Annotated in this window: 49 protein-coding genes and 4 pseudogenes (1 of these 53 cut by a window edge); 16 read left to right on the forward strand and 37 right to left on the reverse strand. The window is 71.4% G+C overall.

From position 1 onward, the window contains the following. The 3 genes from CIB93_RS14660 to CIB93_RS14670 form a co-directional block, all read right to left on the reverse strand. A partial coding sequence (locus CIB93_RS14660) for a transposase (RefSeq protein ID WP_179500111.1) occupies positions 1–571 on the reverse strand: 571 nt, incomplete at its 3' end. Between the two features lie 122 nt (positions 572–693). Beyond that, positions 694–1878 (reverse strand): winged helix DNA-binding domain-containing protein, encoded by a 1185-nt coding sequence (locus CIB93_RS14665; RefSeq protein WP_096627259.1) that lies wholly within the window; start codon positions 1876–1878, stop codon positions 694–696. Then, positions 1875–2501 (reverse strand): TetR/AcrR family transcriptional regulator, encoded by a 627-nt coding sequence (locus tag CIB93_RS14670; RefSeq protein ID WP_096627339.1) that lies wholly within the window; start codon positions 2499–2501, stop codon positions 1875–1877. Before CIB93_RS14670 ends, CIB93_RS14665 begins: the two co-directional genes overlap by 4 nt. A 344-nt stretch (positions 2502–2845) precedes the next feature. Here CIB93_RS14670 and CIB93_RS14675 point away from each other — a divergent pair, with 344 nt between their 5' ends. The 7 genes from CIB93_RS14675 (at position 2846) to CIB93_RS14705 (ending at position 9247) form a co-directional block, all read left to right on the forward strand. Further along, the gene (locus CIB93_RS14675) at positions 2846–3223 is read left to right on the forward strand and encodes a VOC family protein (RefSeq protein WP_179500112.1); all 378 of its coding nucleotides are present in this window, start codon (positions 2846–2848) and stop codon (positions 3221–3223) included. Between the two features lie 44 nt (positions 3224–3267). Further along, the gene (locus CIB93_RS14680) at positions 3268–3651 is read left to right on the forward strand and encodes a VOC family protein (RefSeq protein WP_096627261.1); all 384 of its coding nucleotides are present in this window, start codon (positions 3268–3270) and stop codon (positions 3649–3651) included. Between the two features lie 675 nt (positions 3652–4326). Then, positions 4327–5781, forward strand: a complete 1455-nt coding sequence (locus CIB93_RS14685; RefSeq protein ID WP_218839780.1) for an MFS transporter — start codon at positions 4327–4329, stop codon at positions 5779–5781. 145 nt (positions 5782–5926) lie between these two features. Further along, positions 5927–6532 (forward strand): response regulator transcription factor, encoded by a 606-nt coding sequence (locus CIB93_RS14690; protein WP_179500113.1) that lies wholly within the window; start codon positions 5927–5929, stop codon positions 6530–6532. Between the two features lie 242 nt (positions 6533–6774). Further along, the gene (gene rpmB / locus CIB93_RS14695; RefSeq protein WP_179500114.1) at positions 6775–6999 is read left to right on the forward strand and encodes a 50S ribosomal protein L28; all 225 of its coding nucleotides are present in this window, start codon (positions 6775–6777) and stop codon (positions 6997–6999) included. 122 nt (positions 7000–7121) lie between these two features. Further along, entirely contained in the window at positions 7122–7337 is a 216-nt protein-coding gene (locus tag CIB93_RS14700) for a hypothetical protein (RefSeq protein WP_143660048.1), read from the forward strand. Between the two features lie 461 nt (positions 7338–7798). Further along, entirely contained in the window at positions 7799–9247 is a 1449-nt protein-coding gene (locus tag CIB93_RS14705; RefSeq protein WP_257002196.1) for an MFS transporter, read from the forward strand. 125 nt (positions 9248–9372) lie between these two features. On the opposite strand, the pseudogene CIB93_RS14710 reads toward CIB93_RS14705, so the two are convergent. After that, a pseudogene (locus CIB93_RS14710) lies at positions 9373–9943 on the reverse strand (IS3 family transposase); the annotation flags it as partial. Positions 9944–10244: 301 nt separating this feature from the next. Between CIB93_RS14710 and CIB93_RS14715 the strand changes: the two are divergent. Next, complete coding sequence (locus tag CIB93_RS14715) at positions 10245–10793, forward strand: hypothetical protein (protein WP_143660049.1); 549 nt, start codon at positions 10245–10247, stop codon at positions 10791–10793. A gap of 40 nt (positions 10794–10833) precedes the next feature. Here CIB93_RS14715 and CIB93_RS14720 read toward each other — a convergent pair whose 3' ends face one another. From CIB93_RS14720 to CIB93_RS14775, 12 genes are all read right to left on the reverse strand, one after another. After that, on the reverse strand, positions 10834–11265 hold the full coding sequence (locus CIB93_RS14720) for a hypothetical protein (protein WP_257002197.1): 432 nt from the start codon (positions 11263–11265) through the stop codon (positions 10834–10836). A gap of 49 nt (positions 11266–11314) precedes the next feature. Beyond that, positions 11315–12124: an oxidoreductase gene (locus CIB93_RS14725; RefSeq protein ID WP_096627266.1), complete on the reverse strand. Its 810-nt coding sequence runs from the start codon at positions 12122–12124 to the stop codon at positions 11315–11317. 70 nt (positions 12125–12194) lie between these two features. Next, complete coding sequence (locus CIB93_RS14730) at positions 12195–13685, reverse strand: FAD-dependent oxidoreductase (RefSeq protein ID WP_096627267.1); 1491 nt, start codon at positions 13683–13685, stop codon at positions 12195–12197. A 63-nt stretch (positions 13686–13748) separates the two neighbouring features. Continuing rightward, positions 13749–14345 (reverse strand): GNAT family N-acetyltransferase, encoded by a 597-nt coding sequence (locus CIB93_RS14735; RefSeq protein ID WP_096627268.1) that lies wholly within the window; start codon positions 14343–14345, stop codon positions 13749–13751. Continuing rightward, positions 14345–17473, reverse strand: coding sequence for an amidohydrolase family protein (locus CIB93_RS14740; protein ID WP_096627269.1), 3129 nt, complete (start codon positions 17471–17473; stop codon positions 14345–14347). The genes CIB93_RS14735 and CIB93_RS14740 overlap by 1 nt, the downstream gene beginning before the upstream one ends. Before the next feature lie 25 nt (positions 17474–17498). Continuing rightward, on the reverse strand, positions 17499–19841 hold the full coding sequence (locus tag CIB93_RS14745) for a HemK family protein methyltransferase (RefSeq protein ID WP_096627270.1): 2343 nt from the start codon (positions 19839–19841) through the stop codon (positions 17499–17501). Positions 19842–19930: 89 nt separating this feature from the next. Further along, a complete protein-coding gene (locus tag CIB93_RS14750; protein WP_257002198.1) occupies positions 19931–21190 on the reverse strand; it encodes an aminotransferase class I/II-fold pyridoxal phosphate-dependent enzyme in 1260 nt (419 codons plus the stop codon). Beyond that, positions 21187–22080, reverse strand: coding sequence for a hypothetical protein (locus CIB93_RS14755; RefSeq protein WP_096627271.1), 894 nt, complete (start codon positions 22078–22080; stop codon positions 21187–21189). The genes CIB93_RS14750 and CIB93_RS14755 overlap by 4 nt, the downstream gene beginning before the upstream one ends. After that, positions 22077–24164: an aminodeoxychorismate synthase component I gene (gene pabB, locus CIB93_RS14760; RefSeq protein ID WP_096627272.1), complete on the reverse strand. Its 2088-nt coding sequence runs from the start codon at positions 24162–24164 to the stop codon at positions 22077–22079. The genes CIB93_RS14755 and pabB overlap by 4 nt, the downstream gene beginning before the upstream one ends. Next, the gene (locus tag CIB93_RS14765; protein WP_179500115.1) at positions 24142–24555 is read right to left on the reverse strand and encodes a chorismate mutase; all 414 of its coding nucleotides are present in this window, start codon (positions 24553–24555) and stop codon (positions 24142–24144) included. Before CIB93_RS14765 ends, pabB begins: the two co-directional genes overlap by 23 nt. Before the next feature lie 131 nt (positions 24556–24686). Next, positions 24687–26228 carry an MFS transporter gene (locus tag CIB93_RS14770; RefSeq protein ID WP_096627273.1) on the reverse strand — a complete coding sequence of 514 codons (1542 nt, stop codon included), beginning with the start codon at positions 26226–26228 and terminating at the stop codon, positions 24687–24689. Further along, positions 26228–27418, reverse strand: a complete 1191-nt coding sequence (locus CIB93_RS14775; protein ID WP_096627274.1) for a 3-deoxy-7-phosphoheptulonate synthase — start codon at positions 27416–27418, stop codon at positions 26228–26230. The genes CIB93_RS14770 and CIB93_RS14775 overlap by 1 nt, the downstream gene beginning before the upstream one ends. 802 nt (positions 27419–28220) lie before the next feature. Between CIB93_RS14775 and CIB93_RS14780 the strand changes: the two are divergent. From CIB93_RS14780 to CIB93_RS14785, 3 genes and pseudogenes are all read left to right on the forward strand, one after another. Further along, a pseudogene (locus CIB93_RS14780) lies at positions 28221–29018 on the forward strand (adenosine deaminase); the annotation flags it as partial. An 87-nt stretch (positions 29019–29105) separates the two neighbouring features. After that, positions 29106–29261 (forward strand): annotated as a pseudogene (locus tag CIB93_RS39615) (MFS transporter); the annotation flags it as partial. A 52-nt stretch (positions 29262–29313) separates the two neighbouring features. Next, positions 29314–29979 (forward strand): TOPRIM nucleotidyl transferase/hydrolase domain-containing protein, encoded by a 666-nt coding sequence (locus CIB93_RS14785; protein WP_096627275.1) that lies wholly within the window; start codon positions 29314–29316, stop codon positions 29977–29979. A 141-nt stretch (positions 29980–30120) separates the two neighbouring features. Here CIB93_RS14785 and CIB93_RS14790 read toward each other — a convergent pair whose 3' ends face one another. From CIB93_RS14790 to CIB93_RS14800, 3 genes are read right to left on the reverse strand one after another with little or no spacing between them, the layout of a single operon-like run. Continuing rightward, positions 30121–32268, reverse strand: coding sequence for an iron ABC transporter permease (locus tag CIB93_RS14790; protein ID WP_096627276.1), 2148 nt, complete (start codon positions 32266–32268; stop codon positions 30121–30123). Between the two features lie 2 nt (positions 32269–32270). After that, entirely contained in the window at positions 32271–33245 is a 975-nt protein-coding gene (locus CIB93_RS14795) for an iron-siderophore ABC transporter substrate-binding protein (RefSeq protein ID WP_096627277.1), read from the reverse strand. An 8-nt stretch (positions 33246–33253) separates the two neighbouring features. After that, complete coding sequence (locus CIB93_RS14800; protein ID WP_179500116.1) at positions 33254–34129, reverse strand: ABC transporter ATP-binding protein; 876 nt, start codon at positions 34127–34129, stop codon at positions 33254–33256. A gap of 382 nt (positions 34130–34511) precedes the next feature. Here CIB93_RS14800 and CIB93_RS14805 point away from each other — a divergent pair, with 382 nt between their 5' ends. Further along, positions 34512–34955, forward strand: coding sequence for a subtilase-type protease inhibitor (locus CIB93_RS14805; RefSeq protein WP_096627345.1), 444 nt, complete (start codon positions 34512–34514; stop codon positions 34953–34955). 219 nt (positions 34956–35174) lie between these two features. Here CIB93_RS14805 and CIB93_RS14810 read toward each other — a convergent pair. The 5 genes and pseudogenes from CIB93_RS14810 to rpmG form a co-directional block, all read right to left on the reverse strand. Next, positions 35175–36779: pseudogene (locus CIB93_RS14810) on the reverse strand (MFS transporter); the annotation flags it as partial. A gap of 112 nt (positions 36780–36891) precedes the next feature. Continuing rightward, positions 36892–37128 (reverse strand): 30S ribosomal protein S18, encoded by a 237-nt coding sequence (rpsR, locus tag CIB93_RS14815; RefSeq protein ID WP_096627279.1) that lies wholly within the window; start codon positions 37126–37128, stop codon positions 36892–36894. 77 nt (positions 37129–37205) lie between these two features. Next, the gene (locus CIB93_RS14820) at positions 37206–38369 is read right to left on the reverse strand and encodes a GTP-binding protein (RefSeq protein WP_096627280.1); all 1164 of its coding nucleotides are present in this window, start codon (positions 38367–38369) and stop codon (positions 37206–37208) included. Then, positions 38366–38620, reverse strand: a complete 255-nt coding sequence (locus tag CIB93_RS14825; RefSeq protein WP_096627281.1) for a type B 50S ribosomal protein L31 — start codon at positions 38618–38620, stop codon at positions 38366–38368. Before CIB93_RS14825 ends, CIB93_RS14820 begins: the two co-directional genes overlap by 4 nt. 62 nt (positions 38621–38682) lie before the next feature. Next, positions 38683–38847 carry a 50S ribosomal protein L33 gene (gene rpmG, locus CIB93_RS14830; protein ID WP_003964410.1) on the reverse strand — a complete coding sequence of 55 codons (165 nt, stop codon included), beginning with the start codon at positions 38845–38847 and terminating at the stop codon, positions 38683–38685. Between the two features lie 70 nt (positions 38848–38917). Between rpmG and rpmB (CIB93_RS14835) the strand changes: the two genes are divergently transcribed. Continuing rightward, positions 38918–39154, forward strand: a complete 237-nt coding sequence (rpmB, locus tag CIB93_RS14835; RefSeq protein WP_096627282.1) for a 50S ribosomal protein L28 — start codon at positions 38918–38920, stop codon at positions 39152–39154. Next, positions 39154–39459, forward strand: coding sequence for a 30S ribosomal protein S14 (rpsN, locus tag CIB93_RS14840; RefSeq protein WP_096627283.1), 306 nt, complete (start codon positions 39154–39156; stop codon positions 39457–39459). The genes rpmB (CIB93_RS14835) and rpsN overlap by 1 nt, the downstream gene beginning before the upstream one ends. 73 nt (positions 39460–39532) lie before the next feature. Here rpsN and CIB93_RS14845 read toward each other — a convergent pair whose 3' ends face one another. The 3 genes from CIB93_RS14845 to CIB93_RS14855 all read right to left on the reverse strand — a co-directional run bounded on the left by CIB93_RS14845 (position 39533) and on the right by CIB93_RS14855 (position 44943). Beyond that, positions 39533–42001, reverse strand: a complete 2469-nt coding sequence (locus CIB93_RS14845; RefSeq protein WP_096627284.1) for a SpoIIE family protein phosphatase — start codon at positions 41999–42001, stop codon at positions 39533–39535. Positions 42002–42274: 273 nt separating this feature from the next. Next, positions 42275–43531 carry a glycoside hydrolase family 26 protein gene (locus CIB93_RS14850; RefSeq protein ID WP_096627285.1) on the reverse strand — a complete coding sequence of 419 codons (1257 nt, stop codon included), beginning with the start codon at positions 43529–43531 and terminating at the stop codon, positions 42275–42277. Positions 43532–43653: 122 nt separating this feature from the next. Further along, positions 43654–44943 (reverse strand): cytochrome P450, encoded by a 1290-nt coding sequence (locus tag CIB93_RS14855; protein WP_096627346.1) that lies wholly within the window; start codon positions 44941–44943, stop codon positions 43654–43656. A gap of 236 nt (positions 44944–45179) precedes the next feature. Between CIB93_RS14855 and CIB93_RS14860 the strand changes: the two genes are divergently transcribed. Further along, positions 45180–45653 (forward strand): tyrosinase family oxidase copper chaperone, encoded by a 474-nt coding sequence (locus CIB93_RS14860; protein WP_096627286.1) that lies wholly within the window; start codon positions 45180–45182, stop codon positions 45651–45653. Positions 45654–45672: 19 nt separating this feature from the next. Continuing rightward, the gene (locus CIB93_RS14865; RefSeq protein WP_096627287.1) at positions 45673–46536 is read left to right on the forward strand and encodes a tyrosinase family protein; all 864 of its coding nucleotides are present in this window, start codon (positions 45673–45675) and stop codon (positions 46534–46536) included. 68 nt (positions 46537–46604) lie between these two features. Here the strand turns inward: CIB93_RS14865 and CIB93_RS14870 are convergent, their stop codons facing one another. From CIB93_RS14870 to CIB93_RS14915, 10 genes are all read right to left on the reverse strand, one after another. Then, complete coding sequence (locus CIB93_RS14870) at positions 46605–46892, reverse strand: chaplin (RefSeq protein ID WP_096627288.1); 288 nt, start codon at positions 46890–46892, stop codon at positions 46605–46607. A 152-nt stretch (positions 46893–47044) separates the two neighbouring features. Continuing rightward, positions 47045–48193 (reverse strand): GNAT family N-acetyltransferase, encoded by a 1149-nt coding sequence (locus tag CIB93_RS14875; RefSeq protein WP_096627289.1) that lies wholly within the window; start codon positions 48191–48193, stop codon positions 47045–47047. Then, a complete protein-coding gene (locus CIB93_RS14880; protein ID WP_096627290.1) occupies positions 48190–48864 on the reverse strand; it encodes a lipopolysaccharide biosynthesis protein in 675 nt (224 codons plus the stop codon). Before CIB93_RS14880 ends, CIB93_RS14875 begins: the two co-directional genes overlap by 4 nt. Further along, a complete protein-coding gene (locus tag CIB93_RS14885) occupies positions 48861–49997 on the reverse strand; it encodes a glycosyltransferase (protein WP_096627291.1) in 1137 nt (378 codons plus the stop codon). The genes CIB93_RS14880 and CIB93_RS14885 overlap by 4 nt, the downstream gene beginning before the upstream one ends. Continuing rightward, the gene (locus CIB93_RS14890) at positions 49994–50806 is read right to left on the reverse strand and encodes a polysaccharide deacetylase family protein (protein ID WP_096627292.1); all 813 of its coding nucleotides are present in this window, start codon (positions 50804–50806) and stop codon (positions 49994–49996) included. Before CIB93_RS14890 ends, CIB93_RS14885 begins: the two co-directional genes overlap by 4 nt. After that, positions 50796–52511, reverse strand: coding sequence for a murein biosynthesis integral membrane protein MurJ (gene murJ, locus CIB93_RS14895; protein WP_096627293.1), 1716 nt, complete (start codon positions 52509–52511; stop codon positions 50796–50798). The genes CIB93_RS14890 and murJ overlap by 11 nt, the downstream gene beginning before the upstream one ends. After that, positions 52508–53887 carry an O-antigen ligase gene (locus CIB93_RS14900; protein WP_096627294.1) on the reverse strand — a complete coding sequence of 460 codons (1380 nt, stop codon included), beginning with the start codon at positions 53885–53887 and terminating at the stop codon, positions 52508–52510. The genes murJ and CIB93_RS14900 overlap by 4 nt, the downstream gene beginning before the upstream one ends. Positions 53888–53889: 2 nt before the next feature. After that, positions 53890–55365 carry a sugar transferase gene (locus CIB93_RS14905; RefSeq protein WP_096627295.1) on the reverse strand — a complete coding sequence of 492 codons (1476 nt, stop codon included), beginning with the start codon at positions 55363–55365 and terminating at the stop codon, positions 53890–53892. Then, positions 55362–56537, reverse strand: coding sequence for a glycosyltransferase (locus tag CIB93_RS14910; protein WP_096627296.1), 1176 nt, complete (start codon positions 56535–56537; stop codon positions 55362–55364). Before CIB93_RS14910 ends, CIB93_RS14905 begins: the two co-directional genes overlap by 4 nt. A gap of 335 nt (positions 56538–56872) precedes the next feature. Beyond that, on the reverse strand, positions 56873–57172 hold the 3' portion of the coding sequence (locus CIB93_RS14915; protein ID WP_096627297.1) for an isochorismatase family protein. Its footprint extends 279 nt past the window's final position; only the last 300 of its 579 coding nucleotides appear in the window; the start codon falls outside the window, past its right edge; the stop codon is at positions 56873–56875.

Genomic DNA, 57172 nt, shown 5'->3' on the forward strand with positions numbered 1-57172 from the left:
TGTCGATGAAGATCACTGGATAGACCGGGTCCAGGGGCCTGTTCTGCCACTCGGCCATGCCCTTGAGGACCTTGTCGGTGATCGTGGAGATCGTCTGCCGCGACACCTCGGCGCCATAGACCTCGGACAGGTGAGCCTGGACCTCGCCGGTCGTCAGCCCCTTCGCGGCGAGAGAGATGACCATCTCGTCGACGCCCGGCAGACGCTTCTGCCGTTTCTTGACGATCTTCGGTTCGAAGGAGCCCTCGCGGTCACGGGGCACGGCTATCTCCACCGGGCCGACATCCGTCAGCACGGTCTTGCCACGGGTTCCGTTGCGGCTGTTGCCGCCGTTCTTCCCCGCCGGGTCGTGCTTGTCATAGCCGAGGTGGTCGGTGATCTCGCCCTCCAGGGCGGACTCAAGGAGCCGCTTGGTCAGCTGCTGCAGCAGCCCACCCTCGCCGGTCAGCTGCAGGCCCTCGGCCTGAGCGCGGCCGACCAACTCATCGATGGGCTGGTCGTCCACCTTCCTCGCCGGCTGCGGCTCAGCGGCCTTGGCGGACTCGGCCTCGGTCACGTTGTCGCTGGTCATCGATGCATCTTCCTTGATCAGGAGTTACACCGATCGTTTTACAGTCCCGTGGGGCTCGGCATCCGTTCGCGAGTCGTCGTGCGCGTCCGCCGCGGGTAGGACACCAGCCTCGCGCCAGGCGATCACGGGGCCAGGCTGAGGCGCCGCTCAAGGGGCGTGCGGTAGTGCGGGGTGAGGCGCAGGTCACCGAGCCACGTGGCGAGGTGCTGAGCTTGGGCTTTCACGGACTGGCGTGCCGCGGGGCCGGGGTCGGTGAGCAGGTGGGTGTTGATACGGCCGCTGCGGTGCTGGGCCCAGGCGCCCACGATGCACCCGTCGGCCCAGATGGTGGGACCGATGTTGCCGTTGCGGTCGTACAGCTCGCCGACGTGGGCGGGGTCGAGGTAGAAGTTGCGCAGTCGCCAGCCCATGGCAGTGGGATCCAGGCCGGGCAGGAGCGCGACCCACGGATCCGGCGTGGTGACCGGCTCCAGATCGTCGGGCAGGAGGTAGCCGGCGCCTTCGTCGAGGCCGACGGGTTCGGCGCCGGTGGCGGCGATGGCTTTGCGGGTGTCGGTGAGAGTCCAGCCGGTCCACCACTTGAGGTCTTCGGCGGTGGCCGGTCCGAACGCGGCCAAGTAGCAGCGGGCCAGCGCCGTGTTCGCATCGGCCGTTTCCCACGTGCTGGCAGCATCTGCGAGCGGCGAGAGAGACCAGCGGAACTGATTGGAGTTGAAGCGTCCGTTGGGGCGGCCACGGCGGATGCGGCCTTCGGCGGCCAGGACGCGCAGGATCCGGGAGGAGACCGCCTGGCGGCTTTCGTAAGCCTTGCCGGGCGAGATGGTCACCTGCTCGCGCAGGGCGGGTACGTCGGCGGCCAGCTGGGCGGCACTCGCCTCGCCGCGGGCAGCGAGTGCCGCCAGAAGGTCGGCTTCGACCGCCGTGTACCGCTCGATCGTCCAGCCGACGCCGTCACGAAGGTAGACGGTGCAGGCAGACCGTTCCTTGGCAGCGATCGCGCGGCTCGTGGACGCCTCGATCACCGGCGCGAGGCCGGCGGGGACGACGAACATGGTGCGGCGCATGCACAGCATCCGCTCCAGCGTCCGCTCCTCGTACAGCGCCTGCTCCATGGCCGCGATGTCGGGGGCGCTGGTGCGGGCGGCGGCGGCCAGGAACACGGTGGACGGGTCGGTGGCGTGCAGGCCGATCAGCGCCTGAGCCACGTCCTGCATCGCCGCGGCATGGCGTGAGGGTACGAGGAGGTGGCGGATACCGAGGCGGGCGCGGCGCTCGTCGGCGCTGACGTGGCGGTGCGCAGCGTTCATGCGTCCGCCTCCGCGTCCGTGCCGGCCGGTGCCGCCGGGGGGAGGGCGGGGTTGGGGGTCAGGATGCGGCGCAGGATCGCTTCGACGTCGTCGCGAGTGGGAGGCCGGCTGTTGGCGAGGCCGCGCAGGGTGATGCCGTTGGTCGCCGCGGCGACGGCGGCGGCGGTGACTGGGTCGGTGTAGCGGGAGCAGGCCCGGATGTTCAGCTCGGTGTACTGGTCGGCGATCGCGCGCAGGGCGGGGCGGCGCAGAGCGGCGAGGTAGAGCTCGAACTCCATGACGTTCCGCCCACGCCCTTCCGCGCTGAAGCTCGTCATCAGCGCGTCAGTGAGCAGGACCGCGAACTGCTCCGGAGTGAGGCCCGGACGCTCGTTTCCCCAGGCTTCGAGATAGGCACCGAAGCGCTCCACAGCCTTCTGCAGGGCGGCGGCGATGAGGTCCTCTCGGGTCGCGAAGTGGTAGGTCGTCGCCCCCAGCGGGACACCGGCCTCCTCGGCGACCGCCCGGTGGGTCAGTCCCTCGATGCCCTTCGCCGCGATCACCCGCTCTGTGGCCGCGACGATCTCCTCGATCCGCCGCTGCGGATCCCGGCGCCGGCGCGGCGCGCCGTCCTGCCCGGCCATCAGCACGCGCCTTCCGGCGAGGCAGCGAAATAGCACGGGGCGACACAGGCGAACACAGGCGTCTCCAGATTCGGGGGCACTCATTCTAGTACGGTCGTACCAGTCAAAGCATATTTCGGGCGCAAGCGATCCCGCCCTCCGCCGCGCGAACCGACAGAAGCGGCTCCGTCGGCGCTTCGTTGGTGCACCGTGACATGGAGTGGTGCAGGGTCGGCCCGGCCTTCTGGACGGGGTACGCGCGGATGGCGATGATTGCTTTGTCCGTTTGCTCCCCCTCTTTCGGTTCGGTACAGTACAAATGTATCGTTTATGTCGGGGAAGAGAACAAGCATTTAGGAGCACCAGTGCAGACCGCCAACTTCACCGCCTGCCTCGCTGTCCGCGACGTCACCGAGACTCTTGACTTCTACGAGGATCTCGGTTTCACCGTCGGCCGCGAGAGCGTCGCCCAGGATCACCCGATCCACCTGATCTTCAACGGCGACGCGATGGCCTTCATGATCCAGCCCGCCGACAGCGTCCGGGAGTTCATCCCGCAGACCGCCCGAGAGCTGGGCGCCTCCGGCTTCTTCTACCTCAACGCCCCCGACTTCGACGGAGCTGTCGCTCGGATCCGCGACAAGGTCGAGGTGCTCAAGGAAGCCTCCGACGGCGGCTTTCGGATGCTCTACTTCCTCGACCCCAACGGCTACGCCATGGCGATCAGCGCCCCCGCTGCCTGACCCGCCCCGCCACCGTCTCGACCTGCACGGCGAAGGAGGACGCCATGAAGGCCAGCGGAATGGCCCCGTGCCTCGGCGTGAAGGACACGGCGGCGTCTGTCGCCTTCTATGAGCAGCTCGGCTTCACCGCCGCACCCGGCAGCGACAACCCGGCCGACGACATCCGCGTGCTCACGTGGAAGGGCGCGTTCGCGTTCATGCTCTACAAAGCCGACAACCTCCGGCAGTGGCTCCCGCAGCTCAAGGACGCCCCCACCGGCGTGTTCGGCATGTTCTACCTGAACGTCCCGGACTTCGACGCCTACACCTCCAAGATCCGCTCCCTGGTCGACGTCATCAAGGAACACAGCGACGACCAGGCGCGCCACTTCTACTTCCAGGACCCCGATGGCTACATCATCGGCGTCGCCGAGGAACAGGAATGGTGATCGGCCCCTGACCCGGGCTCCGGCCGCCACTCCACGAACACATCGCCCGGCCCCGCGCTCCCACGCTGGGCCGGCCCGCCGCCCAAGCCGGTGAGGAACACCCATGTTCACGCTCAACGCATCCGTCAGCTGCACCGCCTGGAACTGCGACGACTCCAAGGCGATGGTCGACTTCTTCCACCGGCGGTCGTGCTGATTGCACGACGTTGGCCTGCAATCAGCACGACCGCATCCGGGTGGCATCCCCTTGCCGTGGCTTGGTTCACGGCCGATCAATCCGCTGCGCAGATGAGGAATTCTCTGGTGGGAGTCCCGAGGCGCAAGTCTCCTCCGGGCTCCAGGGGGTCTGTGACGTAGCCCCGGGGCGGGAGCCTGAGGGGGTAAAACTGGATTGCTGGCCTTGCGGTCAGGTACGTAGTCTCAGGCGGCTCGTGGAGTTGTCTGCTCCGTTCGCACATGTCACGAGGTGATGACCTATCTCCCAGGCTTGAGAACCGCTTGCCGTGAGGCTTGACCCCCTGCTCTGTGCAGCAGCGCGCGGTCGTCTCTCAGCAGCGGTCTGCCCTTCGGCCTGGGCGTTTCCGCACCCGAATCTTCCTGTCGCGCAGCAAGCGGGACGGGCATGCCTGGCCTGCCCCTTTTCCCCTTTCTGTCCGCCAGAACAGGAACTGCGTCGTGTCCGCTGACACCAAAGCCCTCCCCTCCCGCTCCGCCCCCGCCGGCCGCCCTTCCGGTGGTGGTCGCACCGTCATGCTGGTTGTCGTCCTGGTCGCGGAGCTGATGAACGCCCTGGACGGCTCCGTCGTCTACACGGCGCTGCCCTCCATTCAGCACGACACCGGCGCCTCGGGTGCCGCCGTGCAGTGGATCCATGCCGCCTACGCGCTGACCTTCGCCCTCGGGCTGATCACCGGCGGCCGGCTCGGCGATCTCTACGGCCGCAAGCGGCTCTTCCTGCTGGGAACCGGCGTCTTCACCGCGGCGTCCCTGCTCTGCGGTCTGGCCGGCACCCCCGCCCTGCTGATCGCTGCCCGCGTCGTCCAGGGCGGCGCCGCGGCGATCATGGTTCCTCAGGTCCTGGCCACCTTGCACGTCACCTTCGAGGAAGGATCCCGCGCCCGGGCATTCAGCCTCTACGGCACCATCATGTCGCTGGGCAGCGTCGCCGGACCGGTCCTGGGCGGCGTGCTCACCAGCGCCGATGTCTTCGGCCTCGGATGGCGCCCGATCTTCCTGATCAATGTGCCCATCGGCCTGGCGACCGTGCTCCTGGGCCTGCGCTACCTGCCCGAGTCCCGCGACCCCGCCGCCAGGCGCCTGGACCTCGCGGGCATGGTCCTGGTCGGCCTGGGCCTGCTGCTGATCGCCTACCCACTCACCGTCGGCGGCGTACACCAGTGGCCCGCCTGGAGCTTCGTCATGATGGCCGGAGGATTGCTGACCCTGGCGGTTTTCGTGGTCCAGCAACGGGCCAGGACCACACGAGGCCGCGACCCGCTCGTCGTCCTGGCGCTGTTCAAGCACAGGGCGTTCACCGCGGGCCTGTCCGCGCAGCTCGTCTTCGGCCTGCTTTCCGGTGTGTTCTTCCTGGCGTGGACCCTGTTCATGCAGGACGGGCTCGGGCTCTCCCCCCGGCAGGCGGCGACAGGCTTTGTGGCGGCCTCGGTGGGTGAGATGGCCGGTGCCTGGCTGGCGATGGGTCTGGCAGTCCGCCACGGCAGGCGCGCCCCCCAGGCAGGCGCCCTGCTGGCCGCGGCCACCCTGTGCGGATACGCCTTGCTGATCACAGAGCAGAACACCGGCCTTTCACCGGTGTTGACGGTTGTGCCCATGCTGCCGGTCGGCCTCGGCCTCGGCATGATCGGAGCAGCCTTGGCCGACATGACGCTGCGCCAGGTCGACCACGACCACGCCGGCTCCGCATCCGGGCTCTTCAACACCTCGACCCAGCTCGGCATCGCTCTGGGCACAGCCTTGACCGCCGTCGTGTTCTTCGCCTACTCCCCGGCCGGCAGCCACGGCTCCACCGTCACCGCCGCGTTCGCCGGAACCCTCTGGTACGTCATCGCCGCCCTGCTGGCGATGTGGGCTCTCATGCTCTGGCTGCCCAAGCGCCACGCCACCAACTAGAACCAGCCCTTCGGGGCCCGGACGTCAACGTCCGGGCCCCGGGTGCGCCTCAGGGCAGCCGCCCGGACGGCAGGTCTTCGACCACCGGTCCCGGCCGTCCACTCTCACCTGCCGACAAGTCCGCCAACGAGGAACAACCGCCCCCATGATCCGAGTGTTGATCGCCGATGGCCTGCGACTGACGCGCGAAGCGCTGTCTGTCGTGCTCGCGTCCGAACCTGGCATGCACGTGGTCGCGCAGGTACCACGAGGCGACGAGATCGTGCCCCAAGCCCTGCGCACCCGCCCGACGGTGGCTGTGCTCGACGCCCACCTCCCCGGTCTGGACGGGATCTCGGCCGCGGAGCAGCTCAGAGTCGCTCTGCCTCCCTGCCGCATCGTCATCCTGGCCACCCTGGAACGCGCCAGCTCTCTGCGAACTGCCCTGGAAGTGGGGGTTGAAGGGTTCATGAGCAAAGGCGTATCGGTCAAAGAACTGACCGACTCCGTCCGCAAGGTCGCCCGGGGTGACCGCGTCCTTGACCCACGGCTCGTCACTGACGCTCTGCACACCCCCGACAACCCGCTCAGCGAACGTGACAGGGAACTTCTCCGCCTGGCCGCGCACGGCCACACGCCCCCGGAGATCGCCGAGATCCTGCATCTTTCACCCGGAACGGTCCGCAACAACCTGGCCGCCATCAACCGCAAAGTGGGGGCACGCAACCGCATCGAGGCGATACGCGCCGCCTCCGCCCGCGGCTGGATCTGACCGGACCGACCTCCATCACCGCACCTCCCGAGTGCAGTCTGCACGAGAACCCATGCATGTCGCCTTCATGCTATCCCTGCGCCACCCCCTAAACCGTCTATATCCGCTGGTCAGCGTGGTGACAGGGAGAAATTTCGGGTCCGGAACCGGTGCGGGGACCGTCGTGGTCCAGGAACAATCTGAACCCGGCCCGGACTTCAAATGAGCCGTTGCCCCCATGATCTGAGACAGAAGGAGAAATCATGTCCAGCCGGTGTGATGTATGCAGCAAGCAGCCCAGTTTCGGCAAGCGCGTGGCCCGCTCCGGGTCCCGCGCCCAGACCCGGCACGTCCAGGGACGGTCTAGTCGCCGTTTCAACCCGAACATCCAGTCGGTCAGGGCCGTCAAGGACGGAACGCCCCTGCGCATGAACGTGTGCACCTCCTGCATCAAGGCGGGCAAGGTGGACCGTCGCGCCTCCGCGTAAGCATGAGGAAGAACCTGGCGCCCAGGCTCCTCAGCCGTATCCGCGCTGCGGTGCCTGGTGCCCGGCGCCATCCTCCGAGGAACGAATTCCCTTGTGATGACTGCGGATTGCCGACCGCGCCCGTGGACGGCCCTGACGAGTGGTACACCGTTCTCGACGGCGTATGGCAATGCGCGGGCGCCGCCGAGGACAATGTCCTTTGCATCGGTTGCCTCGAAGTTCGCCTGAACCGCCGTCTGGTGCACACCGATTTCATCTCCGCGGCCCTCAATGACCCGGACTACGGCCACCACAGTCAGCGCTTGCTCACTCGTCTGCGACCAACAGCCGAGGACTGATACTCACCTGCACCGACCATCACCCGGCCAAGCGCTTCAGCCTCGATCCCAGGGCAAGACGCGCCTCCGGTTCAGAGGGGCGGTGACCAGTGGCGCACTTGCCCCGGCGAGACGCTGTACCGTCTCCGGCCCGAGCAGCATTATTCCGTTGCATGGATGCCGCTCGCTCATATAGTCTGTTTTGGTTCCTTTGTAGTTCCGTCGGTGCCCGCTCTCGGGTCCGACGCTGTGTTCCGAGGTGATGACGTATCCCCCAGGCCAAGTAAGTAGCCGCTCGTTTCGAGGCGCTTTTCCGGTTGTCCGCAATCGCGGGCTTCTGATGCATGCCTCAACGGCGGTGCTCCCTGATGGCCTGGGTTCGTTGCACTCTGCTTTCCCCTGTCGCGCTGAACGGCGTGCGGGGGCATGCCCCGGCCTGCTCCCGCCCCTTTCCCTTCTGTACGCGAACAGGAATCCCCCTCGTGTCAACCGACACCCATACCACCGGCAGCTCGCGCCCCACCGGGGCCGCCCGTGCTGCCACGATCACCCTGGTCGTGATCCTTATCGCCGAGCTTATGAACGCGCTCGACGGTTCCATCGTCCACACCGCACTGCCCTCCATCCAGGCGGACACCGGCGCCTCCAGCGCCGCTGTGCAGTGGATCCCCGCTGCCTACACCCTCACCTTCGCCCTCGCCCTGATCACCGGCGGGCGCCTGGGTGACCTCTACGGGCGCAAGCGGGTCTTCATCGCCGGTACCGCCCTGTTCACCGTGGCGTCCCTGCTGTGCGGGATCGCGACCGGCCCGGACTTTCTGGTCGCCGCCCGAGCCCTCCAGGGCGCCGGAGCGGCGGTCATGGTGCCGCAGGTCATGGCCACCATCGCCGTCACCTTCCAGGGCGAGTCCCAGGCCAAAGCATTCGGCATGTACGGCATGATCATGTCGCTCGGCGGCGTCCTCGGGCCCGTCCTTGGCGCCGTCCTGACAGCCGCCGACATCGCCGGTCTGGGCTGGCGGGCGATCTTCCTGATCAACCTGCCCATCGGGCTGGCCACCCTGCTCTTCGCCCTCCGGTTCATCCCGGAGTCCCGTGACCAGCAAGCGCGGCGCCTGGATCCGCTGGGCATGCTGCTCTCCGCCGCGGGTCTGCTGCTGATCACCTACCCGCTCACCGCGGGCGGCGAGAAGCACTGGCCCTCCTGGAGCTTCGCCATGATCGCCGCGGGCGTGGTCGTGCTGGCCGTGTTCGTGGCCCAGCAGCGGGCCAAGACCGCCAAAGACGGCTCGGCGCTGGTGGCGCTGTCGCTCTTCAAGAGCAAAGCGTTCGCAGGCGGGCTCGCCGCGCAGCTGGTCTTCGGCCTGGTCTCCGGCATCTTCCTGCTGACGTGGGTGCTGTTCATGCAGTCCGGCCTCGGCCTCACGCCAGGGCAGTTCGCCCCCGCGTCCGTCGCCATCTCCATCGGCGGCATGGCCGGCGCCATGCTCGCCTCCAAGTGGGCGGGACGCCACATGCGGCGCGTGCCGCAGGCCGGAGCCGTACTGATCGCCCTCACGCTGGCGGGCTACCAGCTGCTGGTCTCTGCCCAGCAGACCGAGACGCCGTTCGTGGCCGCCGTCGCTCCGATGATTCTCGTCGGCGCCGGATTCGGCATGGTCGGTGCGGGCCTCGCCGGCCTCACCCTCAGCCAGGTCGGCCACGAGGACGCCGGATCGGCGGCGGGACTGTTCAACACCGCCATGCAGCTCGGCATCGCACTCGGTATCGCAATGGCGTCGGTGGTGTTCTTCCAGTACGCCCCCGCGGGCAGCCACGGCACCACCGTGACGCACGCCTTCGCGGGCAGCGTCTGGTACGTCATCGCTGCCCTCGCGGTGATGTGGGCGTTGATGTTCCGGCTCCCCAAGCCGGTCAAGGCCACCGCCTGACACACCACCGGGGCCTGCCCACGCCGGGCGGGCTCCGGCTCAGGCCCCTTACCTTCACCTCACCAACTCGGCGAGCGCGTTGTGCGCGCTGGAGCCGATCGCGCTCATGGATTGGCGGACGCAAGGCTTCCGCGCGTTCGCTCGCCGGCGGCCAGGGCGTCGATGACGAGATCGGTCCGCATGTGATCAGCGATCGCCCATCCGGCCAGCCGGCGTGAGGCGAGGTCGACCACGGTGGCCGGATAGAGGAACTTCCCTCCGTGCAGGGGCAGATTAGGTGATGTCTCCGACGTACTTCGTGTTCGGTTCGGTCGCGGTGAAGTCCAGGCCGATCAGGTCCGGGGCCTTCGCCGCGGCCCGGTCCGCGACCGTGGTGGGGTGCCTGCGGCGCAGCCGCACTCCTGCCAGATTGATGTTCCGCATCACGCGCGCGATCCGCTTGTGGTTGACGCGCTCGCCTTCCTCCCTGAGCTCGGCGGTGATCCTGGGGACGCCGTAGGTGCCGTCCGATTCGAGGTGCACGGCCCGTATCCGGGCGGCGAGGTTGGCGTCGGCCGCCGCCTGCCGGGCTGCCCGGTCCACGGCTGTCCGGCGCCAGTAGTAGGAGCTGGAGCGGGCGATGCCGAGGATGGTGCACAGCCGCTTCATGCCGTATCGGCGCTGGTGGTCGGCGACGAACTGGAAGCGGCCGCTCAAACCTTGCGCCAACTCGAACACGCACAGGCAACCGAGCACCCGCACCGAAACCGCAGCCCCGCCGAAGGCGCCTGAGCAGCGCCGCGCTGCCTCCGCAGCGGCTCAAGCCTTCCGCCGGCTCGAACAGCAGCGCCGCGTGGCCTCCGCGGCCGCTCAAGCCTTCCGTCGGCTCGAACAAGCACGTGCCGTGAGCGGCTCCACCGAACCCGGCACCCAGAACCCCAGCCCCGTCAGGCACTCCGCCCCGCGGCAGGCGCCGGAGCCGACCGAGGTCTCCACTGGGTGCCGCACATTCCCACCCGTGACAGTGATCCACTCCAACCCCAAACCTCGCAGCTGGTGGCTCCTAGGGTTCGGCCGCAGAGTGCTGGCAGCGGCAGTCGTGCTGACCGTGCTCACACTCGTTCACCACACGATCGACCCGGACGAGGCATGGGGTCTGAACGGTCCGGACGTCTTCGTGTTCATTGCCGCGATCGCCTATTGCGCGTGGGCGCAACACGCTGCGCCATGGGACAGGCTGATCATTGACAAGCAGAAGCTTCTCGTGAGGACCAAGAGGAGGAACGAGGCGTTTTCCATAGATTGGGCCTCGCTTGACCGGATCGGAGTCAGCGAGGGCGGCTCCAGCAAGGTCGTAGTGTGGTACCCGCCGGGCATTCCTGCGCCGGACTGGGTGACCAACGGCAGCATGGGGCGTTCGCCCGAGAGGGGCGGCTATGTCGTGTACCGCGCGACCCGCCGCACGGGTCTGCACGTACCGGACCTGAAGCTCGTCGAACTCCGGGGGGCCCTGATCCAATGGGCCGGCCCCAAATACGTCACACTGCCCTCCACCCCCAGGCAATGAGTCGGGTATGCGCCGAACGGCAGCAGCCCGGACACGAAGATCAACTGGGGCCCCGGCCAAGAGACGTATCCTCCTGGGCGTCTTGGGCGATGAGTTCTGCTGTGAGTTCCATACATCGCATCCGGGCGGGAGAGAAGTCGTAGGGCATTTTGGTGACCGCTTCGCAGACGGTCATCTGCGTGTCTTCCTCACCCTTCAGGTCGGCGTCGTAGGCATCGAAGAGCTCCTCCTCGGCCTCGTCCAGCCCGGCCTCATCGATGGCCTGCATCAGGGCCTTGTGGTGGGCGAAGCGTTTCGCGGCCAGTTCGTCGACGCGAGGGTCAGCGGGATCGACGCCGTCGTCGAGGGCTGCCTCGGCCGCTTCGAGAAGGTCGTCCTCGGCCCGCAGGTCTGGGTGGGTGGCCAGCACGATGAACACGCCGGCTTGGAGGGCGGCGCCCAGTGGGCCGAAGGTCCGTTCCGCGGCGGTCAAGGGATCGCGCAAGACTCCTTCCGGCCCTCCACGGGCAGGCGCGGACTCCCTACACGGTCTTGATCATCCCGCCGTCGAGCACCACATCCGCGCCCGTCAGGTTGGGCGTTGCCGGAGAGGCCAGGAAGGCCACCAGAGCCGCCACCTCCTCCGGCTCCGCGAACTGTCCCGTGCTCACCCCCGCCTCGCCCGGCAGCGACTCCACGAGTTCCTCCAGCGACAGCCCCGACTCGTGGGCGAGCCGCTCGCCCTCGCTCCCGGGCTCTGTCCACACCCCCGTCCGGACCAGGCCCGGCGTGACGGTGTTGACGCGGAGGCCGTGCGGAGCGAACTCCTCCGAGAGCGCCTTGGAGAGATTGGTCAGGGCCGCCTTCGCCGCCGAGTACGCCGCCACCGAAGGCAGCGGCACCCGGGCGTGCGCCGAGCTGATGTTGACGATGGTGCCCCGCCGGTCCAGCAGGCTCGGCAGACATGCGCGGCTGGTGCGGACGCAGCTGAGAAACGTGAGGTCGAACTCCGTCCGCCACAGGTCGTCGTCGATGGTGAGGAACCCGCCCTTCTGCGGAAGGGTGCTCGCCACGTTGTTGACCAGGATGTCGATGTGCCCGAGTTCTTCCAGGGCGTACGCGGCAAGGTCGGCGGGCCCCTGAGGGGTGCTCAGGTCGACGGCCAGGGCGTGGGGGGTGTACCGGGCCAGCTCCCGGCCGGGGGTACGGGCCCCGCCGACCACGCGGGCGCCCTGACGGGACAACTCGGCGGTGACGGCGAGGCCTATGCCCCTGCTCGCGCCGGTGACCACGGCGGTCCGGCCCGCCAGGGGAAGGGGGGACTGGGAGGAAGGTGCCTGGGAGAGAGCCATGAGGGTGTCCGCTTCTTCGTCGAGAGATCGAGGAGGTCGGGAGATCAGGAGGCAGAAGGAGGAGGCCGGGTCAGTGCGTGAGCTCCGCCAGGATCTCCGCCGCCGCCCGCTCGCCCGACCGGACCGCGCCCTCCATGTATCCGGGCCAGTGGTCGGAGGTCTCCGTGCCGGCCCAGTGCACGCCGCCCACCGGCTGCCGCAGGGCGCGCCCGTGCCGGGAGAGGACCCCGGGGGCGCTCACCGCGACAGGGCCCCCGCGCGACCACTCCTCGGTGTTCCAGCGGACGAAGCCGTAGTCGGCCATGCGGGCGGCCCGGGGGCCGAAGTAGTCGATGAACGACTGACGGCATTCCGCCACGAACCGCCGCTCCGGGACCCGGTCGAGCCGTCGCATGTCCTCCGGCCGTACGAAGCCCAGCAGCACATGGCGATCGCCGTGGTGGCTCTCGTAGATGCAGTCGATGGGCCGTCCGTCGCCGACCACCTGCCCGGACAGCCCTTGCTCCCGCCACCAGGGCCGGTCGTACACGGCGACGAACTTGCCGATCGAGCCCATGCGGAACCCGGCGGCCAGCCTCCGGCGGGCGTAGGGTAGTTCGGGGCTGAAGCCGATCCGGGCGGAGAGCGGGGGCGGCACGGCCACGATCACCCGGCGGGCCCGGTATGTACCCCGGTCCGTGTGAACGTGGAGTAGCGGGCCGCGCCGGGAGACGTGCCGTACCGCGGCCCCGTACATCACCCGTGGGCCCAGCTCCGCCGCCAACGCCAGCGGAATCCCGGCCGCGCCCGGCCCGCCGAGGAAGCTCTCCTGGGCGCCGCCCCGGGTGGCCATCAACCGGCCGTAGGTGCCGGGATGGTCCCGGTCACCGGCAGCGGCGTAGTAGTTCATCATGTACAGGGCCGAGAACTCCTCGGGCGGGGTCGAGACCACCGCCGACCCGCTGACACGGCCCAGCATCAGCCGGGCCGCCGCGTCCGAGGTGCGGCGGGCGATCCACTGCGCGAAGGAGATCGCGTCCAGCTCGGCCGCCCGCGGATGCCGCCACGGTTCGCCGACCGGGAAGTCCCGTGCCAGCGTGTCGATCTCGGCGATCACCCGGTCCACGGCGGCGCCGCCCAGCTCGGGAGGGAGCGGGGAGTCCACGGGGTAGCGCAGCGGGCTGCCCCGGTACCAGAAGATGCTGTCGCCCTCCTGATGCGTGGGTACCACGGGCACCCCGAACTCGGCGGCCAGGGCGTACATGCGGTTCTGGGTCGGCCCTACGAACTGCGCCCCGCCGTCGACCGTTCCGCCGCCGTGGGTGCCGACGGTCCACACCCGGCCGCCGGGCCGCTCGCGCGCCTCCACCAGTCTCACCCGCCGCCCGGCGGCCACCAGCCGGCGGGCGGCGGCCAGCCCCGCCAGTCCCGCGCCGATCACGACGACGTCGTGGACCCGGTCGGTACCACCACCGGGAACGGCCTCGGCGGCGTGGGCGGAGAACGTCCCGCCCACCGCGAGGGCACTGCCGACGGCAACCGTTGACTTCAGCACCGTACGGCGCTGGAGGTCGGGTATCACGAGGTCACTCCTTCGGAGGGAGAATCACTGGGAGAGGGCAAGAGAGGGCAACAGGCGGCGTCCTCACCGCGACGCACGCCACCGCGACATGCACCACTCGGCGGCGAGCATCGCGTAGACGCACTCGCTGCCCCAATCGCCCTTGAAAATCAGGGAGTCGGTGAACTCGGCCTCCTTGCGCAGGCCGAGCCGCTCCATCAGCCGGGCGGAGGCCGTGTTCCGGGCCTCGCAACGGCCGATGATCCGGTGCAGCCCCATGCGTTCGAAGCCGATCCGGAGCATCTCCACCGCCGCCTCCCCGGCCAACCCCCGCCCCTGGTATGCCGGGTGCAGCACATAGCCGAACTCGCCCTGCCGGGCGGCCGCGTCGAGCCAGATCAGTTGGGTCCAGCCGATCACGCGGCCCTCGTGCTCCACCGCCAGCACCAGGACATCGCCCTGCTGGGTCAGCGACGTACGGGTGCAACGGTCGGTCAGTTCCCGCGCGTTGTCCTCTCTGCCGCGCGGCTCGTTGAAGAGATAGCGCGCCACCTCCGGCCGCGATTCAAAGTCCCACATGTCGGCCTCGTCGCCCGGGGTGAAGGGGCGCAGCAACAGCCGGTCGGTCCGGATCGGCTGGGCGATCCTCACGGTGGCTTTCGCCTCGCTACGGGCGGTCATCAGCGGCCTCTCCTGCTCGGGCGGCCGGGATGGTCCCGGCAGCAGTTCGGGTGCCGGGCGGTGGTGGCCTCGGCGGTGAAGCGGGCGGAAGGGGAGGCGGGGGTGCGGTCCGCGCCCTCGAAGGGCGCGAGGAGCTCCGGGACGGTGTGGGAGTGCCCGTCCACGAAGACCCGCTCGACGCGCGCGGTGTCGGCGATGTTGCGCAGCGGGTCCCCGTCGAGCACCAGAAGGTCCGCCCGGGCCCCCGGGCGGACCGCCCCGAGCAGCCCCTCCGCGCCCAGACACCGGGCCGCGTTCACGGTCGCGGTCCGTAGCGCCGCCACCGGGCTGAATCCGTGCCGGACCAGGGCCCGGAGGTTCTGGTGGATGCTGATCCCCACATCGTCCAGGGGCGCGTCGGTGCCCGCGACCACCAGTCCGCCCCGCTCGTGCACGCGCAGCAGCAGATCCACGTCCCCCGCCGTCCAGGCAGCATCCAGCTCGCTTTCCGCACGATCGGCACGTTCCGCCTTCGCCAGCAGCCGCGCGTACTCCCACGGCGGGAACAGTGTCCGGGTCCGGTGGTCGTGCAGCAGATCGGCCGAGACGGCACCGGCCCCGCCGGCGTACAGCTCGCCCGCGAACAACAAGGTGGTGGAGACCCACATCCCCGAGGCGACGAGGAGGTCCACGGTGTCCTGGGCCGTGCGGCCGCCCGCCGCGCCGAGCGTCCGTGAGTACCCGAGGCGGTTGCCGCCTCCCGTGTGTTCCATGCCGTACAGACCGGTGTGCGCCGCCGGGTACACGTAGTGCGAGGTCACCGGGGTACCCCGACGCGCCAGTCGGCGTACGATCCTTCGCTCCAGCGGCACCGGCAGCCGCTGGTAGGACTTGACGACGTCGTAGTCGAAGAACTCCGCCCTGCGCAGCTCCCGTTCGAGCTGTTCCTCGCCGGACACGGCCCGCATGAAGCCGAAGGAGACCCGGGTGCCGTCCAGCGGTTCACCGGAGCCGAGGAAGCGGGGGCCGACCAGGGCCCCGGAGCGCAGCGCCTCACGGGTCTCCGCCATCCGGTACACCGGATCGCCGGTGGACCTGCTCGTCGTGACGCCGTACGCCAGCCACAGCGGCCCCTGCCGACTGCCCCAGGAGCCACCCCGCATGTGCCAGTGGTTGTGGGTGTCGATCAGGCCCGGTACGACGGTGAGATCACTGGCGTCCACGGTGGGAGCCGCCCCTCCGGGGCGCACCCGGGTCACCGAGGTGATGCTCCCGTCCTCGACGAGTATGTCCACGTTCCGGCGGTAGCCGTCCGATACGCCGTCCCACAGCCGCCCGGCCCGGATCACGGTCCGGGGTGGCGCTGGACGGCTGCGGCAGGTGAGCCGCACTCGCCGCCGCCGGTGCGGGGAGCGTCCGTCGGCGGCCAGCAACACCGGTTCGCCCAGGGACAGGAAGAGCACCTGCCCGCGCGACGATACGGAGACGGAGTCGGCAAGGAGGGAGGACAGGGCGACCGGCTCGCCCGTCACCGTCCCGTCCGGTGCCACCGGCACCCGGTGCAGCAGACTGTCCATGATGACCAGGAGATGACGGCCGTCCGGGGCCCACACCGGGCCGTCGTCGCCGCGCGTGCCGATCGACCGGTGCGGGGCGACGGCCTGGTCCTCGACGGTGCCGCTGATCCGGTCGACGGTACGCAGGCCGTGCAGCCCGGCCGGATCGCGTTCCGAGCCCGGCAGCTGGACCGCCATCGACACCAGGCGGCCGTCCGGCGAGAACGCGGCCCGCCCCGGATGGTCGGTCGGCGCGGCGAGCCGGATGCCGGTGCCGTCGGTCAGATTCAGCAGCCGGGTCGCCCCCGCCTCGTCGTGGTAAGCGACGAGACCGCCGTCCGGCGAGACCCGGGGGCGCAGAGCCCCCTCGGCCCGCCGGGTCAGCCGTTCGTGCCGCCCGTCGCAAGGTGTGAACCGCCACAGGTCGGGGCCGCCGTCACGGTCGCTGGAGTACACCAGGCCCGAGCCGTCGGGCAGCCAGTCGGGATCGGTGTTGGCGTACCCGTCGGCCACCACCCGCCGCGGCCGCTCGCCGAACCGCTGGATCCAGAGCGCACCGAGCGCGCCGAAGCAGACCGATTCCCCGTCGGGTGAGATCACCGGTGCGACCAGACCCTGCACCGGTGCGTCGGCGGGCGCGACGGCCGGCCGGCGGCGGGCGGGCCGGGCGGCCGGGGCCGCCAGGCCGAGGGCGAAGGGTATCTCCCGCCTGCCCGCGGCCGACCGGCCAGGGCCGTCGCCGTGGACCCTCCGCCGCCACAACCGGCCGTCGCCGCTGTACACCAGCTCGTTCCCGGAGAGCCACGCGGCGGGCAGCGGGGCAGGTTCCTCGCGCCGTCCCGTGACGGGGACGCCGTCCACGGACAGCGTGGCCCGCGGCCCGCTGACAAAGACCCAGGACAGCCGGCCCCCGGGGCCGTGGCCGGTGCCCCGCAGGACGACCCCTTCGCCCGCCCGGTGCACCACGGTGACAGCGCCGGTCCGCAGGTCGTACGTCTCCACGGAGGCGTCCCCCGCGACGTACGAGAGGCGATGTCCTCCGGGGTGCCACGCGGGAGAGTGGTAGGACCGTTCGTCGTCGGTGCCCACGAGCGGCCGCGACCGTCCGCCGGGGGCATCCCACAGCCAGACCGCACTGGTCCCGCCCGAGTCCGAGACGTAGGCGATGGCCCTCCCGTCCGGCGAGACCGCCGGATCGAGGTCGTACTGCGGCCCGGGGGTGAGCCGTGTGACCTCGCGGCTGCCGAGACCGACGACGGCTATGTCGTAACTGCCGTTCCGGAACGACTGGAAGGCGAGACTCCGGCCGTCCGGAAAGAACGACGGCCGACTGCCGTCCTCCATGTCGTCGGTGAGCCGCCGGGCCGTGCCGCCGGCCAGGGGCAGGGTCCAGATCACGTTGTGCCCGTCGAGAGCGAGCATCCCGCCGGGCCGGTGGACGGACACCCCGACGTTGATCGCACGACGGACCACCAGCCGCCCGTCCTCGCCGGGCGGCGCGGCACGGACCGGACCGGCCGGGGCGAGGGCGGCGCCCCCGGCCACCGTGGCGGCCGCGCTCCCTTTGAGTACCCCGCGTCGTGACACCGTCATACGGTCTCCTCAGTTCGTCGGGGGCTCAGCCGCGCGGGCCGCGCAGCGCGGTGACGTACCGCTGGAAGCCGTCGTGGTCGCGGTGGCTGATGACCGCCTCGAACCCGGCGGCCGTGAGAATCGCCAGCACCTCGTCGGTGACGGCGTCGTAGTGCTCGACGGCCAGCACACCGCCCTCCGTGAGAAGCCGGGCGGAAACCCGTGCCACGGAACGGATCAGGTCGAGCCCGTCCCAGCCGGAGTAGATCGCCTCGGCCGGCTGGTGCACGGCCCACTCCGGGGGGATCCGCAGACTGTCCGGCACATACGGGGGATTGGCGGTGACCAGATCGACGCTGCCGTCCATCGAGGCCAGCAGCCCGGGGCCGGTGATGTCGCCCGCGATGAAGGCCACCCGAGAGTCCACCCGCCCGGAGAGCTTCGCCGCGTTGCGTACGGCGTAGTCCAGAGCGGTGTCGGAGAGGTCCACACCCGTGACCGTGGAACCCGGCCGCAGCGCGCCCACCGCCAGCGCGATCGCGCCCGAGCCGGTGCAGAGGTCCACCGCGTGCAGCGCGCCCGGGGCCGTCCGAGCCAGCGCGTCGGTGACCATCGCCTCGGAGTGCACCCGGGGCACGAACACCCCCTGGCCCACTTCCAGGGCGAGACCGAAGAGCGTGGCGCGGCCGGTCAGATACTCCAGCGGGACCCGATCGGCCCGCCGGTCCACCAGGGCGCGCAGCCGCGTGGCCTCCTCGGGGGCGATTTCCGCGTCGAGGTCGAGGGTCTCCGCCGCCTCGGGGGAGAGCTCCAGCGCGTGTGCGGCCAGGGCGAGGGCGTCCGGACCGGGGGTCCAGACCCGGGCCTGGGAGAGCCGCTCCGTGGCCCGCCGGACCTCGTCGCCGACCCGGACGACCGGCGGGGTCGGCGCCCCGAACCGGCTGCGGCAGCTGTCGTAGTAGGACCGGATCCACTCGGTCATCCCCGGGTGCAGCCGCGAGGAGGCCAGCAGCTCCGGCGGCGGGGTGAAGTCCGGGTCGATGCGTCCGGCCCAGTCCCGGTAGATGGTCTCCAGATCCGGGCCCAGGAGCTCCTGCCAGTCCGTCGGGATGTTCCAGTGGTGTTCGTACCCGGTCGCCAGCATGTGTTCCACGGTGGTCCGTATGGTCTCCTCGCGGGAGGCGCCTTGCAGCGGACGCCGCTCGGGGACGAACAGGTCCAGATCCAGTTCCGGGGTCTCCCCGTGCAGCCGGGCGGCGAACTCCCTGGCCAGCAGCGGCGACAGGAAGAGCCCGTCCCGGTAGGTCCCGGTCATCATCCACAGGCCGGACAGCGGCGTCTCGCCCAGCAGCGGGAACCCGTCCAGGGACACCGGACGGTTCCCCACCTGGACGCCGACGACACTGCTGGACCACAGGTCGCGCCGGATCTGCCGGTGCGAGCACTCCAGCAGGAACAGCAGGTCACGCATGACGGGGTCCGCCAGCGGACGCGGATTGATGATGTTGGTCGCACCGATGTACACCCGGGCCGTGCCTCGCGGCACCACGTGCAGCCCACAGGCGAACGCCCGGTTCGGTGTACGGATCACCGCGTCGGGCTGGGTGCCGTCCTGCGTGGTCACCACGGCGGAGACGCCGTATCCGGCGACCAGTCTCGGGATGCAGTCGCCGAGCCTGTCCACCGAGTCGACCAGTTCCTGGGAGCCGACCCCACCGGCGAGGACCACCGTGGAACCCCGGACGACGGTCCCGTCGTCGAGGATCACCCCCCGGGCCCGGTCACCGTCCCGGACCACGGACACGGCCCGGTGGTCGAGGAAGCTCACGCCGAGCCGGCGGGCCGTGGCGTCGAGCCGGTGCAGCAGCCGCCCGGAGTCCACGGCGTGCTCGCCGGGTATGTGCATCGCCCGCAGCGGGCGCGAGTTGGGGTCGGGGTCGAGCCACCCGACGTCCGCCGGGTCCACCGACTCGTACGCCTCGCCGTGCTTGTCGAGGGCCTGCTGGATGGCGGTGTAGTTCTCGGTGTCGATGGGGCCGGTGCCGACGGTGTTCAGGAGCACGGTCGTGCCCTTGGCGGTGATGAGGTCGGAGCCGTCGCCGGTGCCGTCGGCCAGCGTCTCCAGCCAGCCGGGCCATACGTCCTTGGCCTTGAGATCGAGGTCGAACTTGGCCTGCCCGTAGGGATGGGCCAGCAGCGATGTGGTCACCTCGCCGAAGCAGCCGAGCATCGCCCCGGCGGCGGTGGACGCCGCGTACGGGCGCTTGGCCGGGCCGACGAGCGCCACCGAGGCGCCGCGCAGGGCCAGTTCGACGGCGAGGGAGGAGCCCAGGGAGCCGTTGCCGACCACGACGACGTCGTGACCGGTGTGCGCGTCGGGCAGGGACATGCGGGTCTCCTAGCGGGAGGGAGGACGGGAGGAGGGAGGGCCGGGGCACGGGCCGTGCCGTACGGGGGCCGGACGGCACGCGCCCCGGGTCAGGCGGCGCCCAGGAGGGCGGCCAGTTCCTTGATCTGGGCTGGGGTGTGCGTGCTGGAGAGGGCGAACCGCAGCAGGCCGGTGCCCCGCGCCACGATCGGGTAGAAGACGGGGAAGCACAGCACACCGGCCTCCCGCAGCCGCACCGCCGTGGCGAACGCGGCCTCCTCGCTCTCCAGCGCGAGCCCCCGGATGGGCGACCGCATACCGGAGTTGACGAGGTCGGCGCCCGCGAGGAGCTTGTCGAACAGGGCGGCGTTCGCCCACAGATCCGCCTGGAGCGCGGCGACCGTGCCGTCCAGGTGCATCCGGGCGGACTCGGCATTGGCCGCCATGTGCGTGACCATGTTCGAGTGCCCGAAGACCATCGTGTTGCCCTCGCGGCGCAGCACGTGCAGATCGCGTTCGGCGTGGGTGAGTACGAAGCCGCCCGAGCCGCCGAACGCCTTGGACAACGAGCCGACCAGCAGGGTGTTGTCCGGGACCCGGCCGCCCAGGGCCAGATGGGCGTAACCCGCACCGCGCGGTCCGTCGATGGACGTGCCGTGGGCGTCGTCGATGTAGACGTACCCGCCGTGACGTTCCGCCGTCTCCTGGAGGCGGGCCACATCGATCAGTCCGCCCATGGAGCCGATGCCGTCCACGAGGATCACCGGGGTGCGCCCCGAGGCGCGTGCCGCCGTCATCGCCTCGGCCAGACTTTCCGGGTCCTCCATCGTGAACCGGGTGACCGGCCCGAGCTGTTCGAGGACACCCCGCAGCACCTGCATGGAAGCGTGGGCGGTGCGTTCCACCACGTAGAGCGGGCCCGCGGCGGTGACCGGGTAGCCGGGGAGCACACCGGCACCGAGAAGCGGCAGCAGCCCCAGGTGCACACTGCTCACCGAGTTGAACACCAGGGCGTGCATCCCGGGATAGATCTGCCCGAGCAGCTCCTCCAGCTCCGCCGCCTCGGCGGGCTGCATGGAGTTGCGGGACGACGACAGGTGAATCCCGTAGGAGCCGACGGCGGCGCGCACGGCGTGGACCATCCGCGGATGGTCCTCCAGGCCGAGGTAGGAGCAGGAGACGAACTCCACGCAGCGGGCACCGTCGTCGAGGGCCAGTGTCTTCCCCTCACGCCCGGTGACGGTGTGTCCGGTGAGCCCGGCACGTACCGCTCGGTCGTACATGCTTGTGGTCGCCGCCGACCGGCGGGCGACCCAGTTGCCGTGTGCGTCGGTCTCGGCCTGGAGATGAGGGGCGGGGGGCGTGTTCACACGGACTCCTGCGGCGTGGTCGGGGTCGCTGGGGTGGACAGGACCCGGACGGCATCCGCCGCCAGGGTGGGCAGCTCGGGGCCGAACCAGTCGGCCAGCTCGGTGAGGGAGTTCCGGAAGGCGGTGTCGTCGTGCCGGTCCGTCCAGGCGTCGAGGTCGTCGAGGGCCCGGGCGAGCCCCGCCCGGGCGGCGGTGCTCGTCGGCCCGGAGCGCTGGATGTCCCAGTAGGTGTCGGGGGAGGCGGTCAGCATCCGCGCGGTCAGGGCCAGCAGCAGCCGGGTCGGGGGCGGCACGCAGGAGAGCAGCTCGGGCGGAAGCCCCGCATCAGCCAGGGTCCGGGCGAAGGCGAGGAGCGCGGCATGGGTCGCGGTCTGCACGGTGTTGAGGGTGGGATCGTGGTCTTCGGGTGCCAGCTGCCGCACGCGCGCCCCCGTCTCCCCGATACGGGCCAGCAGTACGGGAATGAGCCCGCCCTCCCGCACCACACAGGCGGCCACGGCATTGCCCCGCCACCCCAGCGCTGGGTGGAAGAGCGGATTGAGGCTCAGGGTCGGCCGGGGCGCCAGCAGGTGCGCCGCGTCGAGGTAGCGCCGCTTGCCGGAGAGCGTGTCGACGACGGTGGTCCCCGGGCCGGTGCATCGGGCGAGGACGGGGAGCGCGGCCAGGGCGGCCCGCTCCGGGACGGCGAGGAGGACGAGGTCGGACGCGCCGAGCGCCCGCCGCAGCTCGGCCGTGGGCTCCCCGATGTCGCCGGCGAGGTCGGCCCCGGCCACCGGATCCGCGGCGACGGTACGGACCCGCCCGCCGCCCTCCCGCAGCAGCGGGGCGAACATCCGCCCGACCGGTCCCAGCCCCACCACCAGGCAGGACGGTGCCGCACAGGCGCTCACCGTGTCTCCTCACCTGTGACGGGGCGGCCCAGGGTGCCCCGGGCGGCGGCGAGCACGGCCCGGGACTTGACGAGGATCTCCTCGTACTCGGCGTCCGGATCGGACAGGGCGATGACGGCCCCGCCGACCCCGAAGGTGCATGCGTCCGCACTGTTGACCAGGGTCCGGATCACGATGCTCAGATCGGCCGCCCCCGACAGGGAGAACCAGCCGATCGCCCCGGAGTAGTAGCCCCGGGCCCGGGGCTCAAGACGGTCGATGATCTCCATGGTGCGGATCTTCGGAGCCCCCGTCATCGACCCGCCGGGGAACGTGGCCCGCACGCAGTCCATGGCCGAACGGTCCGGACGGAGCCTGCCCTGCACGGTGCTGACCAGCTGGTGCACATGGGAGTAGGTCTCGACGTCGAACATCTTCGCCACATGGACGCTGCCGACCATGCAGACCCGGTTGAGGTCGTTGCGCAGCAGGTCCACGATCATCAGGTTCTCGGCCCGGTCCTTGGGGTTCCGGGCCAGCTCGCGCCGGATCTCCCGGTCGGCGCCCTCCGTGGCCCCCCGGGGACGGGTCCCCTTGATCGGCTTGGCCTGGACCCGGCCGTCACGGCCGATCGACAGGAATCGTTCGGGGGAGGCGCTGAGCACCGAGACCTCGCCCATCCGCAGATAGGCGCCGAACGGCACGGGGCTGAGCGCGCGCAGCGCGGAATAGGTGCTGAAAGGATTCGTCAGCGGCTCGCTCTCCGCCGTGTTGGTCAGGCAGATCTCGTACGACTCGCCGTCGGTGATCGCCGCCAGGCAGGACCGGATGCCGGCGAGGTAGTCGGCGCGCGACCGGTCCAGGGCGAACACGCGCGCCTCGCCGGAGGCATCCCCGGGTACGGACGGGCCCCGGGCCGGACCGGACGCGCACTCCTCCCCGTGGCGCCGCACCGCTTCGGCGGTCTCCGCCAGCCAGGCGGCCGCCGCGGGAACGGTCGCGGGGTCCAGGGGATCGGTGAGGGCCAGCAGATGGGCGGCGCCCTCCTGGTGGTCGACGACCACCGCACGGTCGGCGAAGATCAGCTGACCGTCGGGCAGCGGTGAGACATGGTGGGCCAGACCGTGTGTCTCGGCCTTCAGCTCGTAGCCGAGCACGCCCACATAGCCGAGGTTGAAGTCGATGGGCAGCTGCGGCGGATGCGCGGTGCGCCGGGCGGCGAGCTGCTCGCCCAGGTACTCGAACCAGCCCTGCTCGACGGACGTGGTCTTCCCGCTCCTGGTGACGGTCCAGGAACGGTCGGACACGGAGTACGAGAGATGCTCGGCGAGCGGCCCGGAGGCGTCGCCCATCACGGTGAACCGCGCGTGGTCACCGCTTCCCGCGCTGTCGAGCCAGAACGCCGCCCCGGAGGACCCGTACAGCTCGGTGAAGAGCGCTTCGGTGTCCGGTGCGCCGTCGATCCGCCGGTGCTCCAGTTGATAGCGGCCGCGTTCCGGGCCGCCGGACCGGACCGGGCGCGGCTCTTTCGCCCACTCGCCCACCAGGCAGCGGAAGTTGTCCAGGAGCTCCACCCCGTATTCGGTGAGGATCGACTCCGGATGGAACTGTACGCCCCACTGCGGCGCTTCACGGTGCCGCATCCCCATCATCACGCCGCCCGCCGTCCAGGCGATCGCCTCCAGGTCGGGCGGCAGGTCGCTCACGGCGAGCGAGTGGTACCGCACGGCGGCGAACGGGCTGGGCAGTCCCGCGAACAGCCCCGTTCCGCTATGGTGGACGTTGGACACACGGCCGTGCATCGGCTCCGGCGCGTGTGCCACCCGCCCGCCGTTGACGTGCGAGAGCCCCTGATGCCCCAGGCAGATCCCGAGTGTGGGGACCTTGGTCTGGCGTAACGCCGCCAGCGACAGACCCAGATCCCCGGTGCGCTGCGGCCGCCCGGGACCGGGCGAGACGACGATGCTGTCGAACGTGCCGAACTCGGCCTCGGACCACGGAGTGTCGTTGGTGACGACCTCGGGCGCCCGGCCGTTCACGCGGTGCAGCAGGTCGTACAGGTTGTAGGTGAACGAGTCGTGGTTATCTATGAGCAGAGTGCGCACGGTCCTGTATCTCCCTCACGATTTCTTCCACCCGGTCCCAGGACGACGCTCTGGCCAGGTCCGGGTCCGCCGACCGGTCGACGGACTCCTCCTGACGGCAGGCCTCGGTGATCAGTACGGCGAAGACGTCCTGCAACGCCGTGGGGTTCAGCCGGTGCTCCTCGGCGAACTTTGTGGCCCGCCGCAGCACGGAGCGCACCCGCTGGGGCTGCATCACCGGAATGCTGTGGGAGCCCTTGGCCGCACCGATGCGGTGGATACAACGGAACCGCAGCAGCAGGGCGTCGAGCAGGATCGCGTCGATGGCGTCCAGTTCCCGCCGGAGTTCTCCCAGCGGGTCGGGCGCGGTGTCCGTCGAGGGCCGGGGGGCGATGTCGGGCGCGGGGTCCACGGATCTCCTTTCGTCTTTCGTCGAGGGGCGAGTGAGCCGGGCGGTGGGTGCGAGGGCGGGCGGGCAGGAGAGGGCACCGGCACGAGCGGCGGCCGCGCGGGCCGGCCGGGTGCACCGGCCGGCCCGGTCGGTCAGGCGGGCCTGCGGGTCCGCAGTGCCCAGGCGGTCAGGGCGGCCGCGGCCACCAGGATCACCGCGGCGACCGCGCTGGTCGTGTGGACGCCGGTCAGGAACGCCGCGTGGGCGGCCGACAGCAGCGACTCGCCCTGAGCGGAACCCAGTTCGGCAGCGGCGCCCGCCGCTCCCGCCACGCCTTCGCTCGCGTCCGCCAGCGCGTCCGCCGGGACGCCCGGCGGGGTCCCCAGCGCCGAGCGGTAGGACGAGACGAGGACGCTGCCGAGGATCGCGATGCCGAGGGCGGCGCCCAGTTCGTACCCGGTCTCCGACACGGCCGAGGCCGCGCCCGCCCGGTCCTCGGGGGCGGCAGACAGCACGGCGTCGTTGGTGAGGCTCTGGGTGAGCCCCATCCCGAGACAGACCAGGGCGAACGCGATGATGACGTACGGGACCTGGGGTCCGGAGGCGAGCTGGGTGAACAGCACGAAGCCGATGGCCATCAGCACCAGGCCGAGCACCAGCACGGAGGTCACGCCCCACCAGCGGGCGAACGCCACCGCGATGAAACCGGCGGCGATCGCGCACGCCATGCCGGGCAGCAGCACGAGCCCTGCCTCCAGGGGCGAGATGCCCCGGACGATCTGGAGGTACTGGGTCAGGAAGAACAGGGCCGCGATCATCGCGAAGAGCGTGATCAGGTTGAGCAGCACCCCGACGGTGAACTTGGGGATGCCGAACAGGCGCACATCCAGCATCGGTGCCGTACGGACGAGCTGCCTGCGAGTGAACACCACCCCCAGGGCCACGCCGACCGCGACACAGAGCAGCGGCACCGGGGCGATCCCTTCCACCGCCAGCTTCTTGATCCCGTAGACCATCGGGAACATGGCGGCGGCCAGCAGCGCGACACTGAGCGGATCCAGTCGGCTCGGCTCCTCCGCCCGGGACTCCAGGATCAGCACCGGCGCGAGGATCACGATGAAGAGCGTCACCGGCACATTGATGAGGAAGAGCGAGCCCCACCAGAAGAATTCCAGCAGCGCACCGCCCAGCACCGGCCCCAGGGCCGAGCCCGCGGACAGCGCGGCGGCCCAGATCGCGATCGCGATCTTGCGCTGGTGATCGTCGCGGAACATGTTGCGGATGAGGGAGAGCGTGGACGGCATCAGGGTCGCTCCGGCGAGCCCCAGAAGTGCGCGGGCCGCGATCATCGCGACGGCGCTCGGCGCGAACGCCGCCGCCAGGGAGGCGAGTCCGAAGGCGGCTGCCCCGGTCACCAGCAGCTTGCGCCGCCCGATCCGGTCCCCCAGCGACCCCATCGTGACCAACAACGCGGCCAGCACGAAAGAGTAGACGTCGACGATCCACAGCAACTGGACAGACGTCGGCTTCAGATCCTCCCCGAGGTGGGGCACGGCGAAGCTGAGGACCGTCATGTCCACGGAGATCAGGAGGACGGGGAGAATCAGGACAGCGAGTCCGGCCCACTGTCTGGCTCCGGCCCGGTCGGGGGCGGGCGGGGTGTGGGGGGCTTCGGTGTGGTAGTGAGTTCCCATTATTCTTTTCTGCTGGTGGAGCGGGCGGCCAGAAACATCTCTACTGCCATGACTGCTTGTCGAGCATTCAGGCGGGGATCGCAAGCGGATCGATAGTCGGGAAATTCTGGTGTGTCCTGTCCGGGCAATAGGTGTGTACATTCGGTGACCGGATCCGGTGTCATCTCCAGATGAAGTCCACCCGGCCATCCGCCGTTCTCCGAGACCACTTCGGTGAATTTCTTGATCTCCTGGAGAATCACCGGAACGGATCGAGTCTTCGTTCCGCCGGCAGTGTTGAAGGTGTTCCCGTGCATCGGATCGCACAGCCAGACCACCGGAATTCCCGTTTCCCGCACCGTACGGACGATCGGGGGCAGCGCTTCGGATATACGACCGGCTCCCATACGGGTGATGAACGTCAGCCGTCCGGGAATGCCGTCCGGGTTCAACAGCGTCAGCAGGTCGAGCACATCCCACGGCGTCGCTTCGGGCCCGAGCTTCACCCCTACCGGATTCCCGGCGGAGCGCACCAGCTCGACGTGGGCGCCGCCCGGCTCCCTGGTCCGCTCGCCGACCCAGCCGAAGTGGGTCGACGTCAGGAGGGGCGTCGATCTCCCGCCGCGCCGCAGAGCCCGTTCGTACGGAAGGAGCAGAAGCTCGTGCGAGGCGAACACTGCCCGGTCGTGCGGCCCTTCCCGCCAGGTCTCCCGCAGGGTGTCGAGGACGAGCCGGGCACAGTTGTAGGCGGTCAGCATCCGCCAGGGGTCCGGGGTGCGCAGACGTCGGTCCGCCACGAAGCTGTTCACCGCGTCGCCCCGGAAGCTCTGTACGCGTTCGCCGTGGGGCGCCTGTTCCCAGGGCTCGGTGCGCGGTTTGGCGTACTGCCCGGCCATGCGGCCGACGGCCACCACGGGCAGTCCGGTGCGATCACGCATCAGGGTTGATAGGTCCTGTAATTGCCTGACTTTTCGCCGGACAGCTCCGGAGCCGCTGTCCTCGAAACGCTCCACGCAGTCGCCGCCCTGGAGGAGCAGTGCCGAACCGCGTGCCACGGCGCCGAGGCGCATTCTGAGCATTGATATCTCGTCGGGGGCGGTCAGCGGGGGTAATTCCGCAATGTGCTGCTCAACTTCGTCCACGGCCTCTTGATCGGCCCAGGGCGGCTGCTGCAACGCGGGCAGGGCGGTGGAATGGGGCAGGCTGCTCATGAGGGCGATCGCTCCAGGTTATCCGGTCGCAGCAGGGCACACCGAACGCACGGATCAAGGCGCGTTCGGTGACGTTCGGTCGCGCCTCGCGTCGGGGGTGCGATTTCCATTACCGGGGCGATGGCCGTAAGGAGTTCCGGCCAAGCGGTCCACAAGCTACACACGCGCGCTCGGACGAGTCCACCGCGATTCGGCGGGAGCCGTCGTCAATCAGCCACCCCGTTGACCTTCCGGACGGCCTATCCGTGAACCGGAATCGGACTCGGCGAAGCGGACTTGCCCGTTCCTTTGCCTGTGCCATGCGTGGCCTTTACCGGCGTTGATGCAGGTGGCGACGGGGGTGGGGGTCGGCCGACATGCTGTCGGAACGATGCTGTCGCCGATCTGGCGAGGCCTCTGAGCGGCCTCGGGGATCTGCCGAAAAAGCATCCATACCGGTTGGTTTTTTTGTGGCTCTCGGGAGTCGTGCATCGCTCGTCCGGCTGTCGCCGCCCTCGGTCGACTGGGGGCGGTGGGGCATCCTGATCAGCGGTAAGTGAGGTGCGGTCCTATGCGGGCGGGCGGGCCATCGGGAGTCTGCGTCGGGAGCCGGGGGTGAACAGTGGCCGGATTTCTTGGGTCAGCCCGACAGATCGGACATTGAAACAGACCGATTGGTTGGTTCCCCGTTGGTGAGGGTGAACGTCTGGCCCGCTCGCCGTGGCGGCCGAGTGATCGTCGGGCACTCGACCGGCTGGACCCTGCCCGCCATCCATGCGATCCGGGCGGAAAGTGCGTTTGCCGACGCGATCATTCGGCGGCGATCTCATCGATTCGGACGGCACACCGTCCCAAGTCCCTGGCCCCGGCCGGGACCGGCGCCCTCGCCCTACTCACGTTGCTTCCCGCGGTCCCGGCCGGTGCGGCACCTGCCCAGGACCCGTCTCCCACAGCCGTACGGGCCTCGGACCGCATCACGACACCGGCCGAACGCAGGACCGCGGCCCAACTCGACGCGCCGGGGGGGGCAACCCGGCACGGCTGCGGGCGTTCTTCGCCGCGCTGCCCAAGGGCGGCGACCTCCACAACCACCTCTCGGGCGCGGCCAGTACCGAGTTCCTGATCGAACGCGCGGGCGGAAGGGCCTGTGCGTCGACGCGACGAACACGGCCGTGCGTCCGCCCTGCGGACCGGGCACCCGCCCGGCCGTCGGCGCGCGCACGGACGCGGAGTTCCGGCAGCGGATCATCCGAGCCTGGTCCATGCAGGACTTCCCCGCCGACGAGTCGGGCCACGACCACTTCTTCGACACCTTCGGCAAGTCGCACGCCGGCGAGCTGACCCCCGGCCTCGTCAAGCCGGAAGACCTCACCTTCCACATCCGGGAAGCCGTGCTCGTAGCGGGCGCCGAACGCATCGGCCACGGTGTGGACCTGGTCCACGAGGACGACTGGAAGCGGCTCGCCCGGACGATGGCCCGGCGCGGTGTCGCCGTCGAGGTTACGTTCAGCAGCAACAAGCAGATCCTGGGCGTGGCGGGCGACGACCATCCGTTCAACGCCTACCGCAGCCCGGCGTCCCGGTGGTCCTGGCCACCGACGACCCCGGCGTCTCACGCATGCCTCCACCGGGAAGAGCTCGGCTGCTCCGAGCTGATGGTGACGGTCGTCCTCACCATTCACGCCCTGGGCGTCATCGCCGCCCTGGCGTCGCCTGTCCGGGCATCTCGCCGGTGGTGGGCGTCGGAGCCCTGACCCTCAGGATCGGGCTCAGGAACGCCGGACCGACCTTCGCGGGCCGTGTGCCGGCGCTCGCCCCGGGCGTCGGCCTGTGCCTGGCCCGGAGGGAGCCCGCCCGCACCTGACGGCCTCGAAAACCATTCCCGTACCAGCCGATCACGGTGCGAGACTGGGCCCGTGGACACAGCGACGCGCTTCCGGCAGACGGTCATCGCCTGGGCGGCGGACGGCGAGGGGGCGCCGACCGGGCCCGCCGCCGCGACCGTACGGGAGTTGGCGGCCGAGCTGGACCTGCGCACCGTGGTGCTCGTCGAAGGCGTCAGCGACCGGGCGGCGGTCGAAGCACTCGCCGAACGCCAGGGCCGCACCCTGGCCGCCGAGGGTGTCGTCGTCGTGCCGATGGGCGGCGCCACCAGCATCATCCGCTTCCTGCGCCCCCTCGGCCCGCAGGGGCTCGGCCTCCGGCTCGCCGGTCTGTGCGACGCGGCCGAGCAGCGCTTCTTCCTCCAGGGCCTGGAGCGCACCGGATTCGGCACCGGGCTCACCCCCGACGACCTGGCGGAGCTGGGCTTCTTCACCTGCCACGCCGACCTGGAGGACGAGCTGATCCGGGCGCTCGGCACCGGTGGCGTCCAGCAGGCCATCGACGACCAGGGCGACCTGCGCACTTTCCGGACCTTCCAACGGCAGCCCGCCCAGCGGGAGCGGTCCGTCGAGGCGCAGCTGCGGCGCTTCATGGGGACCATCGGCGGCCGCAAGGAGCACTACGCGAGAGCGCTGACCGGGGCCCTGGACCTGGAGCGCCTGCCACAACCGCTGGACGGACTCCTCACCCGCGTCTGAGGACTCCTCACCCGCGCCTGAGGAGTCCATACCCGCGTCTCAGGCGATCCCTCAGTGCGCGGTGAGGCGGGGCGGCGCACCACCGGCTCGGGCTGGAGCACCGCCCTCCGCTCCTCGTGCGCCGCCGGATCGCCCCGGCCCTCACCCCTCCCGCCGCGACCGCCACAGCAGCCAGATGAAGTACGGCGCGCCGATCACGGCGGTGAGCAGGCCGACCGGGATCTGGGCCGGGGCGATGATCGTCCGGCCGACCGTGTCGGACACGACCACCAGCAGCGCGCCGAGCAACGCGCTGACCGGGATGACCCGCACATGGCGCCGGCCCACCAGGGCCCGTGCCGCGTGCGGGGCGACGAGGCCGACGAATCCGATCACGCCGACCGCCGCAACGGCTCCCGCGGTCAGGACGACGGCGATGCTCAGCAGACCCAGCCGGGTGGCGCCGAGGCGGATGCCCAGCAGGCGGGGCGTCTCGCTGTCCAGGCCGATCAGGTCGAGTTCGCGGCGCATCACCGCCAGCAGGGGCAGTGCGGCGACCAGCGTCACCAGCACCGGGACCAGCTCCGGGAACGTCCGCCCGTAGGTCGAACCGCCCAGCCAGGCCAGTGCCTTCGTCGCGTTGTACGGGTCGGTGAGCACGATCAGCAGGCTCACGAACGCGGCCGCGCCCGACTGGACGCCGATACCGATCAGCACCAGCCGGTTCTGCTCAAGACCATGGCGTGCGGCGAGACCGAACACCAGCGCGGCGGCGGCCGCCGCACCGACCAGCGCGGAGCCGCCGATCAGCCAGAAGCTCGCCAGCGGTACGACGGTGAGCACGGTGACGGCCCCCACCCCCGCCCCGCTGACGACACCGAGGACCCCCGGCTCGGCGAGCGGATTGCGCGACACCGCCTGGACGACGGCTCCCGCGACCGCCAGCGCCGCACCTGCCAGCAGGGCGGCGGCGACGCGTGGCACCCGGGTGTCGAGGACGTACGTGACGAACTGTCCCGACCGGCCGGCCAGCCAGTTGGCCACATCGCCCAGGAGCAGCGTGGCGTCGCCGAACAGGGTCGCCGTCACCACCGCGCCCAGCAGCCCCACGACCGTCACCACGAGCGTGAGGACGAACGCCCGTCGGCTGCGCAGCCGGGCGAACGCCGTCGAGCCGGCGTCCGTGCCCATGTCCTGCGACCGGTGGGCCAGGTAGACCAGGGCGAGCGCGCCGAAGCAGGTCGTGACGATGCCGGTCGGCACCTCGGCCCCAGCCTGCGCGCCGAACAACGCGCGCAGTGCCACGTCCGCCCCGAGCACCACGACGACTCCCGCGAACGCCGAGGCCGGGATGAACGCGTGATGCCGGACCAGGGCCGGGACCCGGGTGCTCAGCAGCCGGACCGCGGCCGGAGCGCACAGGCCGACGAAGCCGATGGGCCCCGCCACCGTCACGGACACCGCCGACAGCAGCACGGCGAGGATCACGGCGATGCTCCGGGTGAGCCGGGGACTGACCCCGACCACGGCTGCCCCGTCGTCGCCGAGCGCGAGGATGTCCAGCCGACGGCCCAGCAGCAGAAGCCCGACGAAGGCCACCAGCGCGACCGGCGTGAGCCGGTCGATGGACTGCATACCGATCTGCGCCAGCGAACCGTTTCCCCAGGCGAACAGCCCGGTCGTCTGCTGGGAACGCAGAAGCAGCAGCATCCCGCTCAGCCCGGTCAGGGCGAGCGTGAGCGCCGAACCCGCCAGAACCAGGCGGATGGGACCGGCCCCCGCCCGGGACAGGCCGAGGACGACGCCCGCCGCCAGCAGCCCGCCGAGGAAGGCGGTGCCACCGGCCGGGAGCGCGGGCAGCGTGATGCCGAACGCGGCGACGGCGACGACCGCGAGGTACGCGCCCGCGTTCACGGCCAGCGTGTCGGGGGAGGCGAGCATGTTGCGCGACACGGACTGGAGGGCGGCGCCCGCCGCGCCGAGCGTGCAGCCGACGAGGAGCCCCGCCGCGAGCCGGGGCAGCCGGGAGTCCAGGACCACGGCGGCCGTCTGCTCGTCGGCGGTCCGGTCGGCGGCCGAGCCGGTGGCCAGCTGCCAGAGCGTGTGCAGGTCGACGGCGGCCGTGCCCTGGCCCAGGTGCACGACCGCGAGGGCGCCGAGCACGAGGAGCGCGGTGAGCGCGAGGAGGAACATCCGGCCACGGCGGGCCGGGGAGCCGGTCGCGGCCGGGGACGGAGCCCCGGCCGGAGCGGCCGCGCCCGCCCCGGTCTGCACGGGGGCGGGCGGGGCGGGTGTGGTGCGGGTGCTCATCGTCAGGCGGTCAGCGCGCCGACGAGAGCGTCGATGTACTCGCGCATGGACGCCGTGCCGCCGAACATCCAGATGCCGTCGGGCAGTCGGTGCACCTCGTCGTTCTTGACGAACGGCAGGGACTTCCACACCGCGTTGTCCTTGAGGCCGTCGGCGAACGGGTCGCCGTTGTCGGCGTCGTTGGCGATGTACGTGAACCGCGCGTCGCCGATCTTCGTGAGGCCCTCGACGTCCGTGGCCGCCAGGCCGTAGGCCTTGTCGCCCTTCAGCTTCCACGGGTCGGCCAGGCCGAGTTCGGTGTTGAGGTCGGAGAGCAGCGAGCCCTTGACGTACGGGCGCACGGAGACCTGGTTGCCCTCCTGCCAGCCGTCGGCGAAGGCGACCTCCTCGCCGTCGAGCCCGGCCGCCGCGAGCTTCTTCTTCCCGTCCGCCACCGCCTTGCGGAACGAGTCGATCTCGGACTTCGCCCTCTCCTCGGTGCCGGTGGCCTCGGCGATGAGGTTGACGTTGTCGATCATCTGGTCGATCTGGCGGCTCGCGTCGGCCGAACGCACCACGACGACCGGTGCGGCCTTGGACAGCTGCGCGACGGCGGAGTCGGACAGGTCCGTCGTCGCGACGATGAGGTCGGGCTTGAGACCGGCCACGGTGGCGACGCTGGGCTCGCCCCGGGTGCCTATGTCCTTGACGTCGCCCTTGAGCGGGGCGGCCTTGTCGTACGCGGTGTAGCCCTTGACGTCGGCCACGCCGACCGGCTGGACGCCCAGCGTGACGAGCGTCTCGACGACGTTCCACTCGGTGCCGACGACGCGCTTGGCCGGTCCGTCGAGCGTGACCTTCTTGCCGCGCGAGTCGGTGACCGTCACCGCGGTGTCCTTGGCGGATTCCTGCTTCGGCGCCTCGGTGGTGCCGCAGGCGGTGAGGGTGAGCGCGGCCGCGGCGGCGAGGACGGGCCACGTCATGTACTGGTTCTTCATGGGGGTGTTCAGGGCCTTTCGGGGCGGAGGTGGTGGCGGCCGACCGCGCGGGTGCGCGGGATGCCGGTGGCGGAGTCGGGTTCGACGTCGACACGGATGCCGTAGGCATCGCTGAGCCGCTCGGGGTCGTATACATCGGCGGGCGTGCCCGCGGCGACGATCCGTCCGGCCGAGAGGAGGACGACCTGGTCGGCCACGGCGGCGGCCTGGTCCAGGTCGTGCAGGACGACCCCGACGGTGACGCCGTGGGTGTCGGCGAGATCGCGGACGAGGTCGAGGATCTCCACCTGGTAGCGCAGGTCGAGATAGGTCGTGGGTTCGTCGAGGAGCAGGACGTCGGTGTCCTGGGCCAGGCAGCAGGCGAACCAGACGCGTTGCAGCTGCCCGCCGGACAGGCTCTCCACCCCGCGGTCGGCGAAGTCGGCGAGGTTGGTGACGGTGAGCGCGTGCTCGATCAGCCGCGCCCCGTCCGGGTCGGCGCCGCGCAGCCGGTGGCGGTAGGGATGCCGGCCGAATCCCACCACGTCGCGGACGCTGAGACCGGCCGGGGCGGTCCGGCTCTGCGCGAGAAGGGTGACGCGGCGGGCGAAGTCGGTGCGCGACAGGGCGAGGGCGTCGACGGGCTCGGCGTTCTCGGCCGCCACGGTCACCGTGCCGGTACGGGCCTTGTGCAGCCGGGCGACGGCCCGCAACAGGGTGGACTTCCCACTGCCGTTCGGCCCGATGAGAGCGGTGACGCGGCCGCGAGGCAGGCGCAGATCGGCCCCGTGAACGACATCGGCACGGTCGTACGCGATCGTCATGCCGCGTGCGTCGAGGCCGACGTCGGCGGCGGAGGGCCTGGGCGGCGGAGGATCTTGTCGGTCGAGGGCGGGAGCAGTCACGAGAAGGGAGGTTAGCCTAACCTAAATTCCCCAGGTCAAGAGGGGATTCAGGATCGTGTCCTCCGTGTGATCGAAGCTCTCTCTCGCGTGGCCTTCGCGCCCCGACTGCCCCCGATCGGCGTCACTTTCCGGCCGAAGCGACGGTTCCGGAAAGGCCGACCACTTCGGAGTCGTCGCAGGTCAGAGCTTTGTTTCTGGTTGAACCACTTCGAGGTGTCCATATGCTGGACGGTGTGTGCGGCCCGTGTGAGCTGCCCGAACGACCATCCGGTCGGTTCGAACTGACGTCTGCGGCTGGAAGCTGGCCGTCGATGTGCGCCTACTTTCCGCATGCGCAAGACTCCTGACCGCAATCAGGCACCCGACAGAGGAGTTTTCACCGATGCAACGCAATCGTCACGTGATCTTCGCGACCTTCACGGCGAGCACCCTGCTGCTCGGCGGCTTCGCGACCGCCACCGCCCACGCCGCACCGACGGGCACGGAAAGCCTCTACGCCCCGTCCGCGCTCGTCCTCACCGTCGCCCGGGGCGAGGACCCGATGACCGCCACCGTCGAGCGGGCCGTGACGCTCACCTGCGCCCCGCGTGCCGAGGGCACCCACCCCGAAGCCGCCGCGGCCTGCAAGGAACTGGCCTCCGTCCAGGGGAAGTTCGCCGAGCTCACCGCAGGCCCCTCGAACCGGATCTGTACCCGGCAGTGGGACCCGGTCGTCGTCACCGCCCACGGCGTCTGGGAGGGCAAGCGGGTCACGTTCCACACCACGTACGGCAACGCCTGCGAGATGGCGGGCAGCGTGAACGACAGCTCCGTATTCGCGTTCTGACCCGCAAGGGGCGTGCCGACGCCGAGGTGACAGGGCGCCCCGCCCGCCACCGCCCGACCGCGTCCGGCGCCCGCCCCGCCCGGCGTGCCCCGCACACGCCCACCGACACGACGACCGGGAGCCCCGAGGTCGCCCCAGCCGTTTCCGCCGCGGCTCGGGAAGCGACCCGCCCCGGTCGGCCCGGTCACTTTGGGCCGGAGGGCTTGGGGGGGGCAGGGCCTCCTCCGGCGTCACCCGCGTTCCCGGATGGCGCAGGGAGCACAGGAAGGCGACACCCAGAGCGATCGCCATCCCGTAGAACACCCATTGGTTCGCCTGTGCGAAGTCCATCCGGATCGCCGACATCGAGTCCCGTACCATCTCGGCCACCGGTCCCGAGCCGGACGGCCCGCGGGAGTCCGCGTGGCCGGTCACCGACTGGGCGATGGACTCGGCGGCATCGTTCGCCGCTCCCTCCGGCACGCCCTTGCCCCGTAGGGTCTCGTCCACCTTGCTGACCGTCGTATGCGTCAGCAGGGTGCCGTAGACGGCGAGGCCGACACTGGCGGCGAAGTTCCGCACGGTCTGCGTGATGCCGGTGACCTCGCCGTAGGAGGCGTCGATCGCCCGGTTCACCGCGTCCGTCGAGGCCGGTGCCAGCAGCAGACCGATGCCCGCGCCCGCCATGGCCGCGTACAGCCACTGGTCGTGCGTGTTCAGCGTCGTCAGCTCCCCCGCCCACAGGACGAATCCGACCGCGCCGAGCGCCGTACCGAGCTTCATCGCCGGACGCGCACCGCGCTTGTCGAGGATGCGGCCGCCCCACTGGGAGGCGATTCCGAAGCCGATGAAGAAGTACAGGAGATACAGCGCCGCCTGGTTCGGCGAGGCGCTGAGTGAGACCTGTGCGTACACGGAAGCGAAGAAGAACACCGGGACGAACGCCATCATGGCGAAGAACAGCACGGCGTTGTCGACCCGGAACGCCCGGTCCCGGAAGACCCGCAGCTTGATGAGCGGGAAGCGGGCGCGCAGCTCGAACCAGCAGAAGAAGGCGAGCACGAACAGCCCGCCCGCGATGCACGCCCAGGTGGCGAAGCTGCTCCAGCCCCAGGGGGACGCCTGTTGCAGACCCAGCACCGTCAGGCCCATGCCGATCGCGATCAGTACCGCCCCGGGCAGGTCCAGCGGCTCACGGCGGGCCCGGTCCGGGATGCGGGCCAGCAGCGCCAGCACGACCGCGATGAGGGCGATCGGGACGTTGACCCAGAAGATCGCCCGCCAGGTCCACCCGGTGAGCCAGCCGCCGAGGAGCGGCCCCACCGCGGTGAGCGCCCCGGAGACACCGAAGAACAGGGCCAGCGCCCGCCCGCGCCGGTCCACCGGGAACACCGCGATGACCACGGCCAGCGCGGCGGGGAACATCAGCGCCGCCCCGATGCCCTGGACGGCACGGAAACCGATCAGCCAGGCCTGGGCGAAGTCCCCGGAGGGCACCGCGCCGCAGAGGGCGGAGGAGATGACGAAGACCAGGGTGCCGATGAGCATCACCCGGCGGTGCCCGAGGATGTCGGACAGCCGCCCGCCCAGTGCGAAGAAGGCTGCCAGCGTCAGCAGATAGGCGTTGACGACCCATTGCATCTGCGAGGACGTGAGACCGAGTTCGTCGATGATGTCGGGGGCGGCGATCGCGACGATGGTCTGGTCGATGAAGGTCATCGACACGGCGAACAGCATGGCTGCCAGGGCGAGAGCCTGGTTCGGCGGCGCTCCCCGGGCGCCCGGCCCTCCCGGATCCGGTGAGGCCGGACCAGGGCCGTCCTTCCGGGGGAATTCTCTGGCCATGCGTCCCATGGTCCACGGCCTCGGGCCGCGCTGCATCCCGAACGCGAACGCGCCCGCGCCGACGGGGGCGTCGGGCGCGACGGGCCGGACTCAGGGCGATCCGGAGTCCGGGTCAGGAGCCGGAGTACGGGAGCAGCGCCATCTCGCGGGCGTTCTTGATGGCCGCGGCCATCTGGCGCTGCTGCTGGGCGCTGATCCGGGTGACCCGGCGGCTGCGGATCTTCCCCCGGTCGGAGATGAACTTCCGCAGCAGATCGGTGTCCTTGTAGTCGATGTACGTGATCCCGGCCGCGTCCAGGGGGTTGGGCCTGGCCTTGAGCGGCTTACGGGGGTCCTGCTTGCGTGCCATGGGACTTTCCTCGTGCTGGGTGATGGATGTCGGTGTGGGGTTACGGGTCGTGGGACCCGCGTGGATACGGGGCGGGGTCAGCGGACCGGGTCGAGGAGGGCGTCGAAGGCGGCGGGCAGCCTCTTCCACGTCTCCCGGCCCGATCCGTACTCCTCGTCCGTGAGCAGGCAGGAGTCCAGGAGTCCGGTCAGCCCGTCGCGGTCGAGGCCGGGGGAGACGAAGACCAGGTGCTGGCAGCAGTCGCCGTGCTCGGGGTGCCAGTCCAGGGCGGCGGCGGCCCGCCGGTAGGGCGGCACCATGGACCAGGCCGCGTCGGGCAGCGAGGCGAGCCAGGGGCCGGTGTCCTCCACGCAGAGCGCGCCGCCCGCCGCGTCCCAGGAGAGCAGGGTGTCGGGCCGGTCCGCGAGCCAGAACCGGCCCCGGCTGCGGGCCGCCGCGCAGCTGAGGTCCTCCAGCGCGTGGAAGAGGCGCTCGGGGTGGAAGGGCCGGTGCCGCCGCCAGACGAGCGTGCCTACACCGGCCTCGTCCGCCTCCTGCGGAAGCAGCGCGCAGGCCGGGTGCTGGCCCGCGGCGGCCGCCTCCACATCGAATCCCGCGAACGCGAGCCGTGCCAACTCCGCTGATCCGGCCGCTGCCTGACGGGCCATGGGATTCAGCTGCCGGATCAGCGCGCGGTCCTCGTCGTCGGCCTCCAGGCTTTCGGCCACGGCGAGGACGGGTGCGTACTCCACCTGCCGGGCCCAGGTGTCCCCGATGGTCCGCTGATCGGCCGGTGCCGCCGCGAGACCGGCCTCGGCGAGGTCGTCACCGTTGGTGAGGCAGGGCAGCGCGAGCGCGGGGTCGATCGCGGTGACCACGTTGGTCACCTCGGCGGCGGTGGTGTGGGCGCCGATCACCTCGGCCATGGACTTCGGCTCGACGGAGTCCCAGAGTTCCAGGACGGCCAGCCGCGTCAGCCCGTCCCCCGCCAGCCGTTCGAGTTCGGGGACGAGGTCCTCGCGCAGCGCGCAGCAGGCGCAGTCGTTCACCAGCGCCGCCTCGCCGGAGGTCAGTTCGCCGCCGGAGTCCCGCAGGGAGCGGCGGACCGTGCCGCCGACGGCGGTGGACAGGTCGTGGTGCAGGGCGACGCTGCGCGGAACGTCCCGCAGCAGCCCCTCGACCACTTCGTGCCGGGTCTCGGAGTGCAGACCGCAGACGATGACGACGGGCAGCTTCGCCCCTTTTGTCCTGTGCTCCCTCACCGGGCCTCACCCCGCCCGTACCGGCGCTCGAAGCGCTCGACGCGTCCCGCCGTGTCCAGGACGCGGGCGGTGCCCGTGTAGAAGGGGTGGCTCGCGGAGGAGATCTCGACGTCGACCACCGGGTAGGTGTTGCCGTCCTCCCACTCGACCGTGCGGTCGCTGGTCATGGTCGAGCGGGTCAGGAACGCGAAGTCGGCGGCCTTGTCGCGGAAGACGACGGGACCGTAGGCGGGGTGGATTCCGGGCTTCATGGGGGTGTCCTAGGGGTTGGGCTTGGGGCGTGCGTCGGGGGAGTGGGCGGGCCGGGCCGGTCTCAGCGCTCCTCGCGGAAGTCGACATGGCGGCGGGCGACCGGGTCGTACTTGCGCAGCACCATCCGGTCGGGGTCGTTCCGCCGGTTCTTACGGGTGACGTAGGTGTAGCCGGTCCCCGCGGTGGAGCGGAGCTTGATGACCGGGCGTACTTCGTTGCGAGCCATGGGCGCTACTATATGGCAATGGTTTCCATTTTCAATAATGGATGCGTCGAAGGAGAGGTAGGTAACGTCCATGTCCGCCCACTGCCAACTCACTGGATCGAAACCGGGATTCGGCAACAACATCTCCCACTCGCACCGCCGGACCTCCCGCCGGTTCGACCCGAACGTCCAACGCAAGCGCTACTGGCTGCCCAGTGAGGGGCGTCATGTGCGGCTGACGCTCAGTGCCCGTGCGATCAGGACGGTCGATGTGATCGGCGTCGAAGCCGCGGTCGCGCGCATCCGCGCCCGGGGAGGGAAGGTCTGATGGCCAAGAAGAGCAAGATCGCGCAGAACGAGAAGCGCAAGGCGACCGTCGAGCGGTACGCGGCCCGCCGGGCCGAGCTGAAGGAGATCATTCGCCGCCCCGGCACTCCGGATGCCGAACGTGCAGCTGCCCTGGTGGAGTTGCGGCGTCAGCCGCGCGACGCCAGTGCGACGCGGGTGCGCAACCGGGACAGCGTCGACGGCAGGCCCCGGGGGTATCTGCGGACGTTCGGCCTCTCCCGGGTCCGGATGCGCGAACAGGCGCACGCCGGATTCCTGCCCGGGGTGACCAAGTCGTCCTGGTGATACGGGGCTGAGCGCGCCCCGAACGTACGGGGGCGGGTGGCGGCGCGGCTCGAAACCGTGCCGCGGTCCGCCCTCAGGGAAGCGGCTGCTCTGCCCAGATGACCTTTCCCCGGGGCGTGTAGCGCGTACCCCACCGATGGGCGAGCTGGGCGACCAGGAACAGGCCCCGCCCTCCCTCGTCCGTCGTCCGGGCGTGCCGCAGCCGGGGCGAGGTGTTGCTCGCGTCGGACACCTCGCAGATCAGCGCCGACTGGAACAGCAGCCTCAGCCGCACCGGCCCCGACGCGTACCGGATCGCGTTGGTCACCAGTTCGCTGACGATCAGTTCCGTCGTCATCGACAGGTCGTCGAGCCCCCACGTCTCCAGCCGGCGGGCCACCTTGCCGCGCATCTCCCCGACCGCCGCGGGCTCCAGGGGCACGTCCCACGAAGCCAGACGGTCGGGGCTGAGCGCATGGGTCCGGGCCAGGAGCAGAGCGATGTCGTCGGGCTGCGGAACGGGCAGGAGCTCTTTGACCACCGTCGGGCACAGCTCCTCCAGCGGGAGATCGCGCCGGGCCACGGCCCGGGCCAGCCGGGCCATCCCGCCCTCCATGTCCTTCTCGGGCCCCTCGATGAGGCCGTCGGTGTAGAGCCCGAGGAGGCTGCCCTCGGCCAGCTCGACCTCCAGGGACTCGAACGGCAGCCCGCCGACCCCCAGCGGCGGCCCGGACGGCAGGTCCGGGAAGCTGACCGCACCGTCCGGCGCCACGATCACCGGCGGCGGATGACCGGCCCGCGCCATCGTGCAGCACCGGCTCACCGGGTCGTAGACGGCGTACAGGCAGGTCGCCCCCACCACCGTCGTACCGTCCCGCTCCGCCGTGCCCTGCGCGGGCTCCTCCTCGCTCAGCCGCAGCACCAGGTCGTCCAGGCGGGCCAGCAGCTCGTCGGGGGCGAGGTCCATGTCGGCCAGCGTCTGTACGGCCGTGCGCAGGCGGCCCATGGTCGCGGCCGCGCTGATGCCGTGGCCGACGACATCGCCGATGACCAGACCGACCCGGGCGCCGGACAGCGGGATCACGTCGAACCAGTCTCCGCCGACGCCGTCCTTCGCGTCCGCCGGAAGATACGAGGACGCGACGTCCAGGGCCGTTCCACCGCGCAGCGTGTGCGGGAGCAGGCTCTGCTGGAGCACCAGCGCCGCAGTGTGCTCCCGCGTGTAGCGCCGGGCGTTGTCCACGCACACCGCCGCGCGGGCGACCAGTTCCCTGGCGGGCGCCACATCGTCCTCGTCGAAGGGCACCGGGTTCCGCGACCGCATGAAGGTGGTCAGGCCGAGCACCGTGTCGCGCGCCCGCATGGGCACCGAGATGAGCGAGTGCAGCCCGAACTCCCGGATCCGGGCGGCCCGCGCGGGCTGCTCCACCGTCCACGCGTGGCTGTCCGGATCAAGAACCGGCAGCAGGACCGGATCGCCGTCGACGAGGAAGTGCACATCGTGCGGCGGCGGGACGAAGTCGACCGTCTCCCCGACCCGTACGACCGCCTCCGGACACCCCTCGCGCACCGAGCTCATCCCCGCCCGCCGCATCAGCGGCCGCCCTTCGCCCGTCACCCGCGGTGCCGACCCCCGGCGGTCGCCGCCGATCGCGGGCTCCAGCAGATCGACGAAGACGAAGTCCGCGAACCGGGGAACCGCGAAATCCGCTAGCTCCTGGGCAGTGCGCTGTACGTCCAGGGTGCTGCCGATACTGGCCCCCGCCTCGTTCACGAGCGCCAGGAGCCGACGCGCGTTCCACCGGTCGGTCACATCGAGCACCATGTAGCCGATGCCGATCCGCTCGTCCTGGGCGTCGGCCAGCGGGAAGAACGAGCTCGCGTAGGCCCGTCTGCGGTGCGGATCGGCCCAGCTCCAGCCCAGGTACTCGTAGTCGGTGATCGGCGCACCGGTCGCCAGGACCTGTCGCATCAGCCGTTCGATCGGTGCCGCGAGCGGCCCGGGCAGCACTTCGCCAGGCCTGCGGCCCAGGCGCTGTTCCCGGGGGACGCCGCCGAAGCGCTCCAGGGTGTCGTTGATCCACAGGTACCGCAGCTCGGGGTCGAGCACGGCCATGCCGACCGGCGACCGGGTCAGGAAGTCGTCCAGGACCGACCCGCTCATCGTCCAGTGCGGGGTCAGCTGCCGCCCGGAAACCAGGAACCCCTCGTGCCCGGCGATCAGGAACGAGGCCGAGGCCCGCACGTCGACGTCGACCGAGCGGCCGTCCCGGCCGCGCAGGGCGATCAGCCCGCTCCAGCCCGCCCCGCTCCGGCAGCGGGCCGCCACCGCCGCCGTACGCCGGGGGTCCGGGGAGCCGGTCAGCAGCCGGGCGGCGGACCGGCCGACCACCTCTGCCGCCGGGAAGCCGAGCAGCGCCTCGGCCCCGCGGGTCCAGCCGATGACCGTGCCGTTCCCGGCGATCACCGCCGCCGCCTCGTCGGCCACCTGCGCGGCCCCCTGCCCAGCCTCGGAGGGCAGCGGGCCGCGTCCCACCGGGGGGCCCTCATCGGCGGACGACATGCACCTCACCACCATCCGTAGGTCTCCATGGTCGCGCGTCGCCCCGGAGTGCGCACCGGTGCGCACTCCTCACGGGGCGATGGCCCGGCTGTCCCCCCGCCGCTCGGGCTGTCCCTCGTTCGGCGGCGTGACGGAGCGGGCCGTCCCCGCGTTGGGGGAGTGACAAGCGTTTGCTTGCCACCCCCCGCGCTGGACCCGTGCGGGTGGACGGCTCCGGACCCCGGCAGCGGGGGCCGGAGCCGTTTCGATGCGCGGGTCCGGTCCCCTGCGCCGTCAGTAGCGGAAGCAGATCTTGCGCTCCTTGAGCCACTGGCCCAGCCAGTCGCCGAACGGGACGGTGATGCACCACCTGCGGTCGGTCGGCGTCTCGCTCTCCGGCGGCGTGGGGCTCGGCGTGGGCCGCACGGGGAGGGTCGGCTGCACGGACGGCGAAGGCGTCGGGTCCGGGCTCGGGTCCGTGCTGGGCGTGGGCATCGGGGTCGGAGTCGGGGTGGGCGTGGGGGAGGGGGCTGGTTGCCGGGGCGCCGCCATCTCCGTCAGCATCGTCCGGAACACCTTCGAGGACTTCGGGTTGCTCCTGCACTGCCAGACCCCGTGCGGACAGTAGTCCGTGACGGTCTGGTAGAGCGGTTGGTGCCGGTCGATCCACTCCAGCATCCGCCGCATGTACTCCGGGTTGTCACCGTTGCGGAAGAGCCCCCACTCCGGGAACGAGATCGGCTTGCCGCGCGCCGCGGCGAAGTCGACGTGCTTCTGCAGCCCGTAGGGATCGCTGACCTGGTCGTCGAAGGTCTCGCCGGGCGGCTGGTCGTAGGAGTCCATCCCGATGATGTCGACGACGTCGTCGCCCGGATAGCACTCGGTCCACGGCACCGCGTCCCGCCCCCGGCTGGGAGTGAAGTCGAAACGGAACTGCTGGCCCGGCACCGAGCGCATCGCCGTGACGATGCGCTCCCAGTACGCCTTCCAGGCCACGGGGTCCGGTCCGCACCGGTGCGTGTACGTGGTGCCGTTCATCTCCCAGCCGAGCACGATCACCGTGTCCGGCACCCCCAGCCCCACCAGCCGCTCCGCGAGGCGGGTGAAGTGCCGGTCGAAGTCACCGGCCGCACCCGCCCGGAGCAGTCTGCGGACCTCACCGTCCGGCACCCGGTCCTCGTTGCGCTCCAGCATCGGTACGTTCAGGACGAACATCCGGTCCTTGTCCGCCTGCCGCCAGGCGGCCCAGGCGGCCAGGAAGTCGGGGGTGCCCTCGATGTTCACCCACAGATCGCCCGGCAGATAGGTGTGCCCCACCCGGAGCTCCGCGCCGCCGAGCCAGCGCGACAGATCGGCCATCCTGCGTACCCCGGCGGGCCCGTAGTCCAGATAGGCACCGTGCGCCGTGCCGCTCCTGGCCGCCCGAGGTCCGGGAGCCGCACCGTCGACGGAGTCGGTGCCCGGCGACCGGCCCGCGATGCCGCCGCCGGCCAGGAGGCTGAGAGCCACCGCCGTGATGCACGTACTGATAAGACGGCGCTTTGCCGGCATTACTCCTCCTGGCTGCGGTGAATTCCGGCCGGTTCGGCCTCATGGGGAGAGAGTCGCATCATCGTGCACCGCTGTCATTCGCAGAAGTCCATTTATCGTATTCGGCGTTGCGGGCGTGCCGTTCAGGTGAATGTAGGGCCGAACGTGAACGGCAGGGAACCGACCCGGTTGTCGAAATTCGAATCGACCAGTCCCGGGTCGTCCATCTGCCGGATGACGGAACGTCGGCTGAGCAGTTCCCGGAACAGCGCCGTCATTTCGAGCCGGGCCAGGTGCGCGCCGAGGCAGTGGTGGGGGCCGCCACCGCCGTATCCCAGGTGCGGATTGGGCGACCGGGTGATGTCGAAGCGGTCCGGGTGGGTGAAAACCTCCTCATCGCGATTGGCCGACGCATAGATGAGTGCGACTTTCTCTCCCGGAAGGAACGTGCGGCCGCCCAGTTCGTATGCGGCGGTGACCGTTCTGCGGAACTGGATGATGGGCGTGGAGCAGCGGACGATCTCGTCGACCGCGCCGCCGATGTGCCGGTCGAAGTCCGACGCCAGCAGAGCCCGCTGCTCCGGATGCCGGTCGAGCAGGAACAGCCCGTGCGCGATGGCGTTGCGGGTCGTCTCCACCCCCGCCACCAGCAGCAGCGAGAAGAAGGCGCCCAGCTGCCGACCCGACAGGGCCTCGCCGTCGACGTCCGCGGTGACCAGCGCCGAGACGAGGTCGTCCCCGGGATGCCGGCGTCGCTCCCGGGCCAGTCGTGCCATCAGGAACTGCATCTGCGCCAGGGAGGCCAGCCCCCGGCCGGGAATCCGCAGCCGGGCCCGGCCCCGGCGCTCCACGCCGACGTGTTCCGACGCCTGGTCGATCCGGTCCGCGATCCAGGCCCGGTGCGCCACCGGGATGCCCATCAGGCCGCAGATCACCTCCAGCGGCAGCCGCGAGGCCGCCGACGGCATGAAGTCCCGGGGGCGCTCGGCGATCAGCTCGTCGACCAGCCGCCCGGCGAGAGTGCCGATGCTCTCCTCGGTGTCGGCGAGCAGCCGGGGGGTGAAGCGCCGGGAGATGATCCGGCGCAGCGCCGCGTGCTCGGCCCCGTCCATGTTGACCATCGAGTTCCCGAACAGGGCCTTCGCCCATCCGGCCGGCTCGGGTGTGGTGACGCCCGGAGCGCTCGCGAAGATCTGCGGGGTGCGGCTCGCGGCCCGGACGTCGGCATGGCGGACCAGGGCGTAGAACGGCTTGCCGGAGGTACGGGCCGTGCCGGGCCGGGGAGTGAACAGCACGGGCGCGTCGCACCCGCGCAGCAGGGCGAACGCCCTGAGCCTTTCGGGACGCGGCAGCCGCCAGAAGGCCGGGTCGGCCAGATCCACGTCCGGCCTGACCGGCGCACGGTCCCCGGACATCTGCATCGGAACGGTCATGCCCATCACCTCCACGGGTTTCGACACGTCATGCTCGGGCCCGGGCACCGGGACGGGCCGCCCGACGCGGCCCGCTGCCGCCGATGGCCGCGCAGGCTCACGCGTTTGACGGAACGCGACCGGACGTGGTGTGCGCCGTACGCCACACGCACGAGAACTGTTTCGCCATCGCCTCGTTGTCAACATCGCCATCAGCAGCACCTCGGACGAGTTAACGAGAGGCAGGCAGTCACCTCATGAGCCCCACCCCCGCGAAACCCGGCGGCGCCCACCATCCCGCCCGCCGGGCCGTCCTGCGCGGCGCGTTCACCGCCGCCGTGGTCACCGGCACCGGCGCCGCCCTGCTCCCCCTGTTCGACCGCGAGCCCTCCACCGCCGCCCGTCCGGCCCCGGGACCGGCGCCCGAGGGTGCCAGGCCCGCGGTGGAACAGTTCGCCGAGACGTACCGGGGCCGGGAGATCCGGGGCACGCCGATCGTCGTCCCCGCCGCCGCCCCGGACGGCGACCGGGCCGCCCTCTCCGCCGTACCGGCCACCGAGGTCCGGATCGACGGCAGGCCCCTGCACGTCATGAGACGGGCGGACGGCACCTATCTGAGTGACGTCACGCACTACGAGTCGTTCCCGACGCTGCTGGAGACGGCCCGCGCCGCCGTCGACGAACTCGGCCCCACCGCCCGTCTCGCGCGCCCCGCGGCGCACCGTATGTGAACCAGGAGGACCAGCACCGGTGTACACCCGCAAGAACCAGCGCGACCTCACGCGCACCGAGAAGCGCCGGCTCGTCGACGCGATCCTGAAACTGAAGCGCTCGGGGCGCTACGACGACTTCGTCGTCATGCACCGCGAGTTCTACGTCATGGACACCGAGAACCGGCCCCGTCCCGCCCATATGACGGCCTCCTTCTTCCCCTGGCACCGCCGGTACCTGCTGGAGTTCGAGAAGGCGCTCCAGGGCATCGACCCGGGAGTCAGCGTGCCGTACTGGGACTGGACCACGGACAACACACCCAGTTCCTCGCTGTGGGCGGAGGACTTCCTCGGCGGCAACGGCAGGCCCGGCGACCGCCGGGTCACCACCGGCCCGTTCGCCCACGAGGCGGGCAACTGGAGTGTCGGCCGCGGCGTCACCGACGAGAACTACCTCACGCGCAACTTCGGCAGGCCCGGCAGGAACCCGGTCTCCCTGCCCACCAAGGACGACGTGGCGCGGGCGCTGAAGGACCCGGTCTACGACACGGAGCCCTGGAACAGCATCAGCACCGAGGGCTTCCGCAACCGCATCGAGGGGTGGGGGATCCGGGGCGTGCGCACGGTGGCCAACCACAACCGCGTCCACCAGTGGGTCGGCGGGCCCATGGCGGGCGCCGCCTCCCCGGAGGACCCGGTCTTCTGGCTCCACCACGCGTTCATCGACCTGCTGTGGGACCGGTGGCGCAAGGCCCACCCGAGCTCCGCCTATCTGCCGGGCCGCAAGCCCGCGTCGCCCGGCCGGGACCGCGACTACGTCTTCGGCCTCGACGACCCGATGCCCCCGTGGAACGTGACGCCCGCCCAGCTCCTCGACCACAGCAAGCTCTACCGCTACGCCTGAGTCCGGTCACGGGGACGGCCGGCCCCCTCCGCAGGGAGGGAGCCGGCCGCGTGGGTACAGCGGGAGGGTCAGCGGCCGTAGCCGTAGTCCCCGTTGTCACCAGTGTCGTGACCCCCGGAGACGTTGGCGCAGGTGTTGCCGAACGCCGGGTTCAGCAGACCGATCACGTTGATCGTGTTGCCGCAGAGGTTGACCGGCACGTGGATCGGGACCTGCACGCTGTTGCCCGAGCCGACACCGGGGGAACCGGCGGCGAGGCTCTGCGCACCGGCGTCCGCCGAGGCCATGCCGGCGCCGCCGGCGATCAGGGCGCCGGTGCCGGCCATCACGGCGGCGACCTTCGTCATACGAGACATTCAGAACTCCTTGAAAAGAAGGGGGGTGTGCTGCGGACACGAGGCCCGCACCCCCTGACAACGCGAAAAACGCCGGACGGTAACGGATCAGCTCATACGTGGTATCTCCGACGCATATCCCCGGCATCACCGTCCGGACCGCGCGCCACGTCTCAGCGTCCGATCACCGGCAGCCCGGTCAGCCGCTCGTGCCAGTCCCGCGCCGCCGGGAACCGGGCCTTCACCGTCTCCACCGCCCGCTCCCGCACCGCCACCTGCGACTCGCGCAGCCGCAGCAGCGGCTCAAGCCCGGGACGGGCCAGCAGCAGCCGCTGGTTGACCACGGGCACCGGCTGCCAGTGGTTCTTGTAACTCTCCGCGCCGCGCAGCAGGCTCAGCACCTCGCGCCCGCTGTCCGAGGCCTGCTGGGCCACCTCGCGCAGCAGCATCGTCGACACATCGACCTTCCGCTCGCGCAGCGCCGGGTCCGCCCCGTAGAGATAGCCGCCCGTCAGATGCCCCGACTGCAACGACAGGTTGGACGCCACCACCTCGCCCTTGAGCCGGAACTCGGTCATGGCCGCCGTGCCGTCGCCCACCATCCGCCCCACCGACCGGATCAGATGGTCCGAGAACCGTGCCCTGAGGTGCTCGGGGTTGACGCCCCGGCCCTCCCACTGCCGCTCGTGCAGCCGCAGCAGCGTGCCGATCGCCGCGGGCACCCCGTCCTGCGGGACCCGGTGCGCCTCGACGCCCAGGGCGTCGACCTTGCGCAGCTTGGAACGCAGCCGCTGGCCCCGCGAGCCGCTCAGCCGCGCCACCAGATCGCCGAGCGGCTCGGCCGGAAGCTCCATGCACGTCGAGTCCGTGAGCCTGCTCCGGGCCCCCGGCCACCGCCCGAACAGCAGCTGTGCCGACGCGTCCGGCCGGACCTCCCGCAGGTCCACCACGGTGTGGCGGGCCGCCCGGTCCAGACCGCGCTGCAACGCCCCGACCGCGTAACCGGCCTCCTCCTCGTCCAGCAGGATGTCGAAGAAGTCGGAGATCGCCCCGCCCATCGGGACCAGCAACGGCATCGGACGGTGCACCAGCATCAGCGGGGCCGCCCCGATCAGCCGCCCCGACCGGCGGACCAGCAGCACCCGCAGCCGGCCCTCCTGACCGTAGGAGATCCACCACGAATGCAGCCAGGCGTGGCTCTGGAAGGGCGTGGCGGTGGCGCAGCGCCGGTGCAGGGCGTCCCACTCCCCGGCGAGCGCGCCGAACTCCCGGAAGTCCCGGCACAGGGTCACGGCGATGCCGCCCGTGCGGTGCGCCGTCATCGGACCAGCTCCCGTTCGTCCTGGGCGACGCCCCCCTCGGCGGCGGCCGGCGCGGGCACCTGCGCCGAGACGCTCCAGCCCGCCCGGCGCGGCCGCACCAGCAGCACCAGACCGCCCAGCAGACCGCCCGCGGCGGCCCCCACGGCCGTGCCCAGCGGAACGGACGGCGACACCGGCTGGTCCGGCGTCATCGCATGGGTGAACTTGATCAGCTTCACCCCGGTGTCCTTGGAGACATGACCGCTGCTCACGATGACCGCCTCGATCACCGCGTTGGCGATGTCGGCGGCCCTGCGCCGGTCCTCGGACGTCCCGGTCACCGCGATCATCGGCGAGTCGGGGGAGGTCTCCGACCGGACGTGGGACCGCAGTTCACGCAGCGGCTCACCGGCCGCGCCCTGCGCGTACGAGAGCGTCGCGTCGCTGGTGACCAGACGCCCGTACGACTGCGCGTAGCCCAGCGCCGCCGCGGGAGCCGTCTCCTCCTCGGCGACCGCCATCGCGTAACTGGTGGCCTCGTACTGCGGGGAGGCGAACGCGCCGTACGAGAGCCCGGACGCGGTGCCGAGCAGGACGCAGACGGGCAGGGGCCACCATTGGGGCAGCCGGGTGAGGGCGGTGCGCAGCCGACGGACGACGGCGTGGCGCTGCTGCTCGGGTGACTCGGTCATGAAAAGGCTCTCCGGTTCGGTGGGGCGGTGTCGAGGGCGTACGCGTAGACATCCATCAGGCGTTCGCTGCTGCGCCTGATGTCGTAGTGGCCGACGGCCCGGGGCGGCGGCATCCGGTCGGCGCGGTCCTGTATCCGCTGCCGCAGCCGGGCCGTCAGCTCCTCGGGGCTCCCGGCGATCCGGGTGGCGCCCGGAGCGTGGGCGGCGGGCAGGTCGTCGATGGCCGGGCAGGCGTCGTGCAGCACCGGAAGACCGGCCGCGAGCGCCTCCACGGCGGCCAGCCCGAACGACTCCTCGCGGGAGGTGGAGACGAAGACGTCGAGCGCGCTCAGCAGCGCCGGAACGCCGGGCACCGGACCGCCGCCCTCCTCGTCGCACTCCCCGAGGAACCGGATCCGGTCCGCCGCTCCGAGCCGGACCGCCAGCGCCCGCAGCACCCCGGCTTCCGGACCGTCCCCGGCCAGCAGCAGACGGGCCTCGGGCAGGGCGGCGACCGCCCGCAGCAGTACGTCGAAGCGCTTGCCGGGCACCAGTCGGCCGACGCCACCGACCACGAACGCCTCGCCCGGGAGATCCAGCGCCGCCCGCACCGCCGCCCGCCGCCCTGCGTCGAAGCGGAACCGGTCCGCGTCGATGCCGTTGGGCACCAGCCGGATACGGTCGGCGGGCACCCCCCAGTCCCGCAGCCGACCGGCCACGGTGGAGGAGACGGCGACGGTGGCCGCGCCGAGGCGTTCGGTGGCCAGGTAGAGGGAGCGGATGGACCGGGTGAGCGGGCGGCCCTCGATCTCGGCGCGCCCCAGGGAGTGTTCGGTCGCCACCGTCGCCCGGGTCCCCGCGAGCCGGGCCGCGATCCGCCCGTACACACAGGCCCGGTACAGGTGCGTGTGGACCAGGTCGTAGCGGCCCTCCCGGATCAGCCGGGTGAGCCGGCCGACCGCCGAGAGATCCCGGTTGCCGCGCATCCCCAGATGGGTCACCCGGATGCCGTCGGACCGCAGCCCGTCCGCGACCGCGCCCGGGTTGGTGAGCGTGACGACGTCGCACTCCACCGGCAGATGACGCAGCAGCAGCCGCAGCTGCTGCTCGGCGCCGCCGACCCCGAGCCCGGTGATGATGTGCAGCGCCCTCACCGTCGGCCGCCCGTCCGCTCGGGCGCGGCGGCCCGGGACCCCGTACCGGGCACCGCCCCGTGCCGCAGCCCGTGCCGCAGGTCCTTCGCCCACAGCCGTACGCCCCGGTCCGCCTGGCTGATGTGGGTACGGGGCAGGGCGAACCGGCTCAGCAGCGGGCCGGGCGCCAGCGCGCACGCGTAGCCGTAACCCGCCGAGCGGGCGGCGGCCGTGACCCGCCGGTCGAGGATGCCGTACGGGTAGCAGAACCCCTCCGGGAGCGTGCCGGTGAGATCCCCGATCAGTGCCCGGCTGTCGCGCGTCTCGCGGCCCAGCTCCTGGTCCGTCAGCGTGGTGAGATCCTGGTGGTAGAGACCGTGCGAGCCGACCTCCATGCCTGCGGCGGCGACCCGCCGGACGTCCTCGTGGGTGAGCAGCGGCTTGCGCGGGCCCAGCGGGTCCCACTCGTTCACCCCGCCCGGCCGGCCCGGCAGGACGAAGACCGTCGCCCGGCAGCCGTGCCTGCGCAGCACCGGCAGCGCCTCGCCGAGGAAATCCGCGTATCCGTCGTCGAAGGTCAGCCCGACCAGCCCGCGCCGCACCGCCGCCTCCGCGCGCAGCAGCTCCGCCACCCCCACCCCGGTCAGTCCTCTGCTGCGCAGCCAGGACAGCTGCTCGTCCAGGCGCCGGGGGGAGACGGTGATGCCGTACGGGTCGTCACTCGGGTCCGTCACCGAGTGGTACGTGAGGATCCACGGCTGACGGCGGGTGTGCGGGCGGAGCCGGGACGAGGGAGCGTCGGCGCAACGCGCCGAGCGGTCAGCGGCCATCAAGAAACCTCCGTCGGATGAGTGCCAGCAGGGAAGCGACGTCGGGCGAGCGCAGGGCGAGCCCGGTCAGGAAGAACACGGAGGGGACGAGGAGGCAGCCCGCGGCCAGGCTCAGCAGCGGATCGGGGACGAGCGGTGCGGCTGCCCAGCCCGCGGCCCCGGCCGCCAGCGCGGCCCCGGCCAGCCGGCCGAGCGAGAACGCCACGGCCCGCGTCCGGATCGGCACCACGCGGGTGCCGAGCCCCATCAGCAGGAGCAGCGCCGTCGTGCTGATCCCGATCGCGTTGGCCGTCGCGATGCCGTCGACGCCGAAGCGGTACGTCAGGGCGTACCCGGCCCCCATGGTGACGATCAGCCCGGTGCCCATGGCGAACGCCGGGAACCAGGTGGGCCGCCCGGACGAGAAGAACGGCCGGCTCAGCGCGCCGACCAGGCAGTGGCCCAGCAGGCCCAGCGCGTACACCCGCATCACCTGGGCGGTGGTTTCGGTGTCGGAGACGTCGAACGCGCCACGCTGAAAAAGCACTTCGATGATCTGGGGGGCGTAGCCGAGCACCACGGCCGTGCCGAGCAGCACCACCATCCCGGCCAGCGCGAGATCCCGCTCGACCCGCAGCCGGGCCTTCTCCCGGTTCCCGGCCGCCATGGCCTGCGCGACGACCGGGAAGGTCACCGTGCAGATCATCAGCGACAGCACCATCGGCATCTGCGCGACCTTCTGCGCGTAGTTCAGATGTGAGATCGCCCCGGCGGGCAGGGTGGAGGCCAGGAACCGTTCGACCAGCACCTGGGACTGACGGCTCACCACGAACAGCACCACCGGTGCCAGCACCGCGAAGCCCAGCAGGGGAGCGGTGGGCGCGGCGCGCCGTCTGCGTCGGCGGAACCGTGGCAGCCGAGGTCGGGCCAGGGGCACCAGCCTCAGGAACATGGGAAGTTGGGTCAGGATCATCAGCGCGCTGCCCACCGCGACACCCGCCGCGGCCGCCCGCACCCCCCACACCGCGTGCAGGGCCAACGTCATGCCGATGATGCCGATGTTGTACGCGACGTAGACCCCGGCGGGCGGCAGGAAGCTGCGGTGCGCGCGCAGGGCGGCGCTGAAGTAGCCGGTGATCCCGAACGTGAGCACCGTGACCGCGGTCAGCCGGGTGCAGTCGACCGCGAGCCGGGGGTCGGCGAGCCCAGGGGCCAGGACGCCCACGACCCACGGCGCGCCCGCGATGAGCAGGGCCGCGCCGCCGGAGAGCAGGAGGAAGAGCCGGGGGAGCGTGGCCGCCACCAGATCCCGTACGGGGTCGGACTCCCCCTTGCCCTCGTCCGCCGCCCGCCGGGTCAGGGCCAGGCTGAACGCGGGGACGAGCAGGAGCGCCATCCCGTCCTCGATCAGCAGCGTCGCCGCCATCTCGGGCACGGTCCAGGCGATCAGGAACGCGTCGCTGGCGTCGCTCGCGCCGAAGTACCGGGCGATGGCCTGGTCCCGCACCAGACCGAGGACCGCCCCCAGCACGGTGAGTACCGCCGTCGCCGCCGCCGCACGGGCGAGGAAGGACCCGAGCCGGGGCGCCTCACCGCCCGTCGGCTCCGCCTCCGTGCCGGGCGCGAGGGGCCCTTCGGGGCCGGACCCGGGTGCCGGGAGCAGGGTCGGGGCGGCCGCGCCCGCCGTGCGCGGCTCGGCCTCCGTGCCCGTACCGGACTCGCTCATGCGGTGCTCACCCGGTCCCGGTCCGGCTCGCCCAGCGCCCACCAGGCGGCGAGACCCAGCACCACACCGCTCAGTACGGTGGTGGGCCCGCCGATGTCCGCGTACAGGAAGTTGACGCTCTGCCAGGTCATCAGGGCGACCGCCGCCAGACCGCAGTCCAGCGCCGCGTGCCCGCGCGACCGGGCCTGTGCCAGTCTGCGTACGGCTCCGACCAGGATCGCCGCCCAGCTGCCGAGGACGGCGGTCAGACCGATGAGGCCCTGTTCGCAGAGGATGAGGAGGTACATGTTGTGCGGCGACAGGAGTGCCTGCCTGCGGAACTCCTGGCCCGCCCCGGCCGTGTCGCTGCCCGAGGAGAGCCCGATCGAGGCGTGTGCGTCGCGGTGGTCGGCGAAGCCCTTGAGACCCACCCCGGTGGCGGGCTGCTCGCGCCACATCGAGCCCGCCGCGCTCCACATGGCGTACCGGTCGCTGACCGACCGGTCCGGGGCCCGGGTCACCTGAGTAACGCTCGCGGCCCGCTCCGCGATCATCTCCGAGCCGATGCCGAGACCGCCGACCAACACCACCCCGGCCGCGCCCAGCACGGCCAGCGACGTCAGCGCCTGGCGCCGTCCGGTCAGCGCCAGGGCGGCCAGGACCGCGACGGCCGTGGCGATCCACACGCCCCGGCTGAAGGAGAGCGTCAGGGGCACGATCAGCGCGACGGCCACGACGGCGGCGCACGGCCGCAGCCAGGCCGGGGCGGAGCCCGGGGGGCGCAGCGCGCAGGCCGCCGCGGCGAGCAGCCCGTAGGCGACCACCGTGGCCATGCCCATGATGTCGCTGGGCCCGAAGGTGCCGACCGCCCGGATCTCCTCACCCATGTAGGAGGCGCCGGTCCCGGTGACGTACTGATGGACGCCCGTGACGCCCTGGACCACCGCCAGCACCACCAGCGAACCGGCGACGATCCGGAACCCGAGGGCGTCCTTGAGCAGGAGGAACACGGCGACGGGCACCAGGACGAAGACCTGGAGATAGCGGACGAGGCCCGGCAGGGCCGCCGCCGGGTCCGCCGCCGTGACGGTGGCCACCGCGAAGCCCACGGCGGGCAGGCCCAGGACGAGCGCGGCCGCCGCGCCGAGCGGGCGCTGACGCAGGTACAGCAGCCGCCCCACACACACCAGCACCGCGATGCCGGACGCGATGTCGGCGGGGCCGACCGCCGGTCCGCCGCCCCCGCCGAAGACCCCGTAGGGCAGGGCGGGCAGCAGGACCGTCGCGATCAGCGGCAGCAGCGGCCACCGGCTCCGCCACCCGCCCGGCGACGGACGGGGAGCGGTGCGGGGCCCGGCAGACGCTGCCGGGGCGGGCGGAGTCAGGGTGGCGGCCATCGTCAGCTGCCTCCGAGCCGGAAGACGGAACCCGCGGTCCGGGCCAGCACACACGCGTCCTGCCACAGCGACCAGGTCTCGATGTAGCGGTTGTCGAAGCGGGCCCGCTCCTCGATCGAGGTGTCCCCGCGCAACCCGTTCACCTGGGCCAGCCCCGTGATGCCGACGGGCATCCGGTGACGCGCCTGGTACCCCGGATGGGCGCGGCTGAACTGTGCGACGAAGAAGGGGCGTTCGGGGCGCGGACCGACCATGCTCATATCGCCGCGCAGGACGTTCCACAGCTGCGGCAGCTCATCCAGCGAGGTACGGCGCAGCACCCGGCCGACGCGGCTCATCCGCCCGTCGGACGCCACGTTCCACCGGGTCGCCGACTCCTGGGCGTCCGCGGGCCGCAGCGTACGGAACTTCAGCAGGACGAACGGGCGCCCGTGCCGGCCGATGCGCTCCTGCCGGAAGATCACGCCCGGCCCGTCCGAGAGCCGCACCGCCAGGGCACAGGCCGCCATCACCGGGGCCGCGAGCAGCAGACCGAACGCGGCCAGGACGGCGTCCGTCGCCCGCTTCACCCCGTGGCCCAGCGGACGGCGCGACCCGTCGTCCAGGAGCCGCACCCCGAAGCCCCACAGATGGTCGGGGCGGGCGGTCCCCCGCGCGGGCACGGTCCCCGCGCCGGGGTCGGTGACCAGCCACACCCGGCAGCCGTGCCCGGTGAGCAGGGCGAAGAGAGCGGCGCCGTCCGGGGTGGCCTCGGGCGGGGCGGTGAACACCGCGTGCCGCACACTGTTCTGCACCACGGCCCGCCCCACCTCCTGCGGGGTGCCCAGGACCGGCAGCGGCAGGGCACCGGAGTCCGCCGGAAGCTCCTCGTCCCCGCCGCCGACCAGACCGACCGGGCGCAGCCCGTACCCCGGGTGCTGGTACAGGGCCGACGTCACCTGACGGGCCAGGGGGCCGCTCCCCACGACCAGCGTGGACCGGGGACGCCGGGCGGCCGCCCGCTGCCGCGCCCGGTGGACCAACGCACGTCCCGCACAGGTCAGCGCGGTCTGCGCCCCGGCCCCGTACGCGAGCACCGCCCACCCGATCGCGTGCTGCGGGGCCAAGACGTCCAGCACCTCCATCGTCACGTACCACTGGAGCAGGGCGAGGCCGAGGAGCGCGGGCAGTTCGGACAGCACCGAGGGGGACAGGCACCTGCGGTACAGCCCGCGACGGGCGAAGAACAACACCTGCGCCAGCGCCTGGACGGCCACCACCGCCCAGGGCCACGACGCCGGGACGACCAGCGCGAACGTCACGACGGGCGCGAGGGCGTCGACGCACAGGAGCTGTACGACCCGGCCGCGGCGGACGCCACGGCGCTCGCCGCGCCGCGCCCGGATCCTTCCGTCGCTTCTTCGCGGCGGATGAACTGTGTGAGCCTGCACGGCTGTCGCCTGTGCGGTGCCGGGAACCGGTGCACTCTCCATCGTCATCGCTCGGTGCGCTTCCTCGTGGTGGGTCCGGACATGCCGACAAGTTCCTGGTAGAGACCGGCAACAGCCCCCGCGGTGCGTCGTACGTCGAAGGCCGCCCGGGTATGGCTCAGCGCCCCGCGGGACACCGCCTCGCGCAGCTCCGGGTCGGTGAGCAGCGAGGTCAGCGCCGAGGCGAGCGCCGCGGGGTCCTCCGGCGGCACGAGACAGTGCTCCTCGTGACCCGGCGGCAGGCTCTCCCGCGCCCCGTTCACATCGGTCAGCACCACGGCGCGGCCGCAGGCCATGGCCTCCAGGGGAGCCAGCGCCATGCCTTCCCAGCGTGAGGGCAGCACAAGGACGTCCGCCGCGTGGATCCACGGCCGTACGTCCTCGCTGGCTCCGGTGAACAGCACACCGGGCGGCGCCGATCGCTCCAGCTCCTCCCGGTCGGGCCCGTCGCCCACCAGCACCAGCCGTGCCCCGGCCACCCGCAGCCGCCGCCAGGCCCCGAGCAGGACGTCCTGCCCCTTCTGCCGGGTGAGTCGGCCGACGCAGACGACGAGCGGGGCGTCCGGGGCGATCCCCTTCAGCAGGGGCAGGGAGGCGCGGGCCGCCGTGCGGTCGGACTCGCCGCCCGGGCGGAAGCGGTCGAGGTCGATGCCGTTGTGGATCACCGACCAGCGGGCCGCGATGCCCGCCTCCTGGCCGGTGCGGCGCTCGGACTCGCTGACACAGAGGATGTGATCGGCCCAGCGGGCCCCGAACCGCTCCCAGCCGAGGGCGAGTCCGGCGGTGCGGCCGCCGACCGCCTCGAACGACCAGGCGTGTGGCTGGAACACCGTGGGTACCCGGCCGCGTACGGCGATCCGCCCCGCGAGACCGGCCTTGGCGCTGTGCGCGTGCACCACGTGCGGGCGGCTGACGCGGATGATCCGCCGCGCGGCCGCGACCTCACCGGCCAGCCGGGGCCCCGGCGCCCGGGTGGCCGCCCAGCCGTGCACCTCCGCACCGGCCGCCGCCGCCCCGACGGCCAGCGGACTCCCCGGCGGACAGGCCACCACGGGACGCAGCCCGGACCCGGCCTGGGCCCGCACGAGATCGGTGACGACCCTGGCCACTCCACCGTCGACGGGCTGAACCAAATGAAGGACCGTCAATTGTCTTTCTTCAGTACGACACATCTGCAGCACGCACGGCTCTCTTCGTTCAATCCGGTGAGTAAAGCCGAAGTGCACTTTGGCAGAGATGTGGCGAAATGGTGCGCGTGACTCGCTCATACGACCACATGGGGAGTACCCGGACGGCAGGACCGTCCGGGTGGTCGCGCGACGGAATCCCGCAGGGGCGCGAAAGCTTTGCCGTCAGGCGGCGAAAGGGCTTACGGAGTGCGGCCGCACGGAATTGAGAGGGCTTCGCGCGCGGATTAGCGGGCGGTCTCTCCTCCCCTTTCCGGCGTGCCGCACTCCGCCGTTCGCCGCACCGGATGGCGGCACCATCTAGGTGGGGCGATTACGCCGTTCTCGTGTTACGCCGTTCCCGTGTTCGTGAATATGACGTCCTCGGCACGGGCGACGATCTCCACCTCGTCGCCGAGCGCCCACTCCGCGACCCGCGACGCCATCGCCGCCGGGACCGGCTCACTGATGCCCGGCGCGGCAGGAATGTCGTACGTGGCATGGGCGTCGTGCGGCAGGACGACCCGGAAGTCCAGCTCCAGGGCACGGCGTGCGGTGGCCAGCACGCACATCTCCGACAGCATCCCGCAGACGGCGACCGCCCGGACCCCCGCCGCGGTCAGCTCGTCCTCCAGCGAGGTCCCCTCGAA

Source organism: Streptomyces sp. WZ.A104 (genome assembly GCF_002382885.1).
Taxonomy (GTDB): domain Bacteria; phylum Actinomycetota; class Actinomycetes; order Streptomycetales; family Streptomycetaceae; genus Streptomyces.

What these genes read in the sequence shown, in the direction of transcription:
- CIB93_RS14665 (WP_096627259.1), bottom strand. Translation starts at nt 1,878, where the DNA reads ATGAACGCTGCGCACCGCCACGTCAGCGCCGACGAGCGCCGCGCCCGC.
- CIB93_RS14670 (WP_096627339.1), bottom strand. Translation starts at nt 2,501, where the DNA reads ATGGCCGGGCAGGACGGCGCGCCGCGCCGGCGCCGGGATCCGCAGCGG.
- CIB93_RS14680 (WP_096627261.1), top strand. Translation starts at nt 3,268, where the DNA reads ATGAAGGCCAGCGGAATGGCCCCGTGCCTCGGCGTGAAGGACACGGCG.
- CIB93_RS14690 (WP_179500113.1), top strand. Translation starts at nt 5,927, where the DNA reads ATGATCCGAGTGTTGATCGCCGATGGCCTGCGACTGACGCGCGAAGCG.
- rpmB (WP_179500114.1), top strand. Translation starts at nt 6,775, where the DNA reads ATGTCCAGCCGGTGTGATGTATGCAGCAAGCAGCCCAGTTTCGGCAAG.
- CIB93_RS14725 (WP_096627266.1), bottom strand. Translation starts at nt 12,124, where the DNA reads ATGGCTCTCTCCCAGGCACCTTCCTCCCAGTCCCCCCTTCCCCTGGCG.
- CIB93_RS14735 (WP_096627268.1), bottom strand. Translation starts at nt 14,345, where the DNA reads ATGACCGCCCGTAGCGAGGCGAAAGCCACCGTGAGGATCGCCCAGCCG.
- CIB93_RS14740 (WP_096627269.1), bottom strand. Translation starts at nt 17,473, where the DNA reads ATGACGGTGTCACGACGCGGGGTACTCAAAGGGAGCGCGGCCGCCACG.
- CIB93_RS14745 (WP_096627270.1), bottom strand. Translation starts at nt 19,841, where the DNA reads ATGTCCCTGCCCGACGCGCACACCGGTCACGACGTCGTCGTGGTCGGC.
- CIB93_RS14770 (WP_096627273.1), bottom strand. Translation starts at nt 26,228, where the DNA reads ATGGGAACTCACTACCACACCGAAGCCCCCCACACCCCGCCCGCCCCC.
- CIB93_RS14775 (WP_096627274.1), bottom strand. Translation starts at nt 27,418, where the DNA reads ATGAGCAGCCTGCCCCATTCCACCGCCCTGCCCGCGTTGCAGCAGCCG.
- CIB93_RS14790 (WP_096627276.1), bottom strand. Translation starts at nt 32,268, where the DNA reads ATGAGCACCCGCACCACACCCGCCCCGCCCGCCCCCGTGCAGACCGGG.
- CIB93_RS14795 (WP_096627277.1), bottom strand. Translation starts at nt 33,245, where the DNA reads ATGAAGAACCAGTACATGACGTGGCCCGTCCTCGCCGCCGCGGCCGCG.
- CIB93_RS14805 (WP_096627345.1), top strand. Translation starts at nt 34,512, where the DNA reads ATGCAACGCAATCGTCACGTGATCTTCGCGACCTTCACGGCGAGCACC.
- rpsR (WP_096627279.1), bottom strand. Translation starts at nt 37,128, where the DNA reads ATGGCACGCAAGCAGGACCCCCGTAAGCCGCTCAAGGCCAGGCCCAAC.
- CIB93_RS14825 (WP_096627281.1), bottom strand. Translation starts at nt 38,620, where the DNA reads ATGAAGCCCGGAATCCACCCCGCCTACGGTCCCGTCGTCTTCCGCGAC.
- rpmG (WP_003964410.1), bottom strand. Translation starts at nt 38,847, where the DNA reads ATGGCTCGCAACGAAGTACGCCCGGTCATCAAGCTCCGCTCCACCGCG.
- rpmB (WP_096627282.1), top strand. Translation starts at nt 38,918, where the DNA reads ATGTCCGCCCACTGCCAACTCACTGGATCGAAACCGGGATTCGGCAAC.
- rpsN (WP_096627283.1), top strand. Translation starts at nt 39,154, where the DNA reads ATGGCCAAGAAGAGCAAGATCGCGCAGAACGAGAAGCGCAAGGCGACC.
- CIB93_RS14845 (WP_096627284.1), bottom strand. Translation starts at nt 42,001, where the DNA reads ATGTCGTCCGCCGATGAGGGCCCCCCGGTGGGACGCGGCCCGCTGCCC.
- CIB93_RS14850 (WP_096627285.1), bottom strand. Translation starts at nt 43,531, where the DNA reads ATGCCGGCAAAGCGCCGTCTTATCAGTACGTGCATCACGGCGGTGGCT.
- CIB93_RS14855 (WP_096627346.1), bottom strand. Translation starts at nt 44,943, where the DNA reads ATGACCGTTCCGATGCAGATGTCCGGGGACCGTGCGCCGGTCAGGCCG.
- CIB93_RS14860 (WP_096627286.1), top strand. Translation starts at nt 45,180, where the DNA reads ATGAGCCCCACCCCCGCGAAACCCGGCGGCGCCCACCATCCCGCCCGC.
- CIB93_RS14870 (WP_096627288.1), bottom strand. Translation starts at nt 46,892, where the DNA reads ATGTCTCGTATGACGAAGGTCGCCGCCGTGATGGCCGGCACCGGCGCC.
- CIB93_RS14875 (WP_096627289.1), bottom strand. Translation starts at nt 48,193, where the DNA reads ATGACGGCGCACCGCACGGGCGGCATCGCCGTGACCCTGTGCCGGGAC.
- CIB93_RS14880 (WP_096627290.1), bottom strand. Translation starts at nt 48,864, where the DNA reads ATGACCGAGTCACCCGAGCAGCAGCGCCACGCCGTCGTCCGTCGGCTG.
- CIB93_RS14890 (WP_096627292.1), bottom strand. Translation starts at nt 50,806, where the DNA reads ATGGCCGCTGACCGCTCGGCGCGTTGCGCCGACGCTCCCTCGTCCCGG.
- murJ (WP_096627293.1), bottom strand. Translation starts at nt 52,511, where the DNA reads ATGAGCGAGTCCGGTACGGGCACGGAGGCCGAGCCGCGCACGGCGGGC.
- CIB93_RS14900 (WP_096627294.1), bottom strand. Translation starts at nt 53,887, where the DNA reads ATGGCCGCCACCCTGACTCCGCCCGCCCCGGCAGCGTCTGCCGGGCCC.
- CIB93_RS14905 (WP_096627295.1), bottom strand. Translation starts at nt 55,365, where the DNA reads ATGACGATGGAGAGTGCACCGGTTCCCGGCACCGCACAGGCGACAGCC.